53 protein-coding genes and 2 pseudogenes (2 of these 55 only partly in view) are annotated in these 55,150 nt (G+C 63.7%); 27 read left to right on the top strand and 28 right to left on the bottom strand.

Features of this window, described 5'->3' with window-relative positions:
* A protein-coding gene (locus ABIC09_RS00510) for an EamA family transporter (protein WP_354108088.1) crosses the window boundary here: on the top strand, positions 1-289 show its final stretch. The gene continues 611 nt to the left of window position 1, outside the view; 289 of the gene's 900 nt are visible here — the last part of the coding sequence; the start codon falls outside the window, past its left edge; the stop codon is at positions 287-289.
* Between the two features lie 13 nt (positions 290-302).
* Here the strand turns inward: ABIC09_RS00510 and ABIC09_RS00515 are convergent, their stop codons facing one another.
* The 5 genes from ABIC09_RS00515 to ABIC09_RS00535 form a co-directional block, all read right to left on the bottom strand.
* Entirely contained in the window at positions 303-785 is a 483-nt protein-coding gene (locus ABIC09_RS00515) for a DUF1178 family protein (protein ID WP_354108089.1), read from the bottom strand.
* Positions 782-1,660: a carbon-nitrogen hydrolase family protein gene (locus ABIC09_RS00520; RefSeq protein WP_354108090.1), complete on the bottom strand. Its 879-nt coding sequence runs from the start codon at positions 1,658-1,660 to the stop codon at positions 782-784. Before ABIC09_RS00520 ends, ABIC09_RS00515 begins: the two co-directional genes overlap by 4 nt.
* Positions 1,657-1,932 carry a glutaredoxin 3 gene (gene grxC / locus ABIC09_RS00525; RefSeq protein WP_148756472.1) on the bottom strand — a complete coding sequence of 92 codons (276 nt, stop codon included), beginning with the start codon at positions 1,930-1,932 and terminating at the stop codon, positions 1,657-1,659. Before grxC ends, ABIC09_RS00520 begins: the two co-directional genes overlap by 4 nt.
* A gap of 47 nt (positions 1,933-1,979) precedes the next feature.
* Positions 1,980-2,777 (bottom strand): ComF family protein, encoded by a 798-nt coding sequence (locus ABIC09_RS00530; protein ID WP_148756444.1) that lies wholly within the window; start codon positions 2,775-2,777, stop codon positions 1,980-1,982.
* Between the two features lie 65 nt (positions 2,778-2,842).
* Positions 2,843-3,157 carry an NIPSNAP family protein gene (locus ABIC09_RS00535; protein ID WP_354108255.1) on the bottom strand — a complete coding sequence of 105 codons (315 nt, stop codon included), beginning with the start codon at positions 3,155-3,157 and terminating at the stop codon, positions 2,843-2,845.
* A gap of 117 nt (positions 3,158-3,274) precedes the next feature.
* Between ABIC09_RS00535 and ABIC09_RS00540 the strand changes: the two genes are divergently transcribed.
* A complete protein-coding gene (locus tag ABIC09_RS00540; RefSeq protein WP_354108256.1) occupies positions 3,275-4,144 on the top strand; it encodes a methyltransferase domain-containing protein in 870 nt (289 codons plus the stop codon).
* 135 nt (positions 4,145-4,279) lie between these two features.
* Here ABIC09_RS00540 and mutT read toward each other — a convergent pair whose 3' ends face one another.
* From mutT to ABIC09_RS00555, 3 genes are all read right to left on the bottom strand, one after another.
* Positions 4,280-4,690 carry an 8-oxo-dGTP diphosphatase MutT gene (gene mutT / locus ABIC09_RS00545; protein ID WP_148756441.1) on the bottom strand — a complete coding sequence of 137 codons (411 nt, stop codon included), beginning with the start codon at positions 4,688-4,690 and terminating at the stop codon, positions 4,280-4,282.
* Positions 4,691-4,699: 9 nt separating this feature from the next.
* Entirely contained in the window at positions 4,700-5,941 is a 1,242-nt protein-coding gene (argJ, locus tag ABIC09_RS00550) for a bifunctional glutamate N-acetyltransferase/amino-acid acetyltransferase ArgJ (RefSeq protein ID WP_354108091.1), read from the bottom strand.
* A 143-nt stretch (positions 5,942-6,084) separates the two neighbouring features.
* On the bottom strand, positions 6,085-6,996 hold the full coding sequence (locus tag ABIC09_RS00555; protein WP_148756439.1) for a peptidylprolyl isomerase: 912 nt from the start codon (positions 6,994-6,996) through the stop codon (positions 6,085-6,087).
* A 351-nt stretch (positions 6,997-7,347) separates the two neighbouring features.
* Between ABIC09_RS00555 and secA the strand changes: the two genes are divergently transcribed.
* The gene (secA, locus tag ABIC09_RS00560; RefSeq protein ID WP_354086377.1) at positions 7,348-10,188 is read left to right on the top strand and encodes a preprotein translocase subunit SecA; all 2,841 of its coding nucleotides are present in this window, start codon (positions 7,348-7,350) and stop codon (positions 10,186-10,188) included.
* Between the two features lie 171 nt (positions 10,189-10,359).
* On the opposite strand, the gene ABIC09_RS00565 is transcribed toward secA, so the two are convergent.
* Complete coding sequence (locus tag ABIC09_RS00565) at positions 10,360-10,785, bottom strand: MarR family winged helix-turn-helix transcriptional regulator (RefSeq protein ID WP_148751963.1); 426 nt, start codon at positions 10,783-10,785, stop codon at positions 10,360-10,362.
* Between the two features lie 188 nt (positions 10,786-10,973).
* Here ABIC09_RS00565 and ABIC09_RS00570 point away from each other — a divergent pair, with 188 nt between their 5' ends.
* The 7 genes from ABIC09_RS00570 to ABIC09_RS00600 all read left to right on the top strand — a co-directional run bounded on the left by ABIC09_RS00570 (position 10,974) and on the right by ABIC09_RS00600 (position 18,472).
* Positions 10,974-12,158, top strand: a complete 1,185-nt coding sequence (locus ABIC09_RS00570; protein ID WP_246229934.1) for a substrate-binding domain-containing protein — start codon at positions 10,974-10,976, stop codon at positions 12,156-12,158.
* A gap of 167 nt (positions 12,159-12,325) precedes the next feature.
* Positions 12,326-13,840 carry an amidase gene (locus tag ABIC09_RS00575; RefSeq protein ID WP_354108092.1) on the top strand — a complete coding sequence of 505 codons (1,515 nt, stop codon included), beginning with the start codon at positions 12,326-12,328 and terminating at the stop codon, positions 13,838-13,840.
* A 36-nt stretch (positions 13,841-13,876) separates the two neighbouring features.
* Positions 13,877-14,734, top strand: a complete 858-nt coding sequence (locus tag ABIC09_RS00580) for a branched-chain amino acid ABC transporter permease (RefSeq protein WP_148751960.1) — start codon at positions 13,877-13,879, stop codon at positions 14,732-14,734.
* Between the two features lie 4 nt (positions 14,735-14,738).
* A complete protein-coding gene (locus ABIC09_RS00585) occupies positions 14,739-15,953 on the top strand; it encodes a substrate-binding protein (RefSeq protein WP_148751959.1) in 1,215 nt (404 codons plus the stop codon).
* Positions 15,954-15,959: 6 nt separating this feature from the next.
* Positions 15,960-17,063 carry a branched-chain amino acid ABC transporter permease gene (locus ABIC09_RS00590; RefSeq protein ID WP_148751958.1) on the top strand — a complete coding sequence of 368 codons (1,104 nt, stop codon included), beginning with the start codon at positions 15,960-15,962 and terminating at the stop codon, positions 17,061-17,063.
* Positions 17,050-17,784 (top strand): ABC transporter ATP-binding protein, encoded by a 735-nt coding sequence (locus ABIC09_RS00595; RefSeq protein WP_354086373.1) that lies wholly within the window; start codon positions 17,050-17,052, stop codon positions 17,782-17,784. Before ABIC09_RS00590 ends, ABIC09_RS00595 begins: the two co-directional genes overlap by 14 nt.
* On the top strand, positions 17,777-18,472 hold the full coding sequence (locus tag ABIC09_RS00600; protein ID WP_354108093.1) for a branched-chain amino acid ABC transporter ATP-binding protein: 696 nt from the start codon (positions 17,777-17,779) through the stop codon (positions 18,470-18,472). Before ABIC09_RS00595 ends, ABIC09_RS00600 begins: the two co-directional genes overlap by 8 nt.
* A 13-nt stretch (positions 18,473-18,485) precedes the next feature.
* Here the strand turns inward: ABIC09_RS00600 and ABIC09_RS00605 are convergent, their stop codons facing one another.
* The 4 genes from ABIC09_RS00605 to ABIC09_RS00620 all read right to left on the bottom strand — a co-directional run bounded on the left by ABIC09_RS00605 (position 18,486) and on the right by ABIC09_RS00620 (position 22,819).
* A complete protein-coding gene (locus ABIC09_RS00605; protein ID WP_502917631.1) occupies positions 18,486-19,994 on the bottom strand; it encodes a L,D-transpeptidase family protein in 1,509 nt (502 codons plus the stop codon).
* A gap of 388 nt (positions 19,995-20,382) precedes the next feature.
* On the bottom strand, positions 20,383-21,345 hold the full coding sequence (locus tag ABIC09_RS00610; protein WP_148751954.1) for an acetyl-CoA carboxylase carboxyltransferase subunit alpha: 963 nt from the start codon (positions 21,343-21,345) through the stop codon (positions 20,383-20,385).
* Between the two features lie 314 nt (positions 21,346-21,659).
* Entirely contained in the window at positions 21,660-22,655 is a 996-nt protein-coding gene (gene xerD, locus ABIC09_RS00615) for a site-specific tyrosine recombinase XerD (protein WP_148751953.1), read from the bottom strand.
* Between the two features lie 17 nt (positions 22,656-22,672).
* Positions 22,673-22,819: a hypothetical protein gene (locus ABIC09_RS00620; protein WP_008144572.1), complete on the bottom strand. Its 147-nt coding sequence runs from the start codon at positions 22,817-22,819 to the stop codon at positions 22,673-22,675.
* A 170-nt stretch (positions 22,820-22,989) separates the two neighbouring features.
* Here ABIC09_RS00620 and ABIC09_RS00625 point away from each other — a divergent pair, with 170 nt between their 5' ends.
* Genes ABIC09_RS00625 through ABIC09_RS00635 form a run of 3 tightly spaced genes read left to right on the top strand, consistent with a single transcriptional unit; the run spans position 22,990 to position 26,108 of the window.
* Positions 22,990-23,616, top strand: a complete 627-nt coding sequence (locus ABIC09_RS00625) for a shikimate kinase (protein WP_354108095.1) — start codon at positions 22,990-22,992, stop codon at positions 23,614-23,616.
* Positions 23,613-24,782, top strand: a complete 1,170-nt coding sequence (aroB, locus tag ABIC09_RS00630) for a 3-dehydroquinate synthase (RefSeq protein WP_354108096.1) — start codon at positions 23,613-23,615, stop codon at positions 24,780-24,782. Before ABIC09_RS00625 ends, aroB begins: the two co-directional genes overlap by 4 nt.
* 21 nt (positions 24,783-24,803) lie before the next feature.
* On the top strand, positions 24,804-26,108 hold the full coding sequence (locus ABIC09_RS00635; RefSeq protein ID WP_148751950.1) for an HlyC/CorC family transporter: 1,305 nt from the start codon (positions 24,804-24,806) through the stop codon (positions 26,106-26,108).
* 138 nt (positions 26,109-26,246) lie between these two features.
* On the opposite strand, the gene ABIC09_RS00640 is transcribed toward ABIC09_RS00635, so the two are convergent.
* Positions 26,247-26,522: a BolA family protein gene (locus ABIC09_RS00640; RefSeq protein WP_148751949.1), complete on the bottom strand. Its 276-nt coding sequence runs from the start codon at positions 26,520-26,522 to the stop codon at positions 26,247-26,249.
* A gap of 188 nt (positions 26,523-26,710) precedes the next feature.
* Here ABIC09_RS00640 and ABIC09_RS00645 point away from each other — a divergent pair, with 188 nt between their 5' ends.
* Positions 26,711-27,349, top strand: coding sequence for a J domain-containing protein (locus tag ABIC09_RS00645; protein ID WP_148751948.1), 639 nt, complete (start codon positions 26,711-26,713; stop codon positions 27,347-27,349).
* Here ABIC09_RS00645 and ABIC09_RS00650 read toward each other — a convergent pair.
* Both ABIC09_RS00650 and ABIC09_RS00655 read right to left on the bottom strand, forming a co-directional pair.
* Positions 27,346-28,389, bottom strand: a complete 1,044-nt coding sequence (locus ABIC09_RS00650) for an HWE histidine kinase domain-containing protein (RefSeq protein ID WP_148751947.1) — start codon at positions 28,387-28,389, stop codon at positions 27,346-27,348. The two genes, ABIC09_RS00645 and ABIC09_RS00650, sit on opposite strands and share 4 nt — an antisense overlap.
* 157 nt (positions 28,390-28,546) lie before the next feature.
* Entirely contained in the window at positions 28,547-29,650 is a 1,104-nt protein-coding gene (locus ABIC09_RS00655) for a citrate synthase/methylcitrate synthase (RefSeq protein ID WP_354108097.1), read from the bottom strand.
* 79 nt (positions 29,651-29,729) lie between these two features.
* Between ABIC09_RS00655 and ABIC09_RS00660 the strand changes: the two genes are divergently transcribed.
* The 3 genes from ABIC09_RS00660 (at position 29,730) to atzF (ending at position 33,905) form a co-directional block, all read left to right on the top strand.
* Complete coding sequence (locus tag ABIC09_RS00660; protein ID WP_354108098.1) at positions 29,730-30,956, top strand: citrate/2-methylcitrate synthase; 1,227 nt, start codon at positions 29,730-29,732, stop codon at positions 30,954-30,956.
* Between the two features lie 82 nt (positions 30,957-31,038).
* The gene (locus ABIC09_RS00665) at positions 31,039-32,433 is read left to right on the top strand and encodes a cytochrome P450 (RefSeq protein WP_354108099.1); all 1,395 of its coding nucleotides are present in this window, start codon (positions 31,039-31,041) and stop codon (positions 32,431-32,433) included.
* An 89-nt stretch (positions 32,434-32,522) separates the two neighbouring features.
* Positions 32,523-33,905 (top strand): allophanate hydrolase, encoded by a 1,383-nt coding sequence (atzF, locus tag ABIC09_RS00670; protein ID WP_354086362.1) that lies wholly within the window; start codon positions 32,523-32,525, stop codon positions 33,903-33,905.
* On the opposite strand, the gene ABIC09_RS00675 is transcribed toward atzF, so the two are convergent.
* The 5 genes from ABIC09_RS00675 to ABIC09_RS00695 all read right to left on the bottom strand — a co-directional run bounded on the left by ABIC09_RS00675 (position 33,902) and on the right by ABIC09_RS00695 (position 38,205).
* Positions 33,902-34,627 (bottom strand): Crp/Fnr family transcriptional regulator, encoded by a 726-nt coding sequence (locus ABIC09_RS00675; RefSeq protein ID WP_354037521.1) that lies wholly within the window; start codon positions 34,625-34,627, stop codon positions 33,902-33,904. The genes atzF and ABIC09_RS00675 overlap by 4 nt on opposite strands.
* A 69-nt stretch (positions 34,628-34,696) precedes the next feature.
* Positions 34,697-35,575 (bottom strand): ABC transporter ATP-binding protein, encoded by an 879-nt coding sequence (locus ABIC09_RS00680; RefSeq protein WP_354108100.1) that lies wholly within the window; start codon positions 35,573-35,575, stop codon positions 34,697-34,699.
* Positions 35,563-36,342, bottom strand: a complete 780-nt coding sequence (locus ABIC09_RS00685) for an ABC transporter permease (RefSeq protein ID WP_148751941.1) — start codon at positions 36,340-36,342, stop codon at positions 35,563-35,565. The genes ABIC09_RS00680 and ABIC09_RS00685 overlap by 13 nt, the downstream gene beginning before the upstream one ends.
* Positions 36,339-37,340, bottom strand: coding sequence for an NrtA/SsuA/CpmA family ABC transporter substrate-binding protein (locus ABIC09_RS00690; protein WP_354108101.1), 1,002 nt, complete (start codon positions 37,338-37,340; stop codon positions 36,339-36,341). The genes ABIC09_RS00685 and ABIC09_RS00690 overlap by 4 nt, the downstream gene beginning before the upstream one ends.
* A 202-nt stretch (positions 37,341-37,542) precedes the next feature.
* Entirely contained in the window at positions 37,543-38,205 is a 663-nt protein-coding gene (locus tag ABIC09_RS00695) for a DedA family protein (RefSeq protein ID WP_354108102.1), read from the bottom strand.
* 297 nt (positions 38,206-38,502) lie between these two features.
* On the opposite strand from ABIC09_RS00695, the gene cobS reads away from it, so the two are divergent.
* The 5 genes from cobS (at position 38,503) to ABIC09_RS00720 (ending at position 44,331) form a co-directional block, all read left to right on the top strand.
* On the top strand, positions 38,503-39,501 hold the full coding sequence (gene cobS, locus ABIC09_RS00700) for a cobaltochelatase subunit CobS (RefSeq protein WP_148751938.1): 999 nt from the start codon (positions 38,503-38,505) through the stop codon (positions 39,499-39,501).
* Positions 39,502-39,593: 92 nt separating this feature from the next.
* Positions 39,594-41,495, top strand: coding sequence for a cobaltochelatase subunit CobT (gene cobT / locus ABIC09_RS00705; protein WP_354086358.1), 1,902 nt, complete (start codon positions 39,594-39,596; stop codon positions 41,493-41,495).
* Positions 41,492-42,562 carry an esterase-like activity of phytase family protein gene (locus tag ABIC09_RS00710; RefSeq protein WP_354108103.1) on the top strand — a complete coding sequence of 357 codons (1,071 nt, stop codon included), beginning with the start codon at positions 41,492-41,494 and terminating at the stop codon, positions 42,560-42,562. The genes cobT and ABIC09_RS00710 overlap by 4 nt, the downstream gene beginning before the upstream one ends.
* Positions 42,563-42,706: 144 nt before the next feature.
* Complete coding sequence (locus ABIC09_RS00715) at positions 42,707-43,819, top strand: NADH:flavin oxidoreductase/NADH oxidase (protein WP_354108104.1); 1,113 nt, start codon at positions 42,707-42,709, stop codon at positions 43,817-43,819.
* 104 nt (positions 43,820-43,923) lie between these two features.
* A complete protein-coding gene (locus ABIC09_RS00720) occupies positions 43,924-44,331 on the top strand; it encodes a hypothetical protein (protein WP_354108105.1) in 408 nt (135 codons plus the stop codon).
* Between the two features lie 7 nt (positions 44,332-44,338).
* Here the strand turns inward: ABIC09_RS00720 and ABIC09_RS00725 are convergent, their stop codons facing one another.
* The 3 genes from ABIC09_RS00725 to ABIC09_RS00735 all read right to left on the bottom strand — a co-directional run bounded on the left by ABIC09_RS00725 (position 44,339) and on the right by ABIC09_RS00735 (position 46,787).
* Entirely contained in the window at positions 44,339-44,584 is a 246-nt protein-coding gene (locus ABIC09_RS00725) for a PilZ domain-containing protein (protein ID WP_187434928.1), read from the bottom strand.
* A gap of 312 nt (positions 44,585-44,896) precedes the next feature.
* A complete protein-coding gene (locus tag ABIC09_RS00730; RefSeq protein WP_354108106.1) occupies positions 44,897-46,216 on the bottom strand; it encodes a T6SS phospholipase effector Tle1-like catalytic domain-containing protein in 1,320 nt (439 codons plus the stop codon).
* Between the two features lie 226 nt (positions 46,217-46,442).
* Positions 46,443-46,787 carry a hypothetical protein gene (locus ABIC09_RS00735; protein WP_354108260.1) on the bottom strand — a complete coding sequence of 115 codons (345 nt, stop codon included), beginning with the start codon at positions 46,785-46,787 and terminating at the stop codon, positions 46,443-46,445.
* A gap of 183 nt (positions 46,788-46,970) precedes the next feature.
* Between ABIC09_RS00735 and ABIC09_RS00740 the strand changes: the two genes are divergently transcribed.
* The 4 genes from ABIC09_RS00740 to ABIC09_RS00755 all read left to right on the top strand — a co-directional run bounded on the left by ABIC09_RS00740 (position 46,971) and on the right by ABIC09_RS00755 (position 48,899).
* Complete coding sequence (locus ABIC09_RS00740; protein WP_354037508.1) at positions 46,971-47,246, top strand: hypothetical protein; 276 nt, start codon at positions 46,971-46,973, stop codon at positions 47,244-47,246.
* Complete coding sequence (locus tag ABIC09_RS00745) at positions 47,243-47,539, top strand: hypothetical protein (protein ID WP_148751929.1); 297 nt, start codon at positions 47,243-47,245, stop codon at positions 47,537-47,539. The genes ABIC09_RS00740 and ABIC09_RS00745 overlap by 4 nt, the downstream gene beginning before the upstream one ends.
* 269 nt (positions 47,540-47,808) lie before the next feature.
* A complete protein-coding gene (locus tag ABIC09_RS00750; RefSeq protein WP_354108107.1) occupies positions 47,809-48,087 on the top strand; it encodes a DUF1488 family protein in 279 nt (92 codons plus the stop codon).
* A 143-nt stretch (positions 48,088-48,230) separates the two neighbouring features.
* Positions 48,231-48,899 carry a hypothetical protein gene (locus ABIC09_RS00755; RefSeq protein WP_354108108.1) on the top strand — a complete coding sequence of 223 codons (669 nt, stop codon included), beginning with the start codon at positions 48,231-48,233 and terminating at the stop codon, positions 48,897-48,899.
* A 467-nt stretch (positions 48,900-49,366) separates the two neighbouring features.
* On the opposite strand, the pseudogene ftsZ reads toward ABIC09_RS00755, so the two are convergent.
* Together ftsZ and ABIC09_RS00765 are read right to left on the bottom strand one after the other, a co-directional pair.
* A pseudogene (ftsZ, locus tag ABIC09_RS00760) lies at positions 49,367-50,317 on the bottom strand (cell division protein FtsZ); the annotation flags it as partial.
* 50 nt (positions 50,318-50,367) lie between these two features.
* Positions 50,368-50,868, bottom strand: a complete 501-nt coding sequence (locus ABIC09_RS00765) for a hypothetical protein (protein WP_354108110.1) — start codon at positions 50,866-50,868, stop codon at positions 50,368-50,370.
* Between the two features lie 121 nt (positions 50,869-50,989).
* Between ABIC09_RS00765 and ABIC09_RS00770 the strand changes: the two are divergent.
* Positions 50,990-51,136: pseudogene (locus tag ABIC09_RS00770) on the top strand (DUF1488 family protein); the annotation flags it as partial.
* A gap of 268 nt (positions 51,137-51,404) precedes the next feature.
* Here ABIC09_RS00770 and ABIC09_RS00775 read toward each other — a convergent pair.
* Both ABIC09_RS00775 and ABIC09_RS00780 read right to left on the bottom strand, forming a co-directional pair.
* Positions 51,405-53,321 (bottom strand): UvrD-helicase domain-containing protein, encoded by a 1,917-nt coding sequence (locus ABIC09_RS00775; protein WP_354108111.1) that lies wholly within the window; start codon positions 53,319-53,321, stop codon positions 51,405-51,407.
* Positions 53,321-55,150: the 3' portion of an AAA family ATPase gene (locus tag ABIC09_RS00780; protein WP_354108112.1), read on the bottom strand. Its footprint extends 489 nt past the window's final position; 1,830 of the gene's 2,319 nt are visible here — the last part of the coding sequence; its start codon lies off the right edge, out of view; the stop codon is at positions 53,321-53,323. The genes ABIC09_RS00775 and ABIC09_RS00780 overlap by 1 nt, the downstream gene beginning before the upstream one ends.

A 55,150-nucleotide genomic window follows, 5' to 3' on the forward strand; every position in this document is an offset into this window, starting at 1 on the left:
GCTGATCCTGACGATCTATCTGCTTTGGCGCGCGCCAAAAGTGCTTCAGTCGATCCTGGGGCTGTGGAGGCCGTCACTGCTGGCGGGCTTCATGGGGGCCTTCGCCTCGCAATTCTGGTTCCTGGCGTTTGCGCTGACGGCTGCCGCCAATGTCCGCACGCTCGCGCTGATCGAGGTGCTGCTCGCGCAAGCCGTGGCGTATTACTCCTTCAAGCAGCCGATCGCGCCGCGCGAGATTTTTGGCATCGTGCTGATCGTGGTCGGCGTGGCGCTGCTGGTGGGATTCTGACGCGCTTTGCGCGTCAATTCCTGTCTTCCGGCAGCGTCGGCAGCGGCGAGACCTCGATGCCCTCGTCGATCAGCGATTTTGCCTCGTCGGGCGAGGCCTCGCCGTAGATCGGACGGTGCTCCTTGTCGCCGTAATGCATCGCGCGGGCTTCGTTGGCAAAACGCTCGCCGACATTGTCGGCGTTCTTGACGATGTGGTCGCGCAGCTCTTTCAGCTTGGTGCGGAGCTCGCGCTCCTGCGCCATCATCAGCGAGGTGGATCCAGACTGCGCCGCTTCGGGCGTTGGCGTCGTGGTCGGCTCCGGCGGCGGTGTCGCGCTGCCGCGCCCCTTCTTGCCGACGATGCGCGGTGCCATGATCGCCTTGTCGACCTTGGCCGAGCCGCAGATCGGGCAGGTCACGAGCTTGCGCTTCACCTGCGAATCATAAGCCGACGAACTCTGGAACCAGCTCTCGAACGCGTGCTTGCGGTCGCAATGGAGCGCGTAACGGATCATACCGATCCCCGCACCAGGTGCAGATGATCCGGCCCGGCCTTGGGATCGGAGACGCCGAAGCGGCGGCCGTGCTGGAGCGAGGGGATCGCGCGGCGTGCGGTCTCGACCCTGGCCGGGTCGATCTTGGCCATGATGATGCCGGGCTCGACACCGCCCTCGGCGAGAATCTCGCCCCAGGGATCGATGATCAGCGAGTGACCATAGGTCTCGCGCTTGTTCTCGTGCAGGCCGGCCTGCGCAGCTGCGAAGATGAAGCAGCCCGTCTCGATCGCGCGCGACCGCAGCAGGATGTGCCAGTGCGCCTCGCCGGTCTTGCGGGTGAAGGCGGAAGGAACTGTGATGAAGTAGGCACCACTTTCAGCGAGCGCGCGGTAGAGCGCGGGGAAGCGCACGTCGTAGCAGATCGTCAGCCCGACGCGGCCCCAGGGCAGGTCGGAGATCACGGCGGTCTCGCCCGGCTGGTAATTGGCGGATTCGCGATAGCTCTCGCCGTCCGGCAGCTCGATGTCGAACATGTGGATCTTGTCGTAGCTCGCGAGCACATTGCCCTCGGGCCCGATCAGGAAGGAGCGGTTGACCGCCTTCTCCGGCGAAAAGCGCAACGCCAGCGAGCCGACATGGACGTGGATATTCAGCTCGGCCGCGAGCGAGCGATACGCCTTCAGCGAGGCGTCGTGCTCTTCGCTCTGGAGGTGCTCGAACAGCGCCTTGCGGTTCAGCTGCATCATGTTGCTGACCTCGGGCGTCTGCACGTAGTCGGCGCCCTTGGCAGCCGCCTCCCGGATCAGTTTCGTCGCCTGTGCGAGGCTCGGCTCGGGCATCAAGCCGGTGCGCATCTGCACCATGGCGGCGGTGAAGGTCCTGCTGTCGCTCATGAGGCCGCCTTGACGCTTTCGAGGAGGCCGTCCAGCTTGCCTTCGCGGTCGAGCGCGTAGAGGTCGTCGCAGCCGCCGATATGGGTTCCGCCGATCCAGATCTGCGGGAAGGTCGAGCCCTCGCCGGCGCGGTCGTACATCTCGTCGCGCCATGACGCGTCCTTGGCGACGTCGAATTCCGTGAAGCTCGCCTTCTTGCGGGTCAGAAGCGACCGGGCTGCGGAACAATAGCCGCAGCCCGGCCTGGTGTAGATCTCGACAGCAGCGGTCATGGCGTCCAGCGCTTTCATGTCATGAATTTGTTGAATTATATGGGAGTTTAGCGGCTCTCGACAACCCGGGCAAAGACCAGCACGTCGACCTGGGCTGCCTTGGCGCGCAGCAAGGCCCGCGCGCAGGCATCCAGCGTCGCACCTGAGGTCAGGACATCGTCGACCAGGACGATGCGCCGGCCCTGGATCTCGGCCTGACGGTCCGGGGATACCTGGAATGCGCCTTGCACATTGGTGGCGCGCTGGGCTCGCGACAGGCCTATCTGCTGCTCCGTGTGGCGCACCCGGCGCAGCACCTCGCCCCGCACCTTGATCCCGCTCTGTCGCGCGATGATGTGCGCCAGCGCACCGGACTGGTTGTAGCGGCGGCGCCAGGCCCGGCGCCAATGCAGGGGCACCGGCACCAGCATGTCGGCGCCGGCAAGCAGCTCACCGCCCGCGCGTGCCATCCAGCGGCCCATGGCGGGCGCGAGATCCGTGCGGTCCTGGTATTTCAGCGCATGCACCAGCGTGCGCGCGACGTCGTCATAGCGCACCGCCGCGCGTGCCCGCTGGTAGGCCGGTGGACTCGCGATCGCCTCCATCGACAGCATGTCGGGGCCGGGATCATAGACAAAGGGAATACCGAGCCGCGGGCAATAGGGCCGCTCGATGAACGACAGCCTTGCCCAGCACGCCGCGCATACACCCTCGCCATCCACCGGCTCGCGGCAGGAGACGCACAAGGTCGGTAGCGCAATGTCGAGCGCGAGCCTTGGCAGATGCGCCAGCACACCGCGGCAGGCCTTGAGCGCGCCGCGCAGATGGCTGGAAATGGAGCGTGATGGTGATGCCTCGGCGTCCATTGGGCAAGGCTAGCCCCGTCCTGCGCCACGCTCAAGCCAACGGGCTGCTCTTGTCTGTGCCCGGCCTACGGCCCTTTCGGCAGCACGGGCCGGAAGAACGATCGCTCATAGCGACGGAAGCAGCGCGTTTGCCTTGCGAAGTCGATCGCCTTCTGGACGTCCGGATCTTCGGCGCTGTCCTTCCGATATTGTTCGTACGCCGCGAAGCTCGGGAAGCTGAACATCGCGAGGGCGACGTCGCTCGCCCCTTCCGATGGCAGGAAGTAGCCGTGGTGGATGCCGCCGAATCTTGGCACTAGTTCCAGCCACATCCTGCCATAAGCTTCGAATTCGGCGAGCTTGTCCGGGGGGATCTCGTATCGCAGGTAACAGGTGATCATCGTCTGATGCTCCAGTGCGCCACAAAGCTGGCGCGCATTGTTGGCTTGGAACGCGAGGGCCGGTGCGGCGTCCACGAGGAAGGCTAGCGCCACATGCAGTGGATTGCCAGAACCGGCATGATCGGCGTAACCAGCGCCATGGCCACAAACCCACAAACGCCGCCCGCCTTGTTCGATCGTGCTTTGCTGCACGCGCGGCAGCGCCGTGCGCAGGCGCAAGGTGCCGTGAGCTTCCTGCTCGATCGGGTGGCCGAGGACATGTCCGACCGGCTGGCTGCGGTGATGCGCGAATTTCACGCGCCGGCTGATCTCTGGACGCCAGGCGAGGGGCTGGCGGCGTTACGAGCGCGATTGCCGTCATTTCAGCAGATCGCGCTTGGCGAGACCGGCGAGGAGAAGCTGCCCTTCGCTCCCGAAAGCCTCGATCTCGTCGTGTCGGCGCTGGCGCTGCAATTCGTCAACGATCTTCCCGGCGTGCTCGCGCAAATTCGCCGGGCACTGAAGCCGGACGGGCTACTGCTCGCCGCGATGATCGGCGGCGACAGCCTGACCGAGCTGCGGCAGGCGTTTGCTGCGGCGGAAGTCGAATGCGAGGGCGGCGTGTCGCCGCGGGTGGTGCCGTTCGCGGATCTGCGGGATATCGGCGCGCTGTTGCAGCGGGCGGGTTTTGCGCTGCCGGTCACCGACGTCGACCGCGTCGTGGTGCGCTATTCCAATGCCTTTGCCCTGATGCAGGATCTTCGCCGCATGGGTGCGGCCAATGTGCTGATCGAGCGGCGGCGCACGCCGAGCCGGCGCGCGACCCTGCTGCGCATGGCCGAAATCTATGGCGAGCGCTTTGCCGACGCCGACGGCCGCGTCCGTGCGACCTTCGATATCATCTGGCTCTCCGGTTGGGCCCCGCATGCGAGCCAGCAGCAGCCGCTGAAGCCGGGATCGGCGAAAGCGAGCCTGGCGGACGCGGTGAAGAAGGCCGGGGAGAGCTGACACGTGTCCCGGACGCGCTGCAGCGCTCTTGCGCTGCTGCGCAGAGCCGGGACCCAGTCTGCCGTTAGCGCCTGGGCCCCGGCTCTGCAGCGCACCGCTGAAGAAGCGCTGCGCTGCGTCCGGGGCAGGCAAGCCTCACATCAGCAAGTCAATCAAATGCGGGATCAGCGGAATGTCCGCCGGCGGCATCGGATAGTCGCGCAGCTTGTTGGCACGGACCCAGGCCAGCTTCTGGCCCTCCCGCGCCATGACCTGGCCTTCCCAGCGCCGGCAGATGTAGAGCGGCATCAACAGATGAAAGGTCTCGTAGCCGTAGCTCGCGAAGGTCAGCGGCGCCAGGCACGGCTCGGCGACGGTGATGCCGAGCTCCTCATTGAGCTCGCGGATCAGGCTCTGCTCCGGCCGCTCGCCCGGCTCCAGCTTGCCGCCGGGAAATTCCCAGAGGCCCGCGAGCGTCTTGCCCTCGGGGCGCTGCGCGATCAGGACGCGCTTGTCGGCGTCGACCAGCGCGCACGCTACCACCAGTGTCAGTTTGAGATCAGCCATCAGCTTCAGCTACGACCTGTAATCGCCGTTGATCGCGACATATTCCTTGGTGAGGTCGCAGGTCAGCACGCGGTCGCGGCCCTTGCCGAGGCCGAGCGACACCTTGATCGCGATCTCCGGGGCCTTCATCGCTTCCGACACCTGCGCCTCGTCGTACGACGGATCGCGCGCGCCGCTCTTCGCGACGCGGATGCCGTTGAAGGAGATCGAGAGCTTGTCGCGGTCGGCCGGCTCGCCGGCCTTGCCGACCGCCATGACCACGCGGCCCCAATTGGCGTCCTCGCCGGCGATTGCGGTCTTCACCAGCGGCGAGTTGGCGATCGACATCGCGATCTTGCGTGCCGAGGCCTTGGTCTTGGCGCCCTCGACGGTGATCTCGACCAGCTTGCGCGCGCCTTCGCCGTCACGGGCAACTTGTTCGGAAAGATTGGCGAGCACTTGGTTGAACGCCTTGACGAAGGACTTCAGGCGCGGATCGCTGGCACGGCTGATCTTTGGTGCGCCGTGCTCGGCGGCAGCGCCGGTGGCGAAAGCCAGCAGCGTATCGGAGGTCGAGGTGTCGCCGTCGATCGTGACGGCATTGAAAGTGTCCTCGACGCCGGCCTTGAGCAGCGCCTGCAGCGCGGCGGGCGCGATCGGCGCGTCGGTGAAGATGAAGGATAGCATCGTCGCCATGTCGGGGGCGATCATGCCGGCGCCCTTGGCCATGCCGTTGATGGTGACCTTGGCCTTGCCGAGCTTCACGGTCGCGGTCGCGACCTTGGGGAAGGTGTCGGTGGTCATGATCGCCTTGGCGGCCGCGAGATAATCGCCGGCCTCAGTGGTCTCGGCGAGGCGTTCCAGCACGCCGTCGAACTTGGTCGCGTCCAGCGGCTCGCCGATCACGCCGGTCGAGGCCAGAAAGATCTCGCTCTCGCTGCAGCCGACGGCCTTGGCCGCGATCTTCGCGGTCAGCGCCGTGGAGCCGCGGCCGGTCTTGCCGGTGAAGGCGTTGGCATTGCCGGAATTGACGACCAGTGCGCGTGCCTTGCCGCCTTTGAGCTTGGCGCGGCACCATTCGACCGGCGCGGACGGGCACTTCGACTTGGTGAAGACGCCGGCGACCGCGGTGCCCTTGTCCATGATCGCCAGCAGCACGTCGGTGCGGTTCTTGTAGCGGATGCCGGCCTCGGCCGTCGCGAGACGGACGCCCGCGATCACCGGCATGGCGGGAACGTTCTTCGGGGCGAGCGGGGAGGCGGTTGAGGACATCGCGAGGTGCCTTGGCTTGTGCCTTGGTGAGGTCTGGATATGCAGATGGCCGGGACATCAAGTGCGAAGACGTGCTTCGCACTTTCGGCCCGGCCATTGCGATGCTTAGATACTCTTGGCGTCACCGAAGTGACAGCGAATTTTTACTTCTTGGCGGGGGGCGCCATCTTGCTGTCGGAGGGCTTGGTATCGGCCGGCTTGGCGTCGGCCGCCGGCTGGTCCGTCCGCTCGACCTTGGCTTCAGCGCGGAGCTTGGCGACGTAGTCGGCCTGCGCCTTGCGGGTGACGTACTGCTCGATCTGGGCCTTGACCTGGTCGAACTCAGGCGCCTTGCGGTTGCGCTTTTCCTCGACCTTGATGATGTGCCAGCCGAACTGCGACTTCACGGGATCGGAGATCTTGCCCGGCTCGAGCGCGAACGCGACGGCCGAGAATTCCGGCACCATCTGCTCCTTGGTGAAGAAGCCGAGGTCGCCGCCGTCGGCGGAGCCGGGATCCTTGGACTTCTTCTTGGCGAGCTCGGCGAAATCGGCGCCCTTGTCGAGCTCGGCCTTCACCGCCTTGGCCTCGTCCTCGGTCTCGACCAGGATGTGGCGGGCGCGCACTTCCTGCTCGCCGGTGATCTGCTTGGAGGCCTCCTCGTAGACCTTCTTCATGGCGTCGTCGTTGGTCGCGGCCTTGCCTTCCTGGGCCAGCAGGCTGTCCATCAGCAGGCGATTGCGGGCGAACGCCATCCGCTTCTTGAATTCCTCGCCGTCGGCGACCTTCTTGTCCTCGGCGGCCTTGGACACGATCTTCATGTCGATCAGGAACGACAGGACATTCTCGTCCTTGGTCGCGGGATCCATCTGGGCGAGGCTCGGTCCGAGTTCCTCCTCGGCCATGGCGACGTCGCTCTTCTTGATGTCAACGCCATTGACCTTCGCCAGGACCGGATCGTCGGCGGCCCGGAGCGGACCAGCGAACGCCAGGGACAGCGCCAGGGCAAAGCAGCCAGCCAAGGCGGACGCGTGGCGGAAACGCTGGCCGGTGGTGACCGGGAACGAGGTGGTCATGCAAAATCCTTATGTTGAAGCAGGGGCTGCTTAAGCGGGGCGGACACTCGCCCAATTCAGGGGGGCTTGGCAACGCGAAAAGTCTGTCAAAATGATGAATTAGCCGCAATGCGCCTGCCGTTGACAAGGCCCTGACCGGGCCATATCTCTGCCCGGTCGCGACCATGGCGATGGCGTTTATTTTGCTGCGTTTTTGGCCGTTGAACCCAGACTAGCCCAATTCCCACCCATATGGCGGATGACCCCGCAGTCCGGGCTCTGACGCCGACAGGCGTCACGGTGAGTTGATAGGCAGGCGGGTGACAACTTCTTGGCTGCAACGCGGTTAAATCGCGAACACAGGAACTAGGCATGATCGGCGCGCTCGCCCGCAAGTTTTTCGGCTCCGCCAACGACCGGCGGGTGAAGGGATATCAGTCCCGCGTCAACGCGATCAACGCGCTGGAGCCCGAGGTCTCGAAGCTCTCCGACGAGGCGCTCAAGGCCCGCACCGCTGACTTCAAGAAGCAGCTTGCCGAGGGCAAGACGCTGGACGATTTGCTGGTGCCAGCCTTCGCCACCGTGCGCGAAGCTGCCAAGCGCACGCTCGGCCAGCGCCATTTCGACGTCCAGCTGATCGGCGGCATGGTGCTGCACGAGGGCGACATCGCCGAGATGAAGACCGGCGAAGGCAAGACGCTGGTGGCAACGCTCGCGGTCTACCTCAACGCGCTCGCCGGCAAGGGCGTCCACGTCGTCACCGTCAACGATTACCTCGCCCGCCGCGACTCCGCCTGGATGGGCCAGATTTACGGCTTCCTCGGCCTGACCACCGGCGTGATCGTCCATGGCCTCGACGATGCCGAGCGCAAGGCGGCCTATGCCTGCGACATCACCTACGGCACCAACAACGAATACGGCTTCGACTATCTCCGCGACAACATGAAGTACCGGCTCGAGGACATGGTCCAGCGGCCGCATTTCTATGCGATCGTCGACGAAGTCGACTCCATCCTGATCGACGAAGCGCGCACGCCGCTCATCATCTCCGGCCCGCTCGACGACCGTTCCGACTTCTACAACACCATCGACTCGTTCCTGCCCAAGCTCGACAAGAGCGACTACGACGTCGACGAGAAGCAGCGCACGGTGACGCTCACCGAAGCCGGCATGGAGAAGATCGAGAAGCTGCTGCGCGATGCCGGCCAGCTCAAGGGCGAGTCGCTCTACGACGTCGAGAACGTCTCCGTCGTGCACCACATCAACCAGGCGCTGCGCGCCCACACGCTGTTCACACGCGACAAGGACTACATCGTCCGCGACGACGAGGTCGTGATCATCGATGAGTTCACCGGCCGCATGATGCAGGGCCGCCGCTATTCCGAAGGTCTGCACCAGGCGCTGGAAGCCAAGGAGCACGTCCAGGTCCAGCCGGAGAACCAGACGCTCGCCTCGATCACCTTCCAGAACTATTTCCGGATGTACGAAAAGCTCGCCGGCATGACCGGCACGGCGCTGACGGAAGCCGACGAGTTGTTCGACATCTACAAGCTCGAGGTCGTGGAGATCCCGACCAATCTGCCGGTCGCACGTCTGGACGAGGACGACGAGGTCTATCGCACCCAGAACGAGAAATACGCTGCGATCCTGGCCGAGATCGAGCGCGCCAATGCGCGGCTGCAGCCGGTTCTGGTCGGCACGGCCTCGATCGAAAAGTCGGAGGTGATTGCCGAGTACCTCAAGAAGCACGGCTACCGGCAGATCGACTTCGGCAACGAGAACTCGATGCAGAAGCTGTACGCCGCGGCGCGCGCCAACAAGCCGGCAAAGCTGTTCGCGGTGCTGAACGCGCGCTTCCACGAGCAGGAAGCCTACATCGTTGCCGAGGCCGGCGTTCCCGGCGCGATCACGATCGCGACCAACATGGCCGGCCGCGGTACCGACATCAAGCTTGGCGGCTCGCTCGACATGCGGATCCAGCAGGAGACTGCTGATATCGCGGACGAGGCCGAGAAGGCCAGGAAGATCGAGCAGATCAAGGCCGACATCGAGCACTTCCGCGAGATCGTGCTGAAGGCCGAGGAGACCGTCGAGATCGAGCCGGCAAAGGGCTCGAAGCCGGCCAAGACCGTCAAGAAGCCGGGCGGTCTCTACATCATCGGTTCGGAGCGGCATGAATCCCGCCGCATCGACAACCAGCTCCGGGGTCGTTCCGGACGTCAGGGCGACCCCGGGCGCTCGAAGTTCTTCCTGTCGCTGGAAGACGATCTGATGCGCATCTTCGGCTCGGATCGTCTCGACAGCATGCTCCAGCGTCTCGGCCTGCAAGAGGGCGAGGCCATCATCCATCCCTGGATCAACAAGGCCTTGGAGAAGGCGCAGCAGAAGGTCGAGGCCCGCAACTTCGACATCCGCAAGAATCTGCTCAAGTTCGACAACGTCCAGAACGACCAGCGCAAGGTGATCTTCGACCAGCGCGTCGAGCTGATGAAGGACGACAGCGTTGCCGAGACCGTCACCGACATGCGCCACGCCTTCATCGACGATCTCGTTGCCAAGCACGTGCCCGAGCATGCCTATGCCGAGCAGTGGGATGTCGCCGGCCTGAACGAAGAGCTGAAGCGCGTGCTCGATCTCGACCTGCCGGTCCAGGACTGGGCCAAGGAAGAGGGCATCGCCGACGAGGAGTTGCTCAAGCGCATCGAGACCCGCGCCGACGAGCACATGGCAGCCAAGGTCGGGCAATGGGGTCCCGACGTGATGCGTTACGTCGAGAAGACCATTCTGCTGCAGACGCTCGACCATCTCTGGCGCGAGCACCTGATCATGCTCGACCATCTGCGCCAGGTCATCGGCCTGCGCGGCTACGGCCAGCGCGATCCGTTGCAGGAGTACAAGACCGAAGCCTTCAATCTCTTCCAGGAGATGAGTGCGCACCTGCGCGAGGCCGTCACCGCGCAGCTGATGCGGGTCGAGATCGTCCCGCCGGAGCAGGAGGCGCCCATCCTGCCGCAGATGGAAGCGCACAAGCTCAATCCGGATACCGGCGAGGACGAAATGGCGCTCGCCAGCGTCACGCTCGCCCCGCAGGCCACGGACGCCGCGCTGCGCGATCCGAAGAACCCTGCCAGTTGGGGCAAGATCGGCCGCAACGAGGACTGCCCCTGCGGCTCAGGCAAGAAGTACAAGCACTGCCACGGGCGGTACGCGTAAGCGGTTTAGCTCTCTGTCGTGCCCCGCGAAGGCGGGGCATCCAGTACGCAGCGGCCTCTCGGCTCAATCACGACCCTCTCGGAATACTGGATCGCCCGATTAAATCGGGCGATGACAGGTGTGCGTGTGGCGCGCAATTCTCGTAGCGGCGAGAAAGCGTAAAGCCGCCCCTCAATTCGAGCTATCGATCAAGCTCTCCAGCAGCCGCTTGAGCTCGCTGGTCGGCTTGTCGCCGTAGCTCTCCAGGATGTGCTCCTCCTGGTCGACCGCGAGCGAGTTGAGCTTCTTGCACAGCACCTTGCCGCGGTCGGAGATGAACATCAAAACCTTGCGGCGGTCGTTCGGGTCCTGCACGCGGTAGACCAGCGTGTCGGAGACCATGCGGTCGATCATCTTGGTCAGCGTCGGATGGTTGAGCAGCACAGCGTCCGCAAGCTCGCCCATCGAATGGCCGTCGCCATCCGACAGCACTTTCAGGATGCGCCATTGCTCGACGGGAACCCCCTCCTTGCTCAACCGCAGTTCGAGCTGCCGGTTGATCTCCCGGTTTGCTTGCGCGAGCAGGTAAGCGAGGTGTTCGGTGATTGGAGCGTTCATTTTTGCCACGGCTAAGACTTCGTCTTGACCCAAATGAGTGAATGTCTTGCAATCAATGCTGCTTCTATATGCACTTCAATTCTTGAATATTCAATATTTTCAAAATAGGATGATTGCACAACAAAAGGGCGGGTGCCGCGGCCGCCTGCTCAATGTGCTTTCAGGTCTGGTACCAGACAGGAGTTGGCGTGCGCGCGACGGTAAACTTCCCGGCACACGGCGGTCCGGCGTTGCCGCCGTCCTTGCTGTTCAGGAATCTGTCGTCATCGGCGGCTGATGGTGCGTTGTCGCCCAACGATCATGCCTTTCTTCGGCGTCGCGGTACGAACAAGCTGCGCGTCGGCTGCTTCATCTGCTGCACCGGCTCGCCCGGCATCTGGGGGCCATGCGCCACCAACACCGCGCAGCTCGCGGTCGCCGAGATCAACAAGCGTGGCGGCATTTTGGGACGCGAGATCGAGCTGTCGATCTATGATGCCGGCGGTCCGCTCGACAGTGTCCTGAACCGCGCCGAGCAGGCGGTCGTCGACGATGAGATCGATCTCGTCGTCGGCATGCACACCAGCGCGGTTCGTGTCGCGCTCCGCAAGATCACCACCGCGAACCGGATCCCCTACATCTACACGCCGGTCTATGAAGGCGGCGAACTGACGCCAGGCGTCATGGCGATCGGCGAAACGCCGCGCTGGCAGAGCCGTCCTGCGATCCACTGGCTGGCCGACGTCAAGAACGCGGCGCGCTGGTACCTGATCGGCAGCGATTATGTCTGGCCATGGCAATCGCATCGCGCGGTGAAGCGGTACATCAAGGAAACCGGCGGATGCGTCGTCGGCGAGGAGTTCGTTCCTCTTGGCGAGGACAACCACGAGCCGCATCTGGAGCGGATCCGCGCCGCAAGACCGGACGTCGTCCTGATCTCGCTGATCGGCACGGACAGCATCACCTTCAATCGCGCGTTCGGCGAGTGCGGTCTCGCCGCGACGACGTTGCGGCTGGCCGGCGCGATGGACGAGACGGTGCTGCTCGGCATCGGCGCAGACAACAGCGAGAACATGTTCTGTGCCTCCGGCTATTTTCCCGGTGTCGGGTCGCGCGCCAATGACGATTTTCAAAGCCGTTATCGCCAGATGTTCGGACCGAACGCCGCGCCGATCGGCTCGCTAGGCCAGTCCAGCTACGAGGGCCTGCGTTTCCTTGAAGCCGTCGCGAACAAGGCCGGTTCGTTGGCGATGGGGCCGATGCTCGCGGCGGGGCGCAACATCGATTACGGCGGCGCGCGCGGCCCGGTGGTCGTTCGCAACGGTCACGCCCGGATGCAGATGTATCTCGCCGAGGCCGATGGCCTCGACTTCAAGCTGATCAAGCCGGTCTGACGCCACGCGTGGCAATCAGCGCATGATCCGCTCTAAAATAATACTTGAAAAGGAAAATATTTCCGTCTCTAGTATCAACGCGATGCCGACTGGCCCGCGCCGTGCAGGCCCGAGCCCAGCGGCTGTCCGTTCAAAGCCAGGGATCAAGAAGCCTCAAGGAGCGCGCCGTGACAGTTGTCCTTCCCACGCCAGCCCAACTTCGCAGCGTCGCCGAGCAGTGCGGTCTCGCACTGACCGACGCCGACGTGACATCGTTCCGTGGCCTGATGCAGGGCTCGATCGATGCCTACAACCTCGTCGGCGCGATGCCGGACGAGGTGCCGGAGGTGAAATATCCGCGGACGCCGGGCTACCGGCCGTCGGCGGAAGAAAATCCGCGCAATGCCTGGTATCGCAAGTCGAGCGTGAAGGGCGCCGCCAGCGGCAAGCTCAAGGGCAAGACCGTTGCGCTGAAAGACAACATCATGCTGGCCGGCGTGCCCATGATGAACGGCTCAACGACGCTGGAAGGCTATATCCCCGATTTCGACGCCACCGTCGTCACGCGCATCCTGGATGCCGGCGGGGAAATCCTCGGCAAGACCCACTGTGAATCCTTTTGCATGTCCGGCGGCAGTCACACCAACGCGGTCGGCGCGGTGCATAATCCCTACAAGATGGGCTATTCGGCCGGGGGCTCGTCCTCGGGCAGCGGCGTTGTCGTTGCCTTGGGCGAAGCCGACATGGCGATGGGCGGCGACCAGGGCGGCTCGATCCGCATGCCGTCCTCGTTTTGCGGCACCTACGGCATGAAGCCGACCTGGGGCCTCGTGCCCTACACCGGCATCATGCCGATCGAGATTTTCGTCGATCACACCGGTCCGATGACGGCGACCGTCGCCGACAACGCGCTGCTGCTCGAAGTGCTCGCTGGCGATGACGGCTACGATCCCCGCATCAAGGCGCCGAAGGTGGAGGAATACACCAAGGCGCTCGGCCAGGGCGTCAAGGGAATGAAGATCGGCATCTTGAAGGAAGGCTTCGAGCAGGCGACTGCCGAGGCCGCCGTCAATGAAAGCGTGCGCGAGGCCGCAAAGCGTTTCAAGGATCTCGGCGCCACTGTCGAGACCGTCTCTATCCCGATGCATCTCGCCGGTCCCGCGATCTGGACACCGATTGGTACCGAGGGCATGACCCAGACCATGATGTATGGCGACGGCTACGGCTTGAGCCGGTCCGATCTCTATTCGACTTCGCTGATGGACTTCCACCGCGGCTGGCGCCGGCAGGCGGACTCGTTGTCCGAGACGACAAAGCTGTTTCTGTTGCTGGGCACCTACATCAACAACACCTTTGGACCACGCTACTACGGCAAGGCGCTCAACATTTCCCGCCGCCTGACTGCGGCCTACGACAAGGCGTTCGGCGAATACGACCTTTTGCTGCTGCCGACGACGCCAATGAAGGCGACCAAGCTGCCGGAACCGACGGCCAGCCGCGAGGACTACGTCGCCCGTGCCCTGGAGATGATCTCAAATACCGCGCCGTTCGACATTACCCATCATCCCGCGATGTCGTTGCCCTGCGGCATGGTCGACGGGCTGCCCGTCGGCCTGATGCTGGTCGGCCGCATGTTCGAGGAATCCACCATCTACCGCGCCGCGCACGCCTTCGAGCAGATCGGCGACTGGAAGAAGATGTGAGAGAGGAATTAGTGCAGACGAACGGAACAGCATCGCATGGCTAACGCGTTCGTCGCGGCTTTCGAGATCCTGAGCTTCGGCGCGATCATCGTCCTGATCGTGCTGGGGCTCGGGATCATCGCCAGCATGATGGGCATCTTCAACTTTGCGCAGGGCGAGTTCGTCCTGCTCGGGGCCTACATCACCTATCTCGCCTACGCCAAGGGCCTGCCGATCTGGACCGGCATGGTTGCAGCGCCTTTCCTGGTCGGTGCGCTCGGCTTCGTGCTGGAGGCGCTGATCATCCGCCGCTTCTACGCCGCGCCGATCGTGGCGATGCTCGGCACTTACGCGCTCGGCCTCATCATCCGCGAATCCGTGCGTGGCCTGATCGGCGGCTTCTATCTCACCGTGCCCGAGCCGATCGGCGGCTCGATCGACATCGGCACCATGCATATCTCGGCCTGGCGCTTCACCATCATCGTCATCACGCTGCTGGTGATGGTCGGCTGCTATCTCCTGCTGTCGCGCACGAGTTTTGGTTTGCGCATGCGCGCCACGCTGGAGAACCCGTCGCTGGCGCGCGCATCCGGCATTTCGACGCCTCTGATGTACGGCGCCACCTTTGCTTTCGGCTCCGCACTGGCCGGCCTTGCCGGCGCGCTGATCGTGCCGGTGTTCAGCCTCTATGCCGATCTCGGCATCCGCTTCCTGATTCAGGGCTTTGTCGCCGTCATGGTCGGCGGCGTCGGCTCCTTCATCGGCCCCGTCGCCGGCGCCGGCGTGATCGGCACGCTCAGTGCCGCGCTGCCCTGGGTGATGGCGCCCGTGGTCGCCGATGTCCTCGTTTTCGTTCTCGCCATTGCCTTCATCAAATTCCGGCCGCAGGGCCTCATCGCTGGAAAAGGGGTTTAGTCACATGTTTGATCGTCAGCTCTCGCGCCGCCGCTTCCTCTCCAATTTTGCTTTTGCCTCCGGCGCGGTCGCAACCGGGGTGGGAAGCTGGGTGATTCCGGCACCGTGGGCCAATGCGGCCGAAGCGCCGATCAAGGTCGGCATCGCAACCGATCTCACCGGTCCGATTGCGTACGCCGGCACGGCGGACGCCAACGTCGCCAAGATGCTGGTCAAGCAGATGAACGATGCCGGCGGCCTGCTCGGCCGACCGCTCGAGCTCTATATCGAGGACACCGCGTCGAATGAATCGGTCGCTGTCGGCAACGTGCGCAAGCTGATCCAGCGCGACAAGGTCGACATGGTGCTCGGCGGCATCACCTCGTCGATGCGCAACGCGATCAAGGATCCGATCGTGGCGCGCGGCAAGACGCTCTACATCTATCCGCAGCTCTATGAAGGCAAGGAGTGCACGCCCTATCTGTTCTGCACCGGGCCGACCCCGGCGCAGCAGTGCGACGAATTCATCCCCTGGCTGATCAAGAACGGCGGCAAGAAGTTCGCGCTGCCCAGCGCCAATTATGTGTGGCCGCACACGCTCAACGTCTATGCCCGCAAGGTGATCGAAGCCAATGGCGGCGAGGTCGTGTTCGAGGAATATTACCCGCTCGACCAGGTCGACTTCTCCGCGACCGTCAACCGCATCATCTCCAACAAGGTCGACGTCGTCTTCAACACCGTCATTCCGCCGGGCGTCGGCCCGTTCTTCAAGCAGCTCTATGAAGCCGGCTTCCTCAAGAACGGCGGGCGCCTGGCCTGCGTCTACTATGACGAGAACACGCTGAACATCAATCAGGCCGCCGAGATCGAGGGACTCGCGAGCTGCCTCGACTATTTCAAGGTGCTGACCAAGGAGAACCCGTTCGACGCAAAAATCCAGGCGGCCTACGAGAAGGACTTTCCGGGCAACTTCCTGTTCGCCGCCGGAAGTGCCGCGACCGGCACCTATCGTGGTCTGAAGCTGTGGGAAGCTGCGGTGAAGGAAGCCGGCAAGGTCGACCGCGACTCGGTCGCCGCCGCGCTCGATCACGCCAAGATCGCGGAAGGGCCGGGCGGACCGGCCGAGATGGTGCCGGGCAAGCGCCACTGCAAGATGAAGATGTACACCGCGGTTGCCAAAGCCGGGAACTACGAGATCGTCGGACGCAGCGACGGTCTCGTCGACCCCAAGGAATGCTAAGGTCAAATGCCGAAGTCGATGGGCGCAGTGAAACAGGCGATCCCCGCCGAGATTGGCGGGGAGACGGACGCGGCAATGGCTGAACGCGAAACGGCGGCACAAGCCGCCGCGGAACGAAAGATACTGCCATTCGTAGAGGGCGTGGCGCTCGTCGCCGCGCTCGTCGCGCCATTTGTGCTGCAGGACTACCTCACGGTGTTTGCAACGCGCGTGATCATCCTGGCGCTGTTCGCGCTGTCGTTCGACCTGGTCTGGGGCTATGCCGGCATCATGAGCTTTGGCCAGGCCCTGTTTTTCGGCTCGGCCGGCTATGGTGTCGCGCTGCTCGCGCGCGATCTGGATATCACCAACATCTTCCTGGTGCTGCCTGCGGGCACGCTGATCGGCCTCACCTTCGCGTTGCTGCTCGGCGGCTTCCTGCTGCTGGGCCGGCACCCCTCCAGCGTGATCTTCGTGTCGCTCGGCACACTGACCGGCTCCTACGCTGCCGATCGCCTTGCACGCGGCTGGTATTATCTCGGCGGCCAGAACGGCATTCCTTCGATTGCGCCGATGACGCTCGGCGGTTACGAATTCTCGGAAGGACCGGCGTTCTATTATCTCGTCCTCGGCATCCTCATCGTCGTCTACCTGCTCTGCCGCTTCCTGATGCGCTCGCAGTTCGGTCTCGCGCTTGCGGGCCTGCGCGAGAACGAGCAGCGCATCGCCTTCTTCGGCTACAAGGTGCAGCATCTGAAGGCGATCATCTTTGCGATCGGCGGCGCCATCGCAGGGCTCGCCGGGAGCCTTTATGCGTTCCACGAAGGTTTTGTCTGGCCCAATATGGTCGGCGTCGTGGTCTCGACGCAGGTAGTGCTCTACGTGCTGTTCGGCGGCTCGGGCACGCTGATCGGTGCTGTCATCGGCGCGGTCATCGTCGAGGGCGTCAGCTTCTGGCTGTCGGACAATTATCGCGACATCTGGCCGATCATTCTGGGACTGTTGCTGCTGCTCGTGATCCTGTTCCGGCCGCTCGGCCTGATCAGTTTTGTCCTCGGCGAGCGCGAGCGGGTCGGCAGCTTCGGTGCCAAGCCCAAGGAGACTAAGGAGAAGCGCAATGCCGCTTCTTGAAGCCGCGGGCATCTCAAAGATATTCGGCAAGCTCACCGCGCTCGACGACGCAGCATTGACCGTCGGCGAGAACGAGTTTCACGGCCTGATCGGCCCGAACGGCTCCGGTAAGAGCACGCTGATGAAGTGCATTGCCGGCGCCGAGGTGCCGACACAAGGCAAGGTGAGCTTCGTCAACACCGACATCACAGCGTTCACGCCGACCGAGCGGGCGCGGGCCGGCATGAGCCTGAAATTCCAGATCACGAGCGTGCTGCCGTCGCTGACGCTCTACGACAACATCCTTCTCGCGCTGCAGGCGCAGTCCTCGCTGCTTGACCTCGTGTTCTCGCGCACCAGGAATGCGCTGCATGATCAGGTCATGACCATGCTGACGCAGTTCCGTCTCGCCGACCGTGCCTTCGATGCGGCGGCCGCGCTGTCGCACGGCCAGCAGCAATGGCTGGAGATCGCGATGGCGCTCGCCGGCAAACCCAAACTCCTTTTGCTGGACGAGCCGACCGGCGGCATGAGCCTGGAGGAGCGTCGCGTCACCGGCGAATTGCTGCAGCCGATCAAGCGGCATTGCTCGCTCGTCATCGTCGAGCACGACCTCGATTTCATCCGCGACATCTGCGATCGCCTCACCGTGCTCGACCAGGGCAAGGTGCTGGCATCGGGCACCGTGTCCGAGATCCAGGCCAACAAATCCGTTCAGGAGATTTATCTGCGCCGTGCCTGAATTTTTGGACATCAAGCATCTCGACGCCGGCTATGGCCGCAGCCAGGTCCTGTTCGACGTCAACATCGGCATTCCCTGGCGCGGCGGCGTCGCGGTGCTCGGGCGCAATGGCGCGGGCAAGACCACGCTGATGAAGACCATCGTCGGCGAATTGCCGGCGTGGAAGGGCGAGGTCGGCTTCGATGGCCGCGACATCAGCCGCCGCCGGCCCGAGGAGCGCGTCCGCGCCGGCATCGGCTACGTGCCGCAGGAGCATTCGGTGTTCGCGCGCCTCTCTGTGCGCGACAATCTCGCCGTCGGCTCGCTCCTCAACAAGGATGCCACCGCCGTCGACCGCGTGCTGGCCATCTTTCCGAAACTCGGCCAGCGCCTCGACCAGCCTGCCGGCACGCTCTCCGGCGGCGAGCGTAAGATGCTCGCCATCGGCCGCGCCATGCTCGGCGATCCAAAACTGCTGCTGCTGGACGAGCCGACCGAAGGCGTCTGGATCGGCGTGATCGAGGAGATCACCGAGCGCCTGATCGAGCTTGCGAAAGAGATCGCCGTCATCATCGTCGAGCAGCACCTCGACCTCGCGCTGCGCGTCGCCGACTACGCCTACGTGCTCGACCGCGGAAGGGTCGCGCTGCAAGGCGCGGCCGGCGAGGTGAGGGGCAATCCGGAGTTGCTGCGGTATCTGGCGCCGTAAGCGAAAATCCCGCTTACTTCACCGCGCCAAACCGGCTGTCGAACGAGTTCGACGACACCACAGGTGCTGCACCGGCCATCTGCGCGCCGTCAGCCGCACTATCTCTCACCGACGGTTTCAGCGCGGGCCGCGTTGCTGCAACCTTGGTCTCGGCAGGCCTTGCCGGCTCAACGGGCTTTGCGGCCGCCACAGCATTATCCTTGGACTTGTCGTGGCCGGGCACGAACCGCGTCACTGCGGCTTTCAGCCTGGAGGCCGTGCTCGGCGCTGCGGGCGCGGGGGTCACCGACGCGGTCGCTTGCGGCGCTGAGGCGGTCGCCGTCGTGTCCGCAGTGCCGAGGCCCATCTTGCGGCCGAGATTGGAGAAGAAGCCGCCGGATTTCTCGGCCGAGGCGACGCGGGTGTTGGTCGCGGGTGCGACCGCAACGACAGGTTCTTGCTGCGGAGCTGCCGCGGCGGGCTCGAGGTTCGGCTTCGGTGGGTTGACGGTGCCTGGGATCGTGCCCGGCGCCTTCGACATCGCCAGCATCTGCAGCGTATTGCCTTCGGCGCCTTCCGACAGGCCGGTCGAGCCTTCCGGAATCTTCGCGGCAAAGATCTTGTTCATGCCGCCGTCGATACCGGTGTTCATGCGCGCCACCGGCGTACCCTTGGAGACGAGCTTGTTGTATTCGGCCTCGTCGCGCTGCTCTTTCTCGCGCACGGCGCTGGCGATGTCCTCGGGGATCACATAGGCCGGGCACTTCGCCGAGGCATCGAACACGGGATCGCGCTTGGCATCGGGTGCCTTCGCGGCATCGAACACGTACTTCTTCTCGCAGAAGTCGACCTTCGGCTCCTGTCGCGTCACCTCGAAATGATCATAGCCTTCCTTGATCATCTTCCAGAAGGCCATGTTCGGATTGTTGCGGTGCTTGGCCATGTTCACCGGCGTCATCTTGAACGGATACGCCTGGAACTGGAACGCCTTCTGGCCGCCGAAGAAGGACTCGCGCCCCAACGAATAGATCTCCGCGATCTGCTCGTCCGTCATCGCGTAGCAGCCGCGCGACGAGCAATCGCCATGCACCATCAGCTGCGAGCCGGTACGGCCGAGCGCCTTGTCGAACGCGTTGGGGAAGCCGGTGTTGAACGAGAGGTAATAGGCCGACTGCGGATTCATCTGGCTCGGATTGATCGAGTAGAATCCTTCTGGCGCCTGGCGATCGCCTTCGCGCACCTTCGGACCGAGGTCGCCCGACCAGCGGCAGATCGGATAGGTCTTGAGCAGTGCGAACTGGCCGGAGCGGGTCTGCTTCCAGATCTCGAGCTCGGCCTCCGACTTGAACAGGCGGATCAGGATCGGCGATTGCAGATCCATGTCCTTCTCGCCCATCGCGGCGACGAGCTTTGGCGAGACCGGCTGGTTGGCCTTGGCGTTGGTCGCGAGCGAGACCTGGTCGGTGTCGCAGCCGGCCAGCACAATGCTGGCGGCAAGCGCGACCGAAGCCAAAAGCGCACGAGCAAGCGAGCTAGCAGTCAAGACGAACCCCACAACGTTCCGGGCAAGGAGCGCGAACCCCGATCTTTGAAGCATGGCCTGACCGGATGTCCGGACTTGATTCAGACCAAGCCCCAGCGCTGATGCCCTGAAGCCATTGATTAAAATTCTAACCTCCGCGCCTGGGGGTCGCAACCCGACCGGGGATCACGAGCCCGTTGGCCGACAGGCGTGGTCAACAGAGACTTAAACTGGGCCGGAACTGGGACTGAATTGGGCTTTGCAGCCAAACCGCTACTGAGATCGCCGATTTGGGCAAAAAAAGGGTTAATGCGGGGTTACAGGGGCGGTCCGGGCGAAGTCCAGTAGGGTGGGCAAAGCCGGAAGCGCGCCCACCATTCCCTGCCGTCCGACCGGCTGGTGGGCCGAATCAACCCAGTTTCCGACCGATATCGAGGAATTTCTGCCGGCGCTGCTTGCGGATCGCGTCGCCGTCCAGGCCTCGCAGGTCGTCGAACGCCTTGGCGATGGCATCGCCCGTGGTGGCGATCATGGTGGCGGGGTCGCGGTGGGCGCCGCCGACCGGCTCCTTCAGAATACTGTCGATCACCCCGAAGCGCAGCATGTCCTGGGCGGTGATCTTCATGTTGTTGGCGGCTTCCTGCGCCTTGCTGCCGTCGCGCCAGAGGATGGAGGAGGCGGCTTCCGGCGAGATCACGCTGTAGATCGCGTGCTCCAGCATCAGCACCTTGTTGGCGGTGGTGATCGCAATCGCGCCGCCCGACATGCCCTCGCCGGTGATGATGGCGACATTCGGCACGGTCAGCGCCATGCAGGCATCGGTCGAGCGCGCGATCGCCTCGGCCTGGCCACGCTCTTCGGCGCCGATGCCGGGATAGGCGCCGGCGGAATCGGCGAGCGACAGCACCGGCAGGCCGAACCGCTCTGCCATCTCCATCAGCCGCACGCATTTGCGGTAGCCTTCCGGCCGCGCCATGCCAAAGTTGTGCTTGATGCGGCTCTCGGTGGAATCGCCCTTTTCCTGGCCCATCACGCAGATCGCTTCGCCGCGGAAGCGGCCGAAGCCCGCGACCAGCGCCTCGTCCTCGCCGAACTTGCGATCGCCGGCGAGCGGGGTGAATTCGGTGATCAGGCCCTTGATGAAGTCGTTGAAATGCGGCCGCTGCGGATGCCGCGCGACCAGCGTCTTCTGCCACGGCGTCAGGTTCTGATAGAGGTCGGCCAGCGCCTGCGCCGCCTTGTCCTCGATCCGTCCGATCTCCTCGGCGATGTCAGTGCCGGAGGCAGCTAACGTCCTGAGCTCGTCGACCTTGGAGTCGAGCTCGGCGACGGGCTTTTCGAAGTCGAGATAGCTGCGCATCTGGTCTGGCATCAACTCAATATAGAGGGACGGGGCGGAGAGGCGAAGCGAGGTTGGCTTCTCATAAAGAAGTGTAGCTTCTTCAAGCACTTGACTTGTGCGCTCCCGGGGGCGCGCCAAATCGCGAATGAGGCCACGGCTCTTTCTGCGGAGATGTGGCCGAAGTCAAGGCGGTTTCGCGGCTGTCGTCCCGACCGGATCTCGTGTCCCGGACGCGCTGCAGCGCTTCTATAGCGCTGCCGCGCAGAGCCGGGACCCAGCGAGCATGGCCCCGGCTCTGCGTCGCATCGTTTCACGCTGCGCCGCGTCCGGGGCACGAGACCTCCTTACTTCTCCGCCAGCGGATGCAGATCGCGCACCAGGCTTTTCAGCCGCTCCTCGACCACGTGGGTATAGATCTGGGTCGTCGAGATGTCGGTATGGCCGAGCAGGGTCTGCACGATGCGCAGATCCGCGCCGTTGTGCAGCAGGTGGCTGGCAAAGGCGTGGCGCAGCACGTGCGGGGAGACTAGCCGCGCCTGAAGCCCCGAAGCCACCGCGAGCTCCTTGAGGTCGCGGGCAAAATGCTGCCGCGTCAGATGCCCGCTCTCGCCGAACGAGGGGAACAGCCATTTCGTGGTCGCGACACTGCCCTTCGTCTCGCCCTTTTTGTTTTCCTTGGCCGCCTCCGTCGCGCTGAGATAATCCGCCATCGCCTGCCGCGAGGCCTCGTTGAGCGGCACCAGCCGTTCCTTGTCGCCTTTGCCGCGTACCACGATCATGCGGGCGTCGCGCTTGGCCGCCGTGCGCGGCAGCGACACCAGCTCGGAGACGCGCAGGCCCGTCGCATAGAGCACCTCGAGCAGGCAGTAGAGCCGCAAAGCGCGCAATCGCTGTGACGGCGAGGCGTCCGCCGCCTCGCTCATCTCCTTGGCGCGGCGGAGCATGCGGTCGACATCGGCGATCGACAGCACCTTTGGCAGGCCGCGGCCGCGCTTGGGCCCGGACAGGATCGCCGCGGGATCCTCAGTTCTGATGCGTTCATTGAGGAGAAAGCGGAACAGGTGCCGCATCGCCGACAGCCGCCGTGCGACGCTGGAGGATTTGAAGCCGCGCGCATCGAGGTCGCCAAGATAGTCGCGGAGTGTTTGCGTCTCGGCGTCCACAAAGCTGTGGCCGGCGCGGCCGAGAAACTCGGAGAAATCGGCGAGGTCGCGGCGATAGGCGTCGAGCGTGTTGGGGCCGGCGCCCTGTTCCGCCGCGAGCATGTCGAGGAACAGGCCGGTGAGCTTGGCGTCGGAGGGCTTGGCGCCGGAGGGCTTGCTGGCGGAGGATTTGCGCATGCCCCGGAGGCTAGCTCCTATTTCTTGAGAAATTTATCCGGCGGGATCGTCACCGTCATTTCTCGCGGCTTCGGATTGACGAAGTTGGCCAGCGCGAACACCACGCCATAGACGATGCCGGCGAGCACGGCGACGACCGTCAGGAAGCGGAACAGACTGGGCATCGGGCAAGGTCTCGGAAGAGGTCTCGAACAGGCAAATTAACCAATGAAATCATCCAACATGTTCGCCGTTTCGTGGCAAGAGTCCTCTGGCGAGGGCCCCGGGGTGGTCGTATACGTGGCCGGGATGCCGCCTTTGGCGGCAGATTGAACGAGATCCAGAGCAAGATCGAATGTCCGACGCCGCGTTGCCAGCACAAGCGAGCCCTGAGGCCGACATCCTGTCGGCGCTGGGCGCGCGTTCGATCGTGCTGGTCGGCATGATGGGCGTCGGCAAATCGACCATCGGCCGGCGATTGGCGACGCGGCTTGGCCTGCGATTTCTCGATGCCGACGTCGAAATCGAGGTGGCCCACGCCGGTATGACCATCCCGGAAATCTTTGCAGCCCACGGAGAGCCCTATTTCCGTGACGGCGAGGCCCGCGTGATCGCGCGCCTGCTCGAGGGCGGGCCGATCGTGCTGGCGACCGGCGGCGGCGCCTTCATGCGCGAGGAGACGCGGAGCCGCATCGCGGCAAAGGCGATCTCGATCTGGCTGAGGGCCGATCACGACGTCATCATGCGCCGCGTGCGCCGCCGCGCCGACCGGCCTCTGCTTCAGACCCCCGACCCCGAGGGAACCGTGACGCGCCTGCTCACCGAGCGCGAGCCGGTCTATGGCAAGGCCGATCTCACCATCGCCTCGCGCGATGTGCCGCACGACAGAATCGTCGACGAGACCATCGAGGCGCTGCGGGCCCATCTTTGCGGCGAGAGCGCGTCTCAACCTCCAGCCGACGTCGCGAGTGCCGTTCGATGACCGCGCCCCCAAAGCATTCCGACCCTGTCAATGTCGATGTCGCGCTGGAGAATCGCGCCTACGACATCGTCATCGGCCGCGGCGTGCTGTCCTCGCTCGGCGAGCGGGTCGCCGCTTTGCGCCCCGGCGTGCGCACGGCTGTTGTCACCGATCGCACCGTTGCAAAATACTGGCTCGAGCCGACCGAGGCCTCGCTCGCCGCTGCCGGCATTCCGACCTCGCGCGTCGTGGTCGAGGAAGGCGAGATCTCCAAGACCTATGCGGGTCTGCAAAAGGTCAGCGAAGCCCTGATCGCCGCAAAGATCGAGCGCAACGATCTCGTCATCGCGCTCGGCGGCGGCGTCGTCGGCGATCTCGCCGGCTTTGCGGCGGCGATCCTGCGCCGTGGCGTCGATTTCGTGCAGGTGCCGACCTCGCTGCTGGCGCAGGTCGATTCCTCGGTCGGCGGCAAGACCGGCATCAACTCGCCGCAGGGCAAGAACCTGCTCGGCGCGTTCCACCAGCCGGTGCTGGTCATCGCCGACACCGCCGTGCTCGACACGCTGTCGCCGCGGCAATTCCGTGCCGGCTATGCCGAGGTCGCCAAATACGGCGTGCTCGGCGACGAGGCCTTCTTCACCTGGCTGGAGAATAATCACGCGGACATCTTCAAGGGCGGCTCGGCGCGCGAGCACGCTATCGCGACCTCCTGCCGCGCCAAGGCGGGTGTCGTTTCGCGCGACGAGCGTGAGACTGGCGAGCGCGCGCTGCTCAATCTTGGACACACCTTCGGCCATGCGCTGGAAGCCGCAACGGGTTTCTCTGATCGCCTGTTTCACGGCGAGGGCGTTGCGATCGGCATGACCCTGGCGGCACAGTTTTCCGCAAGTCTCGGCATGATCGCCGAGGCCGACGCGGCCCGCGTCGAGCGGCATCTCATCGAGGCCGGCCTGCCGACCCGCCTGCAGGACATCGCCGGCTTCGCGCAGGAAGGCCTCGCGGATGCTGACGCGCTGATGGCGCTGATGGCACAGGACAAGAAGGTCAAGCGCGGCAAGCTCACCTTCATCCTGCTGGAGGCCGTCGGGCGTGCCGTCATCGCCAAGGATGTCGAGCCGGCGCCGGTGCGCGACTTCCTGCAGAACAAGCTCGCCCTCAAGGCGCGAGACGCTGCTGAACGGCGCTAAAACAAGGAACCAGAGTGGTTCATGGACTGGCTCGGCTTCACCATCGTCATTATCTGCCTGCTCGTCTCGGGCTTCTTCGCCGCGAGCGAGACCGCGCTGACCGGCGCCTCGCGCGCCAGCATGCTGCGGCTCTCCAGGCAGGGTAATCGCGACGCCGACGTGGTCTCGCAACTGCTCGACATGCGCGAGCGCCTGATCGGCGCGCTGCTGCTCGGCAACAACATCGCCAACATCAGCGCTTCGGCACTGGCGACCTCCATCTTCACGGCCTGGTTCGGCGATGTCGGTGTGCTCTATGCCACCGGCGTGATGACCGCGCTGGTCGTGATCTTCGCGGAAGTTCTGCCCAAGACCATCGCCATCAACGCGCCGGACCGGATGGCGCTCGCGGTCGCGCGCCCGATGCGGTTGACGATGTACGTGCTGGGGCCGCTGCTGCGGGTGGTGGAAGTCATCGTGCGCCTGCTGATGCGCCTGTTCGGCCTTGCCGGCGAGCATCAGGCGATCCTGTCGCCGACCGAGCGCCTGCGTGGCGCGGTCGACCTCTTGCACCACGAGGGCAAGGTCGAAAAGCACGACCGCGACATGCTCGGCGGCCTGCTTGATTTGCGCGAGCTCCAGGTCTCCGATGTCATGATCCATCGCACCGAGATGATGATGATCAACGCCGATTTGCCGGCTGAGGAGTTGGTGAGTGAGGTGCTGGCGACCGAATACACCCGTATCCCGCTCTGGCGCGAGAAGCCCGAAAACATCATCGGCGTGCTCCACGCCAAGGATCTCTTGCGCGCGATCCGCGCTGCCGACGGCGACACTTCACGCATCGATGTTTCCACCATCGCGCTGCCGCCCTGGTTCGTGCCCGAGATGCGCACCGTCTCCGAGCAGCTCAAGGCATTCCGCCGGCGAAAAACCCATTTCGCGCTCGTCGTCGACGAGTACGGCGAAGTTGAAGGTCTTGTGACGCTGGAAGACATTCTGGAAGAGATCGTCGGCGACATCTCCGACGAGCACGACGTCGTGGTCGCCGGCGTGCGGGCCCAGCCGGACGGCTCCGTGGTGGTCGACGGCTCGGTGCCGATCCGCGACCTCAACCGCGCCATGGACTGGCGGCTGCCCGATCAAGAGGCGACGACGGTCGCGGGCCTCGTCATCCACGAGGCGCAATCGATCCCCGACCGTGGCCAGAGTTTCACCTTCCACGGCTTCCGCTTCCGCGTCCTCCGCCGCGAACGCAACCGTATCACCGCACTCCGTATTTCACCGGTCCCGCGCGACGCGGAGGTGGAGGAAGCCAAGCCGCGACGGGCAGGGAAGTCGTTTTGACGCACGGTGTCATCGCCCGCCTTGTGCGCGCTTGCGCACTGGGGCGGGCGATCCAGTACTCCGCGGCCGCGATTATGTGAACGAACTGCCGCCGCGGAGTACTGGATGCCCCGCCTGCGCGGGGCATGACGGTGGAGATTACGTTCCGCCTTCCCCCGGGGCCTGCGCTTGGATCGCCAGCGCATGCACGCCGCCGGAAAGTTCCGCGGTCAGCGTCGCATTTATCATACGGTGCCGGTCGACCCGGCTCTTCCCTTTGAAGGCCTGAGATACGATATAAACCCGAAAGTGCGTCTCGCCGCTCGGCCGATGGCCGGAATGGCCCTCATGCAAATGTGACTCATCGACGACCTGCAGGCTTTCCGGCGTGAAAGCTTCCTGCAACTTGTTGCTGATAATGTCTTTGGTAGCCATGTTTGCCATTAAGGTACGCGATCGCACTCCGTCAATGCCGATAGGCCGCCTTGGCGGCCGTTCTTGAGCGATAGGCCGCCTGGGGCGGCCGTTCTTAAGAACGCCGAAGCGAAGCTTCGGCTACGGGTTCCAAGCTAATTGCAATGTCAAGACTTGAAGGTTTTTGCATTGCGTAGTCAAAGTCTGCCATGCCGATCGATTCATCAAAGTTCTTCGACTCCATCCGCGTGAAGCCGCGGGGCAAGCAGCCCGAGGTGAAGCCGCGCGATACCGTGGTCGCCTGCGAATGGACCGGGTGTCAGAACAAGGGCGCGCACCGCGCGCCGAAGGGACGCGATAACCAGCGCGAGTACTGGCACTTCTGCCTGAACCACGTCCGCGAGTACAATCAGAACTACAATTTCTTCTCCGGCATGAATGCCGACGCGGTCGCGCGCTACCAGAAGGACGCGCTGACCGGCCATCGCCCGACCTGGAAGATGGGCGCCAATGGTGGTGTCAAGAAGGGTGCGGAAGCCGAGATCGACGGCGCCTTCGATCCGTTCAGCATGTTCGCGGAGCTCAACGGCCGCACCGGCTGGCGGAAGGGCCCTGAGGCCGCCCAGCCCAAGGTCGAAACCCGCAAGGTGATGAACGCCGAGCGCAAGGCGCTCCAGGTCATGGGCCTCGGTCCAAGTGCGACGCTCGCCGACGTCAAATCCAAGTACAAGGCGCTGGTGAAGCAGCACCACCCCGATGCCAATGGCGGCGACCGCTCCACCGAAGATCGCCTGATCGAGATCATCAAGGCGTATAATTATCTGAAGACGGTGGTGCGGGAGGCCTAACCTACAAGCTCGGGGAAGGCGAATTCGCAGACCAATCCCTCCGGCTTCCACTGCCGGGTGATCCTTCCGCGCAAGGTCCGGATGATACCGTCGACGGCGCCGATTCCGAAGCCATGGCGCGTCGGCTCGTCGACCCACGGACCGCCGCTCTCGGACCAGCGTAGCACGAGAGGCTCTGCGTCGCTGCTTTCCCAGCGAACGTCCAGCCGACCCGCTGGCGTCGCCAGTGAACCGTATTTGGCGGCGTTGGTGGCCAGCTCGTGCACGGCGACCGCAATCGATTGGGCGAGCGTCGCCGGCAGGCGGATGTCGTCTCCAGCGATGCTGACACGTTCGCCGTCCGGGCTTGCGTATGGCCGGAGTTCCTCTTCGACGATGGTCTTCAGACTGGCACCGGTCCAGCGCGACGCCGAGAACAGCCTCTGCACGTTGGCAAGTGCTCTAAGCCTGCCTTGAAACGCGGCTTGGAATTCTGCCGCGGTCTCGGCCTTGGTCAGCCGCAGCATCGCCTGGGTCACCGCGAGCAGATTATTCGAACGATGATCGACCTCGTAGGCGAGCAGCATCATGCGCTGCTCGGCCTGCTTACGGGCCGTGATGTCGACCAGCATGTTCACCGCGCCAACCAGTCGGCCGCGTTCGTCGCGCAGCGGGGTCGGATATGGCATGAAGCAGATCCGCGATCCGTCCGGCCGTTCGGCCACAGCCTCGACGTCGCGCACCGGCCGGTTCTGCTTGAGCGCGATAGCCATCGGGCATTCATCGTGGGGGAGCGGCGTGCCGTCCGGCAGATAAAGCTTCCACGTCACGCACCACATCTCGCCGATTTCTGGAGTGCGTCCGGCAAAATCGATGCAGGCTTGATTGAAGAAGGTGATGCGGCCCGTTGCGTCGGTGGTGTAGATCGCGGCGGGCAGCGCCTGAAGCAAGTCCCGGAACCGCCTCTCGGAATCCGCTCCCGCTTCGACCCGGCTCGCCGCATAACCGGCGGCGATCTGGCCAATCCTGGCCTCGTCCGCTTGTCCAAACAAGTCCAGCATTGCGTTCCTCACGGGGAGAGATCAGGCAATGCGCTGGACGCGCATATGTTCCAAGGCGCTCGTCAGGGACGTGCAGACCCACCTCAACCCAGCGAGCGATTAGAACCTCGTCGGCACGACGACGGAGCGGGGCTCCGCCGTCGCCTTGCCCTTGCCCCTAGTTGCCGGACGCCTCCGGCATCGCCCCCACATATGACGAGCTCGGCCGGATCAACCGTCCCGTCCGTTGCTGCTCGCGCGCATGTGCGGTCCAGCCGGCCGAACGTGCCACCGCGAAGATCGGCGTGAACGCCTGCCTTGGGATTGCCAGCGCATCGAGCAGGATCGCGGTGAAAAACTCGACATTGGTCTCGAGCGGCCGCTCCGGATTCTTCTTGCGTAGCGCTGCGCGGATATAGGCCTCGACCTCGCCGGCAAACGGCAGGTCGGTACCGTCAGAGGCGAGCGCCTCGACTGCAGTCTTGAGCACGTCGGCACGTGGGTCGCGCACGCGATAGACGCGGTGGCCAAAGCCCATCATCCGCTCGCCGCGCGCCAGCGCCGCATCCACCCAGGGCTGGATCCGCTCGCGCGAGCCGATCGCATCGAGCATTTCCAGCACCGGCTCCGGCGCCCCGCCATGCAGCGGACCGGTGAGCGCGCAATAGCCGGCGGTCACTGCCGCGAACAGATCGGCCTGCGTCGAGGCCACCACGCGCGCCGTGAAGGTCGAGGCATTCATGCCGTGGTCGCTGGCGGTGACGAGATAGGCATCGAGCGCGGTGATCTCGCGTGCGGCAGGGCTGCGCCCATGCAGCATGCGCAGCGTATCGGCGGCGTGACTCACGTTCGGATCGGGCGCGATCGGGTCGAGCCCTTTTGCGCGCCGGACCAGTGCGCCCGCGATCACCGGAAACGCGCCGACGATCGTGGCCTCATGCTCCAGCCCGTGCTCGGCGCGCAGGCCCGCGACCGCGGCACGAAAGCCGTCGACGATGCCCATGCCTTGGGTCGCCGGCAAGAGCTCGGAGAGCCGCGCGAAGGCACGTTCGCGTGCCGCGCCCAGGCTTGCCCGGACATTGGCTTCGGTGAGGGTCGTCTTGCTGGCGCCGTTCCAGAGCCGGGCTGTGACGCCCTCAAAGCTCGATTTGGCGGCAAGGCGGCCGACATGCTCGCCGGCGATGATGAGCTCGCCGCGCTCGCCGTCGACATGGCTCAACGCGGTCTCGGCGGCGGGAACGCCGTCCAGCCCGATCTGGCTTTTGGTGAGGTGGATGTTCATGGCCCAAATCTCCTTTGCACTGCCCAAGGGAAAATCGGACCTCTCGACAGATTGATCAATCTTGATTACATTAATCAATATGAAAAATTCGGACGGTCTCTATCTCTCTGCCCGGGAAGCTGCGGCCGAGCTCGCGATCTCGCCGGCTTCCCTCTATGCCTATGTCAGCCGTGGCCTGATCCGCTCCGAGCCGACGCCGGATTCGCGCAAGAATCGCTACCGCGCCGAGGACGTCCGCGCCCTGAAGGAGCGCCGGGTGCCGTCGCCGGAGCCGCGCGGCTTGCGCAGCTTCGATGCCGATCTGCCGGTGATGGACACGGAGATCTCGACCATCACCGAGGAGGGCGCGATCTACCGCGGCGTCAACTGCGTCGATCTCGCCGAGAACGACACGCTGGAGCACACCGCGACGCTGCTCTGGGACGTCTCCGACGTCGATCCCTTCGCGCCGGACAATCAGCCTGCGATGTCCGAGGAGATGCGTGCGATTGCGGAAGCCGCGCGCCGCGCAGCTCCGATCGATCGCGCCATCGCGGTGCTCGCGCTCGCGAGCAGCGCCGATACCCGCGCGTTCACCCGCGCGCCCGATGGCCGCGCGATGGTCGGCGCGCGCATCGTCCGGCTGCTGGTCGCGACCATGCTCAATGCGGAGTCTTCATCCGAGCCGCTGCATCAGCAGATCGCGCGTGTCTGGGCAGGCGACAACAAGCACGCGTCCGATCTGATCCGCCGCGCGCTGGTGCTGCTGGCCGATCATGAGCTGAACGCCTCGACCTTCACCGCGCGCTGCGCTGCCTCGACCGGCCTCAATCTCTACGACTCCGTCATCGCGGGTCTCGCCGCGCTGAAAGGCCCAAAACATGGCGGCGCCGGCGTGCTGGCCTCGCAGCTCGTCAAGACCCTGGTCGACCGCGACGTCGAGCCGATGGTGCGCGAGCGCGTTGCGCTCGGTGAGCGTTTTCCGGGCTTCGGCCACGGCGTCTACAAGCGCGGCGATCCCCGCGCGAAGTCGCTGCTGAACGCCTTGGCCCGCGCCGGCGCGCCACGCAAATTCACCAAAGAGGTGCCCGAGCGGATCGCGGAAGCGACCGGAGAATTCGTCAATATCGATTATGTGCTCGCGGTGCTCGTGCACGCGCTGCGCCTGCCGGGAGGCAGCGAGCTCGCCTTGTTCGCCATGGCCCGCAGCGTCGGCTGGATCGCGCATGCGAGCGAGCAATTGCAGTTCGGCAAGCTGATCCGGCCGCGGGCACGGTATGTGGGGCCGGCGCCGGGACGGAGATCGGCGCTCGTGGAGAGGCCTTAGGGACAGCCAGTGGCTCTAGGAACCAATTGCCACTTATTCCCGTTCCGCTACAGTTCAGGCTTATTTTTCTTCTGATCGCGCCATGTTACATCGCCGCGAATTGGACTATTGCCCGCCTGCGCCACGTCCTTCGCCAGCCCGGCCAGGATTTGTCGAGCTATTAATCAAACTGAGGCGAAACCCGCTTGAATGCTGGAGCGCGGATTTTTTTGAGGAGCCAATAGCCAAGCTTCGCCTGCCGTTCGCTGATGCTTTTCTGGTTCATGACCCCCAAGCCATCAAGCGCGTGCTGATGGATAATTCAAGAAACTATCAGAAAGATACGATCCAACGCCGCATTCTCTCGTCTGGACTGTCCGATGGCTTGTTGAGCGTCGAAGGAGAGCGTTGGGAGCTTCAACGACGAATACTCGCACCCGTGTTCGCTCGCAGAACCGTCAACTCTTTCACGAAGGCCATGTTGTCGGCCGCGAACGGACTGGCCGCAAGATGGACAAGCTTGGAGCCTGGCGCCACGGTCGACGTCGCTGCAGAGATGACTCTGGTCACTTTGAACGTGCTCGCAGTCACGATCTTTTCTGGCGGGATCGGCGGCGACTTCGATGAATTTCGAGTGGCGATGAATGCCTATTTCAGCGTGATCGGCCGCATAGGGATGCTGGATCTGTTCGGCGTGCCCAAATTCGTGCCACGTCCGGGTTATCGCCGCTTGCGTCACACGATGGCTTACTTCGAAGCGGTGATCGACACGATCATACACGCGAGGTACCAAAGGCTTGCGGCCCTTGCCGCACACGACGGGCCAGATGATCTTTTGACGCTGCTGTTACGTTCGCTGGATCCGTCGACCGGACGGCAACTCAGCCCGACAGAGGTTCGCTCGAACATCCTCACTTTTCTTTCGGCGGGACATGAGACAACTGCCAATACACTCGCCTGGTCGATCTTTCTGCTTTCACAGGTACCGGAGTGGCGATCGCGCGTCGTGGAGGAAGCACAACGGGAATTGTCGAACCCGAGGGATGACCTGGCCGACCGGCTGATCGTGACCAAGGCGGTGATCGAGGAAACGCTTCGCCTCTACCCGCCGATCGCCGCACTCAGCCGGGCCGCGGTCGATGCCGATGTGTTGGGTGAAATCCCGGTCAAGCCGCGGTCTCTGATTGTGATAGCGCCCTATGTTCTCCATCGACATCGCGGGCTATGGAGCCGTCCGGATGCATTCGACCCTTCCCGGTTTCTACCGGAGGCCCGCGGCCGAATTCCACGTTTCGCCTATATGCCCTTCGGGGTTGGGCCTCGGACCTGTATCGGTTCGTCTTTTGCCCTGCAGGAGGCTGCAATCGTACTTGCTGTCTTGACCCGTCATTTCGAGATGCAGCTGCTGCCGCACGCCGAGGTCTGGCCCCTTCAGCGCATTACGCTACGTCCCGCAAAGGGGCTGCCGATGCGACTCATCCGGAGGAGAGCGCTTTAGCGCGGCGACCGGAGAGGCGCTTAATTGCTTTCCGTATCGTCGGCCCCCGGGCACGCTTCCAGCATCTTCGATCTCCCCGGGAGCAATTCGTGTCGCAAGCCGCCCTGCCTAGCCGAAGCCGAGCCGTTCGCTCGCGCGCCGAACTCACGTCAGCCATTGCAACGGCATACGAGCGCATCGAAAGGGACCAACACCGCAACTGCTGGGTCTATGTGAGGCCGATGGCGGAGGCGCTGGCGGAGGCCGAAAATCTCGCGGGGCGCGGCGCGCAGGGCGAATTCCTACCGCTCCTCGGTGTGCCTTTCGGCGTGAAGGACAACATCGACGTGGCGGGCATGTCGACCACCGCGGCCTGCCCATCATTCGCTCATGTTGCCGAGCGGTCGGCTCGGTGCGTCGAGCGCCTGATCGCAGCGGGTGCCATCTGTCTCGGCAAGACAAACCTGGATCAGTTCGCCACCGGGCTCTCCGGCGCGAGGTCACCTCACGGCGCCTGTCCGAGCGCCGCCGACGATCGCTATGTCGCGGGTGGATCGAGCTCGGGCTCGGCCGTCGCCGTTGCCTCCGGCCATATTGCTTTTTCGCTCGGAACCGACACCGGCGGCTCCGGCCGGATACCGGCAGGTTTCAACGGCATCATCGGGGTCAAGCCGACGGTCGGCCTGGTTTCATCCCGTGGGCTGGTCCCGAACTGCCCGACGCTCGATTGTCCGTCGATCTTTTGCAATTCAGCCGCCGAGGGCAAACTGTTGCTGGGGCTCGTCGAGGGCTTCGACGACGAAGATCCATACAGCCGTCAAGCGCCCGGCCTGTCATCGGTCTTTCCCCGCGAATTCCACTTCGGACGTATTTCCGCTCGTCAGCTGAATTCATTCGGTATGCCCGAATGCGACGCGCTGTACGAACGGGCCTGCGAGAGGCTCGTGCGGTTGGGAGGCCAAGCCATCGAGATTGACTTCACGCCTTTCACTGAAGCCGGCGAAATGCTGTTTTCGGGGCCATGGATCGCCGAACGCTACGCGTCGATCAGCAGGCTCCTCGACATCGATCATGGTGAGCTGCTGGAGGTTACGCGCAAGGTCCTGCGCTCCGCGGCGCAGTTCACCGGGGCGGACGCATTCGCGGCACAACACCGTCTCTTGAAGCTGCGGCGGCAGGTCCGGTTGTTCTTTGAAGAGATGGATGTGCTTGTGGTGCCCACCGCACCGCGTCCCTACACCATTGCGGATATGCTTCAGGACCCCATCAAGCTCAATAACAGCCTTGGTTACTACTCCTACTTCGCCAATCTTCTGGACCTCTGCGCGGTAGCGCTTCCCAATGCAGCGCTCCCCACCGGCATGCCCATGGGCGTCACCCTGCTGGCGCCCGCATGGCACGACCATGCCCTTCTGGATTTTGCATCGCGATGGCAGCCTGACGAAGGCGGAGCTCTGTTCGGTCTCAAGGTCTATTCGCCGGCCGCCGGCTAGACGAGTTCGAGATCGAGGGCGCGCAAATTCAGGATGACGATGAGGCCCCTGTCGTAGCGGATGACGCCTCTCGCCTGCATGCGCGAGAGCTGCACCGTCACCCATTGTCGGGTCGCCCCGATCAGGTTGGCGAGATCGCTGTGGGTGAACGGAATGCCGATCACGATCTGGCGGCCCTGCTGCGATCCGTAGATCTTCGACAGAAAGATCAGCAGGCGCTGCAACCGCTCGGTCACCGACCGCGTGCCGAGCATCTGCGCCATCGCCGAGTAGCACCTGGCCTTGAACGCCAGCGCATCCAGAAGAGCAACCGCGATGGTTGCCGATTGAAGTGCAAGTTCGCGCAGGGTGGCGCCGGGCAGAAACAGGAGCCGGCTGCGCTCAACTGCAACCGAAGACCACATATGCGCGCCGGCTCCGAACAGGTCCGGCCCGCCGATGAAATTGCCAGCAAACCAGTAGGCGAGCGTCACCTCGCGCCCGGAAGGGGCTGCGTAATAGCTGCGGATCCGGCCGGACTCGATCAGATAGATGCCGTTCTGCGTGTCGCCCTGGCGCCAGATATGCTTGCCGGTTTCCAGCACCTCCTTGCGGCCGATGGCAAGGACGCGACGGCGGTCAGCCTCACCTAAGGGATCGAGGAAGCCTGGCAATGAGCTGACCAGAGTATCGGACTCCGCCAGCATGATCCCGGCCGTAGTCCTGAGAGTTGCCGCTGCCATCTGCCCGCTCCCTCGTAGCCGGGCGATGCCATTCAAGAGCCATGCCAGCTCGCGCTATGAGGACACGCGCTAGGCGACCGTTTCCATTTGCTCGAACGCCTTGCGGCCTTCGCTCCGGATCAGATCGAGGCAGTCCCGCTTGAGGGCGAGATAGGCGGGGTCGGTCAGGATGGCGCTCGAGCGCGGGCGCGGCAGGCCTACGGAAAGATCGCGCAGGATGCGGCCCGGCCCGGCGCTCATGATCAGCACCCGATCCGACAGCAGAATAGCTTCGTCGATGTCGTGCGTGACGAAAACGATGGTGGCGTTGATCCGGCCGCGAAGTTCGAGAAGGTTATCCTGCATCACCGCCCGGGTCTGCGCGTCCAAAGCGCCGAACGGTTCATCCATCAGCAGGACGCGCGGCTGGTTTGCGAGAGCCCGGGCAATCGCCACCCGCTGCTGCATGCCGCCTGACAGCATATGCGGATAGGCGTTGGCGAATTTTGTCAGCCCGATCATTTCGATCAGGTCGTCCGCGATCCGCAGTGCCTCCGCTTTCGACTTGCCGAGCGCGCGCGGTCCATGCGCGATATTGCGCCATACCGATTTCCACGGGAATAGATGCGGCTGCTGGAACACCATCCCTATATCCGGCCTGGGTCCCAGCATCGACTCGCCGGCCACCGTCACCAGGCCTTCGAACGGCCGCTCGAGCCCGGCCACCGCATTCAGGAGTGTAGACTTGCCGCAGCCCGACGGGCCGACGAGCGAGACGAATTCGCCCGGCATGACGGCCAGAGACACCCGGTCCACCGCGATAACCTGGCCGCGCGGCACATCGAAGACGATGCTCAGATCCTCGACGCGGATGATCGCCCGAGGTGTTGTCGACGAAGGCGCGGGCGGAGCATCCACCAGCCGGAGCGGCTGGGCCGGACGAAGCGGGTTGTGCATCATCGCCACCATACGGCGCGTTCGGCAATGGCCGCGAAGGAACGATCGGCCACGAATGAGAGCAGTCCGAGCGCCGCCAGCCCTCCCATGACCTGTCCGGTCTGCATGTTCTGTTGCGCAATCTCGATCCGGTAGACGATGCCCGCAAACGCGCCCGCCAGCTCGGCGGCGACCAGCGTGTAAAAGGAGATGCTGACGGCGGTGCGCAGGCCGACGACAATGTAGGGGAGCGCACCCAGCAGGACGATCTCCGATAGCATCTGCCGGCGCGGCGTGCCGAGCATCAGCGCGGCGCGAATGAGGCCGCGATCGACCTTCTGCACGCCGATATGGGTCGCGAGCCACACGGTGAAGAACACACCCCAGACGACCAGAAACAGTTTGCCGGCCTCCGACAGCCCAAACCACAGGATCACGATCGGCACAAAGGCGATTGGAGGGATCGGGCGAAGAATGTGGAACAGCGGGGAGAGCAGGCTCGAGACCAGCCTGAACTCACCTGTCAGGACGCCGAGTACGATCCCGCCCGTGGCACCGATCAAAAATCCCGCAGTGACGCGGAAGAGGCTCGCGGAAAGGTCGCCGAAAAACTGGCCGCTATGGATCCAGTCGAGGACGGCGACGGCGACCGTCGAAGGCGGCGGAAACAGCACCGCGTTGACGATCCGAGATCGGGCGATCAATTCCCATACGCCGACGAAGGTGGGCACGGAGAGCACGCCGACAAGCACGCTAAGGCGCCCGGCCGCGTTCGCACGGCTGCGTCTGCCGACGCTCATGGATTGGCCGACAGCGTCACACGTGCGGCATCAAGTGCCTTCAATGGCGCAGTCGCGATGATCTGTAAGAAATCGGGCATCCCGGCCCCGGGCGGATGATTGCCGGTTGCGAGCCGCCAGGCCGCGTGCGTCTTGAGCGTCTCGAGCAGCTTGTCGTCAAGGCGCACATGATAGACGTAGTCCGGCCAGATCAGCGTCAGCTCGTCGCGTTTCATGCCGGTCGCCGTGGCAATGATGTCAATCGCTTCATCCGGATAAGCCTTGACCCAGCCTTCGGCCTCAATGAGGGCAGCCAGGAATTTGCCGATGACCGCAGGGTTGGCCTCCAGATAGGACCGCATCACAACGACGTTGAACGTCTCCGAGTAGAGCCCCTTGGTGTCGAGCAGGACGGCACCCCCGCCGAGAGCTTTCTTTGCATTCGCCACATGCGGCTCCCAGGTATCGAATGCATCAATGCTCCCCGCCGCCAGGGCGGGAAGCATCTCCTGCGGGCGAAGATTGACGAGCGTAACGTCCTTGGCGGTCAATCCGGCCGCCTTTAACAGGACCGCTGTGTAGACCTCGCTGCCCGTCCCGGCCGTGAAGCCGATGCGCTTGCCGCGCAAGTCGGCCTTGGTCCTGATCGCCGCGGACGCGGCCGTCATCGTCTTCAGATCCGAGTATTCCATGCCAGCGACGAAGGCGATCGGCTGCTGGGCCATTGCGGCCGCCGTTACCGGCGCTTCGGCGGTCGTTGCGATATCCGCTCCTCCTCCGACCACCGTATCGAGGCACTGCTTTCCGCTGGTGAAGTTCGAAACGGAGATATCGAGCGCCTGCTTGGCGAACAGGCCTTTGGTCTTGGCGACGATCGCGAGACCCGAAATCGGTCCGAGATTCTGCGCAAGCCGTGCCTTCAGCACATCTTCGGCTTTAGCTCCGACGCCGGAATTCAGGCCGACCGCATACGTCGAGATCGCCAACAAAACCACGCGAAGAGCTGTGTTCGAGCGCATGCAACCACCCCCAGGACGTCGGCGGCCGCAACGGCCGGCCTGCGATTAGATGAGGGTCATCCGAAGGCAACGCGCCGTGAAGCAATTAATCGACAACTCATCCCGCTGGCAAATATTTGCGCATCGCGGATGCGCAGCGGACCGCAATTTAGGCAACGGAGCGCTCCAGGCGCCCGCCTCTTGTGCTGCCGGCCGAGCCCGTTCAGACCCGCGGCTTCGCCGCTGCCGCGATGCCGTCGCCGTTCCGGCGACGGATGATCCAAACCGTCACGCCCAGCACGATCGCGACGGCGACCACGGTCAAAATCCAGATGTGCTTGCCCGGATGCCCCTCGTGCGGCACCCCGAAATATTGGTGGAAGGCCGACACCGCCAGCACGCCCGGCAGCACATGGGCCGGGGCCCAGACCAGGATCGCGGGGATGTTCACCGCGTAGAACTTTGCCGGCGCCATGCCGAGCGCACCGGCGGTCACCGGCACGAAGGCGCGGATCGGCGGCACGAAGCGGGCGAAGAACACCGCCCAGGTGCCGAAGCGGTGGAAGAAGGTTTCGCTCTCCTCGACCACGCGCGGATAATTGGTCATCGGCCAGGTGTTGAGGATCTTGCGCTGCTGCCGGTGCCCGATCCAGTAAGCCGAGCCGTCACCCAGCACGGCGCCAACGGCGGCCGCGAGCAGCACCCATTGCAGCTTCAGGTCGCCGCCCGGAATCAGGGCGCTCAGCGCCAGGATGATGGTCGAGCCCGGGATCACCGACCCCACCACCGGCACGGCTTCGAGAAGCGCTGCCAGGAACAGGGTCAGATAGGCCAGCCACGCGTGGACTGAGACGAAGGATATCAGGGGATCAAGGAATGACGTCACGTCGTCTCTGTGGTGGGCTGGGGCATTCGGGTTCAGACCCTTACACAAGTAGTGAGAGGCGGTGAAAGTGCCATTCACCTGGGCAGGGCGCCTGTCCGGCGCGAAATTTGGGCGAGATTTGCAGGGCAGCCTTCCCAAAATCGCGTTCCTTGCCTATCTAAATGAAAAGACAATGGAACTTTGATTGGCGCGCGGGCTTCTGCAGGCCCGTGGTCTCTGATAGGTTCGCAATCGCACCCAGCCGCAGCCAACGTGCAAATAACTGGTCTCGGGATCGCCCGGGATCTCGGAGGATTGATGACGACCGCCGCCTTGTCCAAAGTTGAGGAAATTTCCGGTCTGCCCGACATGAAGGTGTCGGTGCGCCAGGTATTCGGGATCGACAGCGATCTCGAAGTGCCGGCTTATTCCGAAGTCGATCCTCATGTGCCCGAAGTCGATTCCGACTACCGTTTCGACCGCGCCACCACGCTTGCCATTCTCGCCGGCTTTGCCCGCAACCGCCGCGTGATGGTCACCGGCTATCACGGCACCGGTAAATCCACCCATATCGAGCAGGTCGCAGCCCGCTTGAACTGGCCTTGCGTGCGCGTCAATCTCGACAGCCACATCAGCCGTATCGACCTCGTCGGCAAGGACTCGATCGTGGTCCGCGATGGCAAGCAGGTCACCGAATTCCGTGACGGCATCCTGCCCTGGGCGTTGCAGCACAACGTCGCGCTGGTGTTCGACGAATACGACGCCGGCCGCCCGGACGTGATGTTCGTGATCCAGCGCGTGCTGGAGGTCTCGGGGCGCCTGACGCTGCTCGACCAGAACAAGGTGATCAAGCCGCACCCGTCGTTCCGGCTGTTTTCGACGGCCAACACGGTCGGCCTCGGCGACACCTCGGGCCTCTATCACGGCACCCAGCAGATCAACCAGGGCCAGATGGACCGCTGGTCGATCGTCACCACGCTCAACTACCTCAGCCACGACGAGGAAGTGGAGATCGTGCTGGCAAAGGCTAAGCACTATCGCACCCAGGAAGGCCGCGACATCGTCAACAAGATGGTGCGCCTCGCCGATCTCACCCGTAACGCCTTCGCCAATGGCGATCTGTCGACGGTGATGAGCCCGCGCACGGTGATCACCTGGGCTGAGAACGCCGACATTTTCGGCGATATTGGCTTTGCGTTCCGCGTCACCTTCCTCAACAAGTGCGACGAGCTCGAGCGTCCCCTGGTCGCCGAGTTCTATCAGCGCTGCTTCAACGCGGAGCTGCCGGAATCGGCCGTCAACGTGGCGCTCAGCTGATCTCTCGATTGAACGTCACCGATAGTTTCCTGACACAAGAGCGGCCGGTGGTTATGGGTCCCGGCCTTCGCCGGGACGACAGATAGGGTCAGATGACCACCTCCAACTCCAAATTCCGCAACACCAAGGAAGCGCCGACCGAGCCGTTCAAGCGCTCGGTGGCGTCCTGCCTGAAGGCAATCGCGAAGTCGCCCGAGCTCGAGGTGAGCTTCGCCGCCGAGCGCCCGGGCCTTGCGCCGGGCAAGGCGCGGCTGCCCGAGCCAGCGCGGAAAATGACCAAGCGGGATGCGGCGATCGTGCGCGGCCACGCGGATTCGATCGCGCTCAAGATCGCCTGTCACGACGCAAAGCTGCATCGCAAGCTGATGCCCGGCAATCCGCAGGCGCGCGGCGTGTTCGAGGCGGTCGAGCAGGCCCGGGTCGAGGCGATCGGCGCGCGCCGCATGGCGGGCGTTGCCAGGAACCTCACCGCGATGCTCGACGATCACTTTCATCGCGGCAAGTTCGACGAGATCACCGACCGCGCCGACGCGCCGCTCGCCGACGCGCTGGCAATGCTGGTGCGCGAGCGCCTGACCGGCATGGCGCCGCCGACGGCTGCGAAGAAGATGGTCGATCTCTGGCGCCCGATTCTCGAGGACAAGATCGGCAGGCGGCTCGACCGGCTTGATAACCTCGTCGAGGACCAGACCAGGTTCGGCGACGCCGTGCACGATCTCTTGACCGCGCTCGAGCTCGGCGACGAGCGCAGCGCCGACAGCGAGGACAATGAGGACGACGACGAGAACCGGGACGGCGACAACGACCAGTCCGGTGCCGAGGGTTCGCCCGATTCCGACGCCGCGCAGGAGATGAGCGCAGACCAGGCGCAGGCCTCGAGCGAGGATATGAGCGACAGCGCGATGGAAAGCGCGCAAGCCTCGACGTCGGATACCCTGGACGACGGCGAGCTCGGCGACGACGAGACGCCGGGCGAGGCGACGCGTCCGAACGCGCACGGCAAGAACGAGCCGCGCGGGCCGGAATATCACGCCTTCGCGCCCAAGTTCGACGAGGTCATCGCGGCCGAAGATCTCTGCGACCATGACGAGCTGGAGCGCCTGCGCGCCTATCTCGACAAGCAGCTCGCGCACCTCCAGGGCATCGTCGCCCGCCTCGCCAACCGCCTTCAGCGCCGCCTGATGGCACAGCAGAACCGCGCCTGGGAGTTCGATCTCGAAGAAGGCATCCTCGATCCCGCGCGCCTGTCGCGCGTGGTGACCGATCCCCATCACCCGCTGTCCTTCATGCACGAGAAGGAGGCGACGTTCCGCGACACCGTGGTGACGCTGCTGCTCGACAATTCCGGCTCGATGCGCGGCCGTCCGATCACGGTCGCCGCGACCTGCGCCGACATTCTCGCGCGCACGCTGGAGCGTTGCGGCGTCAAGGTCGAGATCCTCGGCTTCACCACGCGCGCCTGGAAGGGCGGGCAATCGCGCGAGGCGTGGCTTGCCGCCGGCAAGCCCGCCAGTCCCGGCCGCCTCAACGATCTCCGCCACATCATCTACAAGTCGGCCGACGCCCCGTGGCGCCGCGCGCGAAAGAACCTCGGCCTGATGATGCGCGAGGGTCTGCTGAAGGAGAACATCGACGGCGAGGCGCTGGACTGGGCGCACAAGCGCCTGCTGGCGAGGGCCGAGCAGCGCAAGATCCTGATGATGATCTCGGACGGTGCGCCGGTCGACGATTCCACGCTGTCGGTCAACCCCGGCAACTATCTCGAGCGGCACCTGCGCCACATCATCGAGGAGATCGAGACCCGCTCGCCGGTCGAGCTGATCGCGATCGGCATCGGCCACGACGTGACGCGCTACTACCGCCGCGCGGTGACGATCGTGGACGCCGAAGAGCTCGGCGGCGCCATCACCGAGAAGCTCGCCGAGCTGTTCAGCGAGACCAACACCGCGCCCACGCAAGCTCCCAATCGCCCGCGACGCAAACTGCATTCGTGAGCACGCATCAATCCCGCCGCGGCTTTCTTGGCCACGCGGCGGCGGGATTTTCCACTCTTGCGCTCCCCCGGCTCGCGCAAGCGCAGTCCGCGCCAAAACCGGCGCGGGCCGAGCACGCCGTCACCGAGCCCGTCAGCATCGAGGTCAACGCGCGGCCGATTCCCGACTTCGAGCCGCGCGAGCGCTCGCGCGTGCGGTTCGGCTCGTTGCAATATCGCAGCGGCCTGGTGCTGACCTCGCCGCATCGCGGTTTTGGCGGCCTGTCCGGCTTCCGCTTCCTCGATGACAAGGGCCTGCGTTTTCTTGCGCTGTCAGATCAAGGCACCTGGTTCACCGGCGCCATCCGCTATTCCGGCAGCAAGATGACCGGGCTCGACGACGTCGAGGCCGCGCCGATGCTCAACGCCGAGGGACGGCCGATCACGGAGAAGCGGCTCTGGTACGACACCGAGTCGCTCGCGCGCGACGGCTCGCTGGTCTATGTCGGGCTCGAGCGCGTCAACCAGATCATGCGCTTCGATTTCGCCAAAGGCGGCACCCGGGCTCGTGGCGAGGTGGTGCCGACGCCGCCCGCTCTGCGAAAACTGCCCTACAACAAAGGCCTCGAGGCGCTGGTGTTCGTGCCCAGGGAGATGAAGGGCCAGCCGCTCGCGGGCACGCTGATCGCCCTGTCCGAAGGCGGCTTCGATGCCGACGGCAATCTGATCGGCTTCTTGATCGGTGGTCCGTCGCCCGGCCAGTTCAGCATCCGCCGCACCGACAAGCAGTTCATCAGCGACGCCGTGCTGCTGCCGTCAGGCGAGTTGCTGATCCTCGAGCGCAAATTCTCCTGGTTCACCGGCATCAACATCCGCATCCGGTCGCTCCCGTTGAAGGCAATATCGCCCGGCGCAGTGGTCGACGGCCCCGTGCTGTTCGAGGCCGATCTCGGCCATGAGATCGACAACATGGAAGGCATCGACGCCCACGTCACGGCGGAGGGCGAGACCGTGCTGACGATGGTGTCGGACGATAATTTTTCGCTGCTCCAGCGCACGCTGCTGTTGCAGTTCACGCTGGTGGATTAGTCGCCTGTTCCGTGACGGCGGCCCGTCGTGCCCGCAATGCATGGGGCCGCCAGCGGCCATGCCGCCTGCGCAACTGGCAATTCGCCGTCGGCCTATTAAACTTCATGCAATCGCTTCCATCCCTCCATTGCCGGATCCCCCCGCATGAGCGCCCTGTTCTCCCCGATCAAGCTGCGCGGCCTGACCTTGAAGAACCGCGTCGTGGTGTCCCCGATGTGCCAGTATTCGGCCGAAGACGGCGTTCCCACCGACTGGCATTTCACCCACATCAACAATCTCGCGCTGTCGGGCGCGGCGATGTTCTGCATCGAGGCCACCCATGTCGAGGCGATCGGCCGCATCACGCCGGGCTGTCTCGGGCTCTACAGCGACGCCGCGGAAGCCGCGCTGAAGCAGATCCTCAGCTCCGTCCGCAAGCATTCGACCACTGCGATCGCGATGCAGCTCGCCCATGCCGGCCGCAAGGCGAGCAGCGCGCGGCCCTGGGACGGCGGCCAGCTCATTCCGCAAAGCGAAGGCGGCTGGCAGCCGGTGGCGCCGTCGGCGCTGCCGCACAAGGAGGGCGAGGCCGCACCGCTGGCGCTCGATGCGGTGGGGCTGAAGCGCATCCGCGAGGCCTTCGTCGACAGCGCGAAGCGCGCGATGCGCATCGGCATCGACGCGATCGAGCTGCACGGCGCGCACGGCTATCTCATGCATCAATTCCTGTCGCCGATCTCGAACAAGCGCACCGACGAATATGGCGGGACACTTGAAAATCGCATGCGCTTCCCGCTCGAGGTCTACGACGCGGTGCGCGCGGTGGTCCCGCACGACAAGCCGGTCGGCATGCGGGTGTCGTCGACCGACTGGGTCGAGGGCGGCTGGGATCTGGCGCAGACCATTGAGTTTGCCAAAGTGCTGAAGGCGCGCGGCGTCGACTGGATCGACGCCTCCTCCGGCGGCGTCTCGCCGCTGCAGAAGATCGCGCTCGGCCCCGGCTATCAGGTGCGGTTTGCCGAGGTCATCAAGCGCGAGACCGGAGTGCCGACCATCGCGGTGGGCCTGATCACGGAAGCCAGGCAAGCCGAGGAGATCGTCGCCTCCGGCAAGGCCGACATGGTCGCGCTCGCCCGCGCCATGCTCTACGACCCGCGCTGGGGCTGGCACGCCGCAGCGGAAGTCGGCGGCGAAGTCGAAGCCCCGCCGCAATACTGGCGCTCGCAGCCGTCGACGCAGAAGGCGCTGTTCGGGAAGACGACGTTCGGAGCGCGGTAAGGGAGTAACCGGGCACCTCACGCATCCGTAACTCCCCCAACCTTCCACCCGCGGCAAAACAGGCCTAACCTCCGCCCATCCGGGGGGCGTCACGGAGGCCCGGCATGCGATTTGGTGTCCGCAAGACTGCCCATGTGCTGGAACGGATCGGGCTCGCGATGGCGGGCGCAGCCTGCGGTCTGTTCGTCGGCGCCCATGTCGGATCGGCGATCCCATCGCTCACCACGCAGGGCTTTCTGCTGTTGATGATGCTGCTCGGTGCCGTCGGCTTCTATCTCGGCATCGACACCCCGCAACTGCCCTTCGACGCGGCCCACAGCCAGATCGACGCCGCGGAAATTTTGAGCTCCGCCGGCACCCTCTGCGCCACGCTCGCCTCGCTCGCGTCAGTCGCCGTCATCGTGCTGCGGCTCGATCCGCACGACGCGGCTACCTGGCTGGTGTTCGCCGGCTGGATCGGTGGCGTCGCGATGCAGATCGTCGCGGGCGCAAAGGCGAGGATGCGGGAGTAGTCCCTCTCTAAAACACCACGCCCACCCGCGTGCCGCGCTTCCAGGCGATGCGGCAGCGTTTCTTGGTGTTGACGTGCAGCAGCTCGAACCGATCGGGGATCTTCACCTGTCCGCCGAGATCGATGCAGGCGCCGCCCGGCGAATAGTCCACCAGTGTACAGACGATGACCGGCGCACGCGCGTCGGTGATGATCTTGGCCTGGCGGGACACCAGGCCGGCGGGTTTCACGCGAGCATGTCGGCGCGGATGCATTGGCACTCTCCTCCAATACCGCGGACAACGCGGTGGCAGGTTGCAATGATGCCGATGAGATGATGCGATCACGTTGAGGTCGCGGTGAGAATTTTAATGAAAAGTAGCGGCGATCGGGGAATGTTGCGGTAGCGGGGTGGGGTGCCGTGGCCGCCTCAGGCACCGCCGGGAGTGTAGCGCGACGCCGTCTCTACACTCTCCGTCATTGCGAGCGCAGCGAAGCAATCCAGTCTGCCGCCGCGGAAAGACTCTGGATTGCTTCGCTTCGCTCGCAATGACGAGAGGAGAGGCCACGGGTTCACACCCCCACCGTCATCCCGCCACGATCTCCTCCGCCTCGGCACCCACCCCCGGTCCCACCGGCATCGGCACCGTCACAAAATCCTTCGGCATATTCACCGGCCGATAGTCCGGCTCCACCGCCATCCGCTTCAACACGCTCTCATGCACATGCGCGCCTTCGGGGATCAGCCGCGGCTCGCAATCGGGAATGTAGAAACCCAAAAACACCTTGCGCGCCGGCCATTCCTTGTAGCTCGCGCGCTTCGGTAAGAATTCCAGCACGCGCCAGGCCGCGCTCATCGAATTGTGCAGCACGCCCGCCTTGCCGGTAAAAGCCGGCGGGACGTATTGGAACGGCGAGGCCTTGCGCTGGATGCCCCAGGCGAGCTGCTTCACGGTGCGCGGGTTGAAGTTCAGTCCCGCCTTCGCGGCCTCGTCGATCATCCAGATCAGCGGATATTTCGATTCCGCGCTCTCGGCCTCGGGATAGCCGCCGCCGACGTCGCAATGCACGCCGGCGAACCACACCTGCAGGATGTCCTGCTTCTCCTTCCTGTGGTCAGGCACGAAGCGGTTGCTCCAGTACTCCTGCGGCTCTTCATACGCCTTCAGGCGGAACATACAGCGCCGCTCGTCGATCGCGATCGCCTGGCGGAAGATCTTGACGCTGGGATTGCGCAGCGTGAAGGCCAGCTCCTCCAGGCTCGGCCAATAGAGCCGGTCGGCGCGCGGCACGATCACGCTCGCCACCGTGTCCCAGACGCCGATGAAATGGATGGTCGGCCAGCGCGACGAGGTGATGCGGGCGAATTGCGCGGCGAGATCGAACTGGTCCTTCGGCAGCGGCCCGTCCTCGTCGCTGCCGCTGTCCTTGAGGTCCTCGATGTCGTTGCCGCACCCGAGCCCGGAATATTGCTTGTAGGCGACGAGGCCCGAGCCTGCGAGGTTCGCCTGCTCCGGCGAGATCAGACCAATTTTGTGGATCAGCCCCGCCAGCACCCGCACGGTATAGGCGCCGCGCGAGAAGCCGAACAGGTAGATGCGATCACCCGGCGCGTAATGCGCGACCAGGAAGCAGTAGGCGTTGAGCACGTTGTCATCGAGCCCGTAACCGGTGGCGAGCCCCAGCACCAGGTTGATGTCAGCCTTCCAGCGATTCCACGTCGACGGCTCCGTCACCGTGCCGACGCCGGGATCGTAAAACACCATCTGCCGCGGCTCGGTCCTGTCGGTCTTGCGCAGGCAGCGATAGAGCTTCAGGACGTTGGAGATGTTCTCCGAGATCTCGTTGCCGGTGCCGTCGCAGCAGATGACGAGATTCTTCGGCTCGGTTGCGCGCGCATGCTCCACAGGTCTGCCCCTCCAGGTGATGCTACCGGGGCGAGTATAGCCGAAAAGCGCGGCGGCGAGGAGACGAGGGCTGCGCCAGTTGGATGCGCGGTCGTGCCACAAACTCGTCATGCCCGGGCTTGTCCCGGGCATCCACGTGCTGGTTTCCGCGTAACAAGAACGTGGATGGCCGGGACAAGCCCGGCCATGACGGGCTCTATCGATTTGGCCGAGCGCGCTTGCTAACCTACTTCTTCTTCCCCTGTCCGATCTCCGGCTGCCACGCGTCCTTGCGGGTCGGCGCCGCGGCGATCACCTTGGTCTTGTCCTTCTTCGGCTTCTTGGCTTCGCGATTGCTGCGTTGCTGTCCCTTGGCCATGATGTTGGTCTCCTGTGCGGGTTTGAGTTCGTCCAGTTCGTCCGATTGCAGCACGCGGCCGCGCGGCGTGCAGACGCGCACCTCCATGAAGCCGTCGCGCAGCAGCTTTCGCGCCATCCGGAGCGCGACATTGGCGTCGCTGCGGCCGTGATGGGCGCTGCCGTATTCGCTCGTAGCCCAGATCAGATAGGGCACGCGGATCGGCCTGGCCATGGCAATGCCCGTCTGAGTTGCGGTGATGCGTCGAGCCTACGCCTGCACCACACCATTAGCGAGGCCTAAAACGCCGCGCACCAGCCGCGGTATTGATAGTGCTGGCTATTGCCGCGCCGAGAGCGCATGGTTGCAACCAAGCTGGCGTCGGCTGGGGCCGCTCTCGCAGGAAGGCAGGCGTGCATGACCATCCGATCGCGGCGGGAGACCGTCACGTTCAGGCATCCGTTCCGCATCCACGGTATCGATCGGATGCTGCCTGCCGGCAGCTATCAGGTGATCGCCGACGAAGAGACGATCGAGCGCGAGATGTTCTCGGCCTGCCGCCGTGTCGGCACGTCGATCGTCGTGCCCGTGGACGGTGTGCTCGGCTCCATGGAGACGCTGTCGATCCGTGCGCCCGATCTTGCGGATGCGATAGCGTCCGACGCGAGCGTCGCCCAAGAGCCTCGCCAATGACTGAGATTCCCGTCGATCTCGACAAGCACCGCGGCATGGCTGCCCAGAAGGCGACCGACCTGCGCCGTGCGCTGGCCGAGGTCGAGAGCAATGTGAGGCAGCTGCGCGAGCGCGAGGCCGATCTCGAGAACCGCCTGATGACGGTGCCCGCCGGCTCCTGGGCCGAAGCCGCCGTGAAGGCGCGCTACCTCCTCAACCTCTACGCCGCCAGCCTCCCCACCGAAGACACCCGCCACCGCGCGCTGGTGGCCGCCCTGTTCGACGACTTCGCGAGACTGGGCGGGGACAACTGAAGCCGCCGCGAGGACACCTCTCCCGCCTGCGGGAGAGGTCGACGCGCCCCGGGCGATGCGAAGCATCGTCCCCCGGGCGATGCGAAGCATCGTCCCGCGCGCGGCGGGTGAGGGCTCTCTCCTCATCGGGGTTCTCGCCTGCAGAGACACCGCCACCCGCATCCGCCTTCGCCAAGGTTCCGGCCGCCAACACCGAGAGATGGCAGCGAACCACCGCCGTCACACCGCGTTCAGTTCTCAGCAAGCAACCCGCGTCAAAGGAGCACCCCATGACCCTCACCAGCGGCCGTTTCATCGGCCACGAACAGGACCGCGGGATCGTCCAGTTCTCGATGCAGGACGGCGCCAGGGAAATCCCGTGCGCGATCTCGACCTCCGCCATGGACGATCTCGAGCGCGGCCCGAAGGCCCGCCACAACGAGCGCGAAGCCCAGTTCACCCGCCTCCGCGACCGCATCGAAGCCCAAGCCGCGAGCAAGTACCGCGCGACCGAGTTCGAGGGCACCCCGCCGGGGATCGTGCTGCGGAGCATTGATTTTCGGGGATAGGGGGAGGCGACGGTTCGCACCGCGAGCGTGCGCAAGCTTCGCGCATTTTCGATCGCATCCGCGGGCCCCGCTGCCGCATCAGCTGTTGACATTAACCACTTGTTAACCATGCGGTCGCCTAATGTGTAGATTGGGGGATCACCATGTCGGCCCATGTGACGCGCCCGAAGTTGATGCCTGTTCCAGCCGATCCGGCCTTTCATCTGCTTGGCGGGCTGGCGGTTCGCGCCACGGCTGTCCTACGGAGCAATGCAATGTTCGGAAAGGACGACTTAGTGGACAATCTCAGCCGCGATCTCGATCGCGCGCGCGGACGACGCGATGCTCTTGCATCCGAAGCCGCGACCCTGACGGCTCAGATCGCCGAAATCGAAGCCCGCCTTTCGGAGGAGAAGCACAGGCGGGAGCGTGATCGCGTCTTGGGCGAAATCGAAGCGATCAAAACCCGAATCAAGCAGGCCGGGAGCGCGTTTGCACCTGTTGTCGATGGTCTCTGCAAGGCGATCGAGCAGGCTGCGGCCGTTGTGCCTGAGGCCCGCGAGCTCAATAGTTTTCTGGTATCGGTGGCGACCGAAATCGACGGTGTAATCGGTCCCCTCTTGCGCGAACTGGATCAGCGCGCGGATGCGGTGCGAGTCGGCCACGCTGCACTGGACCTCCCGAGTTCGGCCAATGAGGGGTCCATCGCGCCGCCCATCGAACCGCCAAAAGACAACAACGATCGCCTGCTTCGTTTCCCGGCATGGCTGTCGCGCGACAAGGACGCGGAAAAAACGGAAGCAGCGGAGAACCCGCGCAGCACGGCAGCGTGAAGGATTCGGCGCGCTGCGCACCTTTGGGATGCGAGCCGGGAATTCAGACGACCTCTTCCCGCTAGGGAGAGGTGGACCTCCGACAGCCGACCGAACTTGATCTCATCGCGCCTTGGAGCCGCGTCGCAGCGGTCCATGTGCTGGTGCTTGCGACCAGCTCAGTTGGCCGCTCGGCGCAGGAAGGCCGGGATCTCGAGAATGGCTTCGTCGGTCGCATTGCGCGCAGAGGAGCGGTCGTAAGGATCGTGCGGCTGGGGAGCCGCGTGGCGCGTATATTCCGGATTCGCCCTTGCCGGTTGCCCCGCCGGGTGGCGGGCCTCCGGGCGGAGCGGCGGACTCTCTACTTGCGGAAGCGGTGCGCCGCGCTCGATGCGATCGGCGATGCGGCGGCTGTCGTTGCGCAGCCTGCCGGCGAGCTGCGTGAGTGGGCTTTCCGCCGGTTGCGTCTGCTGCGCCGGGTCAAGATTATCGATTCCGGTCGCCACCACTGAGACGCGGACGATACCTTCGAGGCTTTCATCAAACGACGCGCCGACGATGATGTTGGCGTCCGGGTCGGCCTCGTCGCGAATGCGGGTCGCAGCTTCGTCGACTTCGAACAGCATGAGATCCCGGCCGCCGGTGATGGAGATGATGAGGCCACTGGCGCGCTTGATCGAGGGGTTCTCGATCAATGGATTGGAAATTGCGGCCACGGCGGCGGCGAGCACGCGCTTCTCGCCGGATGCTTCGCCCCTTCCCATCATGGCCTTGCCCTTCTCTCGCATCACGGAGAGAACGTCGGCAAAATCGAGATTGATCAGGCCTTCCTTGACGATGAGGTCGCTGATGCAGGCCACACCCGAATAAAGCACCTGATCGGCAAGGGCAAAGGCATCGGCGAATGTGGTCTTCTCGCTGGCCACCCGGAACAGGTTCTGGTTCGGGATGATCAGCAGGGTGTCGACTGTCTTCAGCAACTCCTCGATGCCGGCTTCGGCAAAGCGCATGCGGCGCCGGCCCTCGAAGTAGAATGGCTTGGTGACCACGCCGATGGTGAGAATGCCGAGCTCGCGTGCAGTCCTGGCGATGATGGGTGCAGCCCCGGTGCCGGTACCGCCGCCCATGCCGGCAGTCACGAAGACCATGTGCGCGCCGGTCAAATGATCGCGGATCGTATCGATTGCCTCCTCGGCTGCGGCGCGTCCCAATTCGGGCTGCGAGCCGGCGCCAAGGCCTGCGGTCACATTTGTGCCCAGCTGGATGAGGCGCGTCGCCTTCGACATGGCAAGCGCCTGCGCGTCGGTATTGGCGACGACGAAGTCGACCCCTTGCAGCCCGGCCGTGATCATGTTGTTGACGGCATTGCCGCCGGCGCCGCCGACCCCGAACACGATAATGCGCGCCTTCATCTCGCGAATTTCGGTGATGCCAGTCATTCTTTCCTCGCGGTTGCTCCGGCGGGCCGGGATGGAGAAAGGTTCGAGTGCTACCTGCGAGCCGCGCGGTCTCCGTCCACGATGGCCGCGGCCAGATGTCCCAATTGAAGCGCGGCTTGTCCCGCGATTGCGCCGCCAGCCCGGCGACCGGTCCGCAGCGCCGCCACTTCGTCTTCCAGTCGTGCCGCCCACGCATTGGCTGCCGTCGTCTCGGCAGCCGCCTGCAGCAGCTCGACGGCCAGGCGATCGGCGCGCTCGAAATCTGACCTGTAGCCGGTTGCAACTGCTTCGAGCCGCGCGACCTCCGCCTTGAAGGCCACCGCCTTGAACGCCTCGATCTTTGCCATGGAGGCGGCGACGGGGTCTGCCTGGCGGCCACGCCGTGGGCGGGGCACGTACCGGAGTTCGGAGAAATCGACGCTCACCAGCGCCTTGCCATCATCCGAACGCGAGCGCGGCAACCGGCGTCGTCTCGCAAGCGAACGCGCGGCCTCGCGCGAGATGTTGAGGCGGGCACTGAGATCGGCATACGTCAACAACGCAACGCACATCGGCGCTTCTCCTGGAGCGAACCGGGAAGGCATTTCGGGCTAATGATGGCTGGACGATTACAGCAGGCTAGGCTGCGTTGGTTAATGGACGGTTAACGCGCGCGCGGTGCTGGCGCCGCGCCCGCGCGCCGGGCCCGACCAGCGCGAAGCCCAGTTCACCCGCCTGCGCGAGCGCATCGAAGCCTGCGCGGCACGTAAATATCAGGCGACGGAGTTCGAGGGCACGCCGCCGGGGATCGTGCTGCGGAGCATTGATTTTCGGGGGTAGGGGGAGCGGTCTTACGAAGCCGCGAACATTTCAGCCCCGGCATCAAATTGACGTCGGCCCTCTCAGGGAGGCCACGTCGTCGGCTTCGTTACTGTGCCGATCCCCCGCACTGCAAAACACTATCTGCCGCGGCTGCGTCCTGCGCAGGCAGGGATAGAGCTCCGGAAATTGGAGATGTTTTCCGAAGTCTCCTTGCCGGTGCCGTCAAACAGCGGAAATGGAGTGGACGAAATGTTTCAAGCAGCCGCTTAACCTTATGTCAGATTGGTCACGCCGGAAGCGGGTGGTCGGGCACCGCTAACAAAATTTCGTGCTCGTCGAACCACTCGTCCCTAAGCATCTGCATTTTCACCGCCTCGGGGGCAGATGTATAGAGCACTAAGGCAAGACTCTTCTTGGCTCTGCTGCAGGTGACATAAAATAGGCGGCGGGTCCTGCTAACTGAGCTGTCGCGGCCCTCAGATTCATTCGACAAATCGCTCGCTGAAGGCTCTTTGGCACCGAAAAACTTTTCATATCCGAACATGAAGCCGCGCGCCTCGGCATCGTCCATCAACACCATAACGCGATCGAACTCCAGACCCTTTACTCCCTGGTGTGTGCCGAACTCGGCCGTATTCGAGATGTACTGAGCATATGGCGCGATTTCCGAGAACGACGCGAGCAGAAATTTCTCTAAGGCCGCGTCCGCCTCGTCTAAAGGGTCGCGTGACTCGTCGTCAGGACTAGATTGAGCTTCATCATCTGATCGGTGAATCGCAAACGGCTTCAAAACTTCTGGGAGATCGAAGAGGTGCTGCTCGGCGACATAACTCAGAACCGCGCCGCATGTAGGTGTCCCCTGCTGCCACAGTTTCAGCAGTCCTTCGGCTGCTATCCTGGCGTTGCGCAATTGATCGCGCTGATCGGTCGCTTTCTTTAGTGCTTCAGTGCTCAGGAGTGGAGAGGACTCACGCACAATTCTTGCCGTAGCAAACTTGTCGTCGTTCTGAAGAGCAGAGACGAGGGGCAGCACGTTGGCCGTAAACAAACGTGTAATGGGCAACGACCCGTCAAGAAGTCCTGTTCTGAAGGCGTCGATGCCAGCAAGCGCTTCGAAAATCGTCTCGAACCCCATACGTCTGGCGGCCATATGATGCTCGAGTGTCAATATCTTGCACTTTTGGCGATCGTGCCAATCTTCATCACGAGTGAGATCTGCCATGTAGGCGCGAACGGAGTCTTCCATTGAAGATTTGTTGGCTTCGCTCGTCGGCAATACAAACAGACGGACAATTCCGTCGATGCTGTCGGACCTCGCTTCCTGAGCATGACTGTCGACTTGGCTGCGAATCTGGTTGATGAGGCGAACGACTCGTCGCGGGCATCGATGATTGAGACGCTTTACCGGCTTTGCCCAATCAGACGGGAGCTCTTCTTCTATTCGTTCCTTCCCGTCGTTATAGATTCTTTGCATCGTGTCGCCGATGAAACCGAGACTAAATTTGTCGGTATGAGCACCTTGTACGGTTAGAAGAGCGTCAACGATCCGCTTATTCGTGTCCTGACTCTCATCTACCAGAAGGAAGGGGAACTGATTAACCAGAATGCTTTGCATCAGCTTCTTTTGAGTAAGGAAGCTCGCGAAGAGCTCAATCACCTCGGCATGATTTAATGCATCTCGCTCTTTGTTGTCTCCGGTAGGGCTGTACGTGAATTTCTTTATCCCACTTAGGCCAGTAAGTCGGCGGGACTTCGATTCGATCTGTGCTTGGCGGTTCGCGGAAGCCTTCGTGCCGCGGCGCCCCTTCGCCTCTTGCTCCTGAATTTCATGTATCTCGCTCTCAAGCTTTTTATGAAGCCAGTCTCGAATGTCTTTGTTAAATCCAGCAATTAGCTTCCAAGCGAAGCTATGGATCGTTGAGACTTGAAAGGTTGGATCGAATTTCAATCGCCGAAGGATCTCGTCGCAGGCTGCATTGGTGTATGTGACGACTGCTACCTGTTGTCCTCTAAGACGAAGCCGCGGAAGGTTTTTCTGTTTGATGAATTCGAGCGCTCGGATAAGGGAGCTTGTCTTGCCGGAGCCGGCGCCGGCGTAGAGAAAAAAGCTCCTTGGATGCTCTAGGTCTAGACAAGCGGAGATTTCCTCCTCGATATGGTCATCGAGCGCAACGTTGGAATTGTTTGCAGCCGCCTCGGGCATCAAGCGGCCTTCGCCGAAGTTACAATGCCTGACGATACTGCGAGACCCAACTCTTTCTGCCGTTCGCGCACCTGTTCAGAAAGCCAGAGGAGGCCCTCTCGCATATAGGTCGGGGGTCTAAGTTTGTTTGCATCCTTGAACTCAAGCAGATCAAGAGCTAGCTCAGCTTTGCTGCCAGTCTTCAAGCTCTCGGCAAGCTTTCCACTTAATTCTTCCACACTAGGGCTCGCCTCTATTGCTGTTTTGAATTTGGCCACGAGGCCCGTCCCTTCTTGCTCCAGGAAGAGGCTGATATTCTCAAATAGAATGGCGTCTTCAAATGTGTTGGCGAGCGCTTCAACGGGACTACCACGAAAATCAATTTTGACCGGCGATTGATACGCTACTCGAATTGAGAAGCGCTGTGCGTCGTATTTCAGGATCTTGTTCAGTTCGGGCTCGTCTAACAGCTCATCAAGAGAGGTTCGTTTTGGGCACCATGTGTTCAGCGTTTGATTGCGCGATGTCTGGCCGGCGCCCCTCGTTGGGAGCGCGGATTTGTTGCCTGCACCTACTGCGTCGAGATCAGTAATGATCAACGTAGGTAGCGCAAGGCATTCAATGAGGCCACGCAATCGGTGCGCGTGACTGCCGCCGATTTCGAGCCACGTAATATAGCACTCCCGCAGATCTTTGAATTGGGCGTGTTCTCTCACAAAATGGGGCGTCAGAATTCGCTCGGCTGGGCCTTCAATCAATACGGCCGCATCCGCAAAAAACAGGTCGCAGTGCGTAACCTTGAGATAGCGAGTTACGAACCGCCTAGTTTCGTCATTCGATCCAAACGCGGTAGAGACGTCCACGACGCAGGAACTCGGAATTTCCATCCTCGCGCCAGCAAGCCGCCGGAAGTACCGTAGCGACGCGAAATCGCACTCATGGGCTATGTGACTTGAATGTGTGCTAACAACCAGTTGTGTAGTGAAGGTCTTGTTGTCTCCTAAATCGCGGTGTTTGCGCAGGATGTTGTATGCTTGCCTTATAAAGACCTGCTGAACCTGAGTGTGGAGATGTGCCTCGGGCTCTTCTACGAGTACAAGGTGCAGGGGTGGCCTGAATACCTTGTTCGCAACAGCTCTTGTTTCAGCCTTGCCAACTAGCATCCAAGCATCACGATAGCTCATAAGCCGGAATACCATCGAAATCAGATTCTGGTACCCAAGACCGTTCGAGTCCTCCGGCAGGTGCAGCCGCGTGTTCTCGGTGCCGTCGGTCATTTGGATGACGTAACGTACAGCTGCTTCGTGATTGAGCCCCTCTACAGGACGTAACCTCGTCGAGATTTCGAGTTTGGGGTCAGTGACGCCTGGGTATCCAAGCTCTTCTAATTCCTTGAGCGCGGCTTCGAAGCCTTCATTGAGCCGAGTATCGAACGCCTTTTGCGCCTGTTCGATCGCCTGCAGCGCTTTTACATCTTTCGTGTCCGGGTTGTCGTAAGGGTCGAGGTGACGGCTGTAGTACCGCCGGAGTTGCTCGGAGAGCTTCCGTGCATTGGCGGTGCTGGTGGCAGCGCTCGTCTCATCTTCGTCAGGTACGACCTCGGCTTCTTGTCCGAAGCCGCGTTGCGCACTGATCTCGCTAATTTTGATTAGTCCTCTAAAGGGATCTTCTTCTAGCGCAACGGCATCGGCTGCTAGATCTTGCGGCTTCGCCGTACCATGCTCCGGCTCTCGACGTTTCACGGGATCGAGGACGTATGCTCTGATAACGAATAGCCGCGCAAGGCGACGACGGAGAAATTCAACGAGGTCATCTGGCCAGAGTGAGACGATAATGACTTCGCTCGTCTG

It is taken from the genome of Bradyrhizobium sp. S3.12.5 (assembly GCF_040548225.1).
GTDB lineage: Bacteria > Pseudomonadota > Alphaproteobacteria > Rhizobiales > Xanthobacteraceae > Bradyrhizobium > Bradyrhizobium cytisi.

Excerpts from the sequence above, each read along its gene's own strand:
- ABIC09_RS00755 (WP_354108108.1), top strand. The coding sequence starts at position 48,231 with ATGTCGGCCCATGTGACGCGCCCGAAGTTGATGCCTGTTCCAGCCGAT.
- mutT (WP_148756441.1), bottom strand. The coding sequence starts at position 4,690 with ATGGCTGATCTCAAACTGACACTGGTGGTAGCGTGCGCGCTGGTCGAC.
- ABIC09_RS00720 (WP_354108105.1), top strand. The coding sequence starts at position 43,924 with ATGCGATTTGGTGTCCGCAAGACTGCCCATGTGCTGGAACGGATCGGG.
- aroB (WP_354108096.1), top strand. The coding sequence starts at position 23,613 with ATGACCGCGCCCCCAAAGCATTCCGACCCTGTCAATGTCGATGTCGCG.
- ABIC09_RS00565 (WP_148751963.1), bottom strand. The coding sequence starts at position 10,785 with ATGAACGCTCCAATCACCGAACACCTCGCTTACCTGCTCGCGCAAGCA.
- ABIC09_RS00715 (WP_354108104.1), top strand. The coding sequence starts at position 42,707 with ATGAGCGCCCTGTTCTCCCCGATCAAGCTGCGCGGCCTGACCTTGAAG.
- ABIC09_RS00650 (WP_148751947.1), bottom strand. The coding sequence starts at position 28,389 with ATGCTGGACTTGTTTGGACAAGCGGACGAGGCCAGGATTGGCCAGATC.
- ABIC09_RS00635 (WP_148751950.1), top strand. The coding sequence starts at position 24,804 with ATGGACTGGCTCGGCTTCACCATCGTCATTATCTGCCTGCTCGTCTCG.
- cobS (WP_148751938.1), top strand. The coding sequence starts at position 38,503 with ATGACGACCGCCGCCTTGTCCAAAGTTGAGGAAATTTCCGGTCTGCCC.
- ABIC09_RS00590 (WP_148751958.1), top strand. The coding sequence starts at position 15,960 with ATGCCGAAGTCGATGGGCGCAGTGAAACAGGCGATCCCCGCCGAGATT.
- ABIC09_RS00725 (WP_187434928.1), bottom strand. The coding sequence starts at position 44,584 with ATGCATCCGCGCCGACATGCTCGCGTGAAACCCGCCGGCCTGGTGTCC.
- ABIC09_RS00685 (WP_148751941.1), bottom strand. The coding sequence starts at position 36,342 with ATGAGCGTCGGCAGACGCAGCCGTGCGAACGCGGCCGGGCGCCTTAGC.
- argJ (WP_354108091.1), bottom strand. The coding sequence starts at position 5,941 with ATGTCCTCAACCGCCTCCCCGCTCGCCCCGAAGAACGTTCCCGCCATG.
- ABIC09_RS00640 (WP_148751949.1), bottom strand. The coding sequence starts at position 26,522 with ATGGCTACCAAAGACATTATCAGCAACAAGTTGCAGGAAGCTTTCACG.
- ABIC09_RS00675 (WP_354037521.1), bottom strand. The coding sequence starts at position 34,627 with ATGGCAGCGGCAACTCTCAGGACTACGGCCGGGATCATGCTGGCGGAG.
- ABIC09_RS00660 (WP_354108098.1), top strand. The coding sequence starts at position 29,730 with ATGAAAAATTCGGACGGTCTCTATCTCTCTGCCCGGGAAGCTGCGGCC.
- ABIC09_RS00750 (WP_354108107.1), top strand. The coding sequence starts at position 47,809 with ATGACCCTCACCAGCGGCCGTTTCATCGGCCACGAACAGGACCGCGGG.
- ABIC09_RS00745 (WP_148751929.1), top strand. The coding sequence starts at position 47,243 with ATGACTGAGATTCCCGTCGATCTCGACAAGCACCGCGGCATGGCTGCC.
- ABIC09_RS00515 (WP_354108089.1), bottom strand. The coding sequence starts at position 785 with ATGATCCGTTACGCGCTCCATTGCGACCGCAAGCACGCGTTCGAGAGC.
- ABIC09_RS00645 (WP_148751948.1), top strand. The coding sequence starts at position 26,711 with ATGCCGATCGATTCATCAAAGTTCTTCGACTCCATCCGCGTGAAGCCG.
- ABIC09_RS00535 (WP_354108255.1), bottom strand. The coding sequence starts at position 3,157 with ATGATCACCTGTTACCTGCGATACGAGATCCCCCCGGACAAGCTCGCC.
- ABIC09_RS00595 (WP_354086373.1), top strand. The coding sequence starts at position 17,050 with ATGCCGCTTCTTGAAGCCGCGGGCATCTCAAAGATATTCGGCAAGCTC.
- xerD (WP_148751953.1), bottom strand. The coding sequence starts at position 22,655 with ATGCGCAAATCCTCCGCCAGCAAGCCCTCCGGCGCCAAGCCCTCCGAC.
- ABIC09_RS00610 (WP_148751954.1), bottom strand. The coding sequence starts at position 21,345 with ATGCCAGACCAGATGCGCAGCTATCTCGACTTCGAAAAGCCCGTCGCC.
- ABIC09_RS00580 (WP_148751960.1), top strand. The coding sequence starts at position 13,877 with ATGGCTAACGCGTTCGTCGCGGCTTTCGAGATCCTGAGCTTCGGCGCG.
- ABIC09_RS00765 (WP_354108110.1), bottom strand. The coding sequence starts at position 50,868 with ATGTGCGTTGCGTTGTTGACGTATGCCGATCTCAGTGCCCGCCTCAAC.
- ABIC09_RS00555 (WP_148756439.1), bottom strand. The coding sequence starts at position 6,996 with ATGACCACCTCGTTCCCGGTCACCACCGGCCAGCGTTTCCGCCACGCG.
- ABIC09_RS00540 (WP_354108256.1), top strand. The coding sequence starts at position 3,275 with ATGATCGGCGTAACCAGCGCCATGGCCACAAACCCACAAACGCCGCCC.
- ABIC09_RS00530 (WP_148756444.1), bottom strand. The coding sequence starts at position 2,777 with ATGGACGCCGAGGCATCACCATCACGCTCCATTTCCAGCCATCTGCGC.
- secA (WP_354086377.1), top strand. The coding sequence starts at position 7,348 with ATGATCGGCGCGCTCGCCCGCAAGTTTTTCGGCTCCGCCAACGACCGG.
- ABIC09_RS00620 (WP_008144572.1), bottom strand. The coding sequence starts at position 22,819 with ATGCCCAGTCTGTTCCGCTTCCTGACGGTCGTCGCCGTGCTCGCCGGC.
- ABIC09_RS00735 (WP_354108260.1), bottom strand. The coding sequence starts at position 46,787 with ATGGCCAGGCCGATCCGCGTGCCCTATCTGATCTGGGCTACGAGCGAA.
- ABIC09_RS00740 (WP_354037508.1), top strand. The coding sequence starts at position 46,971 with ATGACCATCCGATCGCGGCGGGAGACCGTCACGTTCAGGCATCCGTTC.
- grxC (WP_148756472.1), bottom strand. The coding sequence starts at position 1,932 with ATGACCGCTGCTGTCGAGATCTACACCAGGCCGGGCTGCGGCTATTGT.
- ABIC09_RS00665 (WP_354108099.1), top strand. The coding sequence starts at position 31,039 with ATGTTACATCGCCGCGAATTGGACTATTGCCCGCCTGCGCCACGTCCT.
- ABIC09_RS00775 (WP_354108111.1), bottom strand. The coding sequence starts at position 53,321 with ATGCCCGAGGCGGCTGCAAACAATTCCAACGTTGCGCTCGATGACCAT.
- ABIC09_RS00625 (WP_354108095.1), top strand. The coding sequence starts at position 22,990 with ATGTCCGACGCCGCGTTGCCAGCACAAGCGAGCCCTGAGGCCGACATC.
- cobT (WP_354086358.1), top strand. The coding sequence starts at position 39,594 with ATGACCACCTCCAACTCCAAATTCCGCAACACCAAGGAAGCGCCGACC.
- ABIC09_RS00690 (WP_354108101.1), bottom strand. The coding sequence starts at position 37,340 with ATGCGCTCGAACACAGCTCTTCGCGTGGTTTTGTTGGCGATCTCGACG.
- ABIC09_RS00520 (WP_354108090.1), bottom strand. The coding sequence starts at position 1,660 with ATGAGCGACAGCAGGACCTTCACCGCCGCCATGGTGCAGATGCGCACC.
- ABIC09_RS00655 (WP_354108097.1), bottom strand. The coding sequence starts at position 29,650 with ATGAACATCCACCTCACCAAAAGCCAGATCGGGCTGGACGGCGTTCCC.
- ABIC09_RS00585 (WP_148751959.1), top strand. The coding sequence starts at position 14,739 with ATGTTTGATCGTCAGCTCTCGCGCCGCCGCTTCCTCTCCAATTTTGCT.
- ABIC09_RS00680 (WP_354108100.1), bottom strand. The coding sequence starts at position 35,575 with ATGGTGGCGATGATGCACAACCCGCTTCGTCCGGCCCAGCCGCTCCGG.